The sequence below is a fragment of the Flavobacterium sp. genome, assembly GCF_030146175.1.
In the GTDB taxonomy this organism is placed as follows: domain Bacteria; phylum Bacteroidota; class Bacteroidia; order Flavobacteriales; family Flavobacteriaceae; genus Flavobacterium.
Genome location: NZ_JASLCE010000119.1, coordinates 1 through 57,671, shown reverse-complemented (window position 1 = coordinate 57,671; position 57,671 = coordinate 1). Strand labels below are relative to the sequence as shown.

The window sequence follows — 57,671 nt, the reverse complement described above, 5'->3', positions numbered from 1 at the left end:
ATTGTATTGAAAAAACCCACCTTTGTGCATCAGCTGTATTGGACAGCATGGATGGACAAAGACGGGCTTCAATTCAGAAACGATATTTATGATCTTGATTTCGAACTCTACGCCAAGTTACGAGATTAGTTTTGATTTATTCTCGTAATTACGTGACGGGTGATAAATAAAAAGACACGATTGATCTTTTATTAAATTGATAATTTCTTTGTGAAGGGCAACCGGAACGGCAGGACATCCCTGACTTCTTCCCAATCGGCCTTGTTTTGAAATAATGTTTTCATTGGCATAATCAGCACCATGCATTACAACGGCACGATTGCGTGCATTGTCATTGATACCGTATTCCAATCCATCCAAACGCAAAGACATTCCGTGTTTGCCCTGGTAAACTTCACCGGTAGCATAAAAACCTAAACTGCTCTTAAAGGAGTTGTTTTCGTTAGAAAACTGCGTAGCAAATTCGTCACCGCTGTTACGTCCGTGCGATACTACCGATTGCAGTAAAATGGTGTTGGTAGCCATGTCGATCACCCAAAGTCGTTTTTGAGCGGAAGACAAACTAAAATCGATTAAAGTTAAAATATCTTTTTTGATAAGCCCTTGTTCCTTCAACTGGTAAAAACCTTCCAATGCTTTGGAAAAACTTTCCAGTTTTGGCATTGCAAACGTCTGTGGATTGAGCGCTGTGTATAAATTTTTAACTTTTAATTCAAACGAAGCTTTCGCGTTGGCCGCTACTAACTTTGGTGGGTCTGTTTCCTTTGTGCTTAGTGGTTTAAAAGACAACAAAAAAAGGAACAAAACCGGCAAAACTCTATAAGCCATTGATACTCTATTAATTATATTACTGTGTGTCGAGCCCAAAAATATAGATAAATTTTAAACAACCAAATGTTTTTTATCATTTACCCCCTAACTTTAACATTTTAATTCCGTTTTATCACATTTTAACATTTAAAACAACATTTATTCTTACAAAACAGAATTAAAAAAAGTATATTTGTTAATTTCAACTCAAAAATTAAATGAAAAACGTAATTTTCTTCGTTTTTATTGCCATAAATGCAACATTTATTTTCGGACAGGAGGTTACACCCGATATTCAAAATAAAAAAAGATTAAAGGCTTCACTACTTAAAAGTCCCATTGTTGTCGATGGAAAACCCGACGAAAACGAATGGAAAAATGCGGAAACTGCAACCGGTTTTATCACGTTCCAACCCGATAACGGTAATCCCGCGCCTTACGAAAAACGAACCGAAGTAAAGGTTTTATACGATGACGACGGTATTTATATTGCCGCCTTTCTGTATGATGATCCATCTAAAATTGTAAAAGAAATCACCGAAAGAGACAAATTCGGCACTTCCGACTTTTTTGGTATTTTTATTAATGGTTATAACGACGGACAACAGGATTTTCGCTTTTTTGTAAGTACCGCCGGAACACAAATGGATTGCATTGCCACCGAAAGCGGTGAAGATTATTCCTGGGATGGCATCTGGCATAGCAATGTTGAGTTAACCGATTTTGGCTGGACGGTTGAAATGAAAATTCCCTACGCCGCCTTGCGTTTTTCCGAACAAAAAGAACAAATATGGGGCGTTAATTTTTTTAGAGAAATCCGCCGGGATCGCCAGAAATTTACGTGGAATCGGATCGATAATAAGATCGGAAATACCATTACGCAAGCCGGGATTTTAGAAGGAATCCGCGATATCAAACCGCCTACCCGACTGTTTCTGATTCCCTATTCTTCCTATTATGTAAACAACAACAAAGCCAGCGGCACCAATACCGAGTTTAAAGCCGGAATGGATATCAAATACGGGATCAACGATTCGTTTACACTGGATGCGATTCTTGTACCGGATTTTGGGCAAACCGCCTTCGACAATGTCGTCCTGAATCTTGGCCCGTTTGAACAGCAGTTTAATGAAAATCGACCCTTTTTTACCGAAGGTACCGATATGTTCAACAAAGGAAGCTTACTGTATTCCCGTAGGATTGGCGGATCGCCGTCTACTTCACCGGATGTTGGCGAAAATGAAGAAATACAACAATATCCGTCACGGATTAATCTGATCAATGCGGTTAAAATTTCCGGTCGGACATCAAAAGGGCTTGGAATTGGTGTGATGAATGCAGTTACCGAAAAAGCCGAAGCGACCATCCGAAATTCCGAAACCGGAGCGATCCGATCTGAAGTGGTCGAACCTTTGGCCAACTATAATATTCTGGTACTGGATCAGCGATTCCGGAAAAATTCATCCGTTTCGGTAGTCAATACCAGCGTAATTCGCGAAGGTGCTTTTCGGGATGCCAATGTGAGTGCTTTGCTTTTTGATCTGAATACCAAAGCCAACACCTATAATCTTTCCGGGAATGTAAAGTTTAGTCACGTTACCGATTTCGGTGAAATTAAAAACGGGTATACCGCCTATCTGAATTTTGGAAAAACGAGCGGTAATTATCGCTTTAGCACCAATGCCAGTTATATATCGGACAAATACGACATCAACGATTTGGGCATCATTTTTATGACCAACTACCACAACTTTACTTTTAATGGCAGTTACCGTATTCTGAATCCGAATAAAACTTTTAACACATTTAAAGTCAGTACAATTGCCTATACCGAACTGGAAAATGTGACCGGAAAACCGCAGGAAGCTTCGCTGGAATTTAACCTGGAAACTACCGATAAAAAGAATCATTATTTCGGAGCCGGCTTTTTAGTATCACCGTTTGAAACCTTCGATTTTTACCAGCCACGCAAAGACGGACGCTATGTATACAATCCAAAATATATGTTTAACTGGGTTGATATTTCCACCAATTACAATTATCCTTTTGCTTTGGATGCCAATTTGTTTGTGGATTTTTACGATCAGGACAAGCGTCGTAATTTCGGAATCCGGATTAGTCCGCGGTACCGTTTTAGCGATCAGTTTACATTGATTTACGCGATAGACTGGAACCGACAAAATAACGAAAAAGGCTGGGTCGATTTTGATGCTGATCAGATCATCTTTGCCAATCGTAACCGGAATACGATCGAAAATACCGTAACCGGAAAGTTTTCAATTAACAGCCGAATGACCATCAATCTGAAGGCGCGTTATTACTGGTCGTATGCCGAAAATCTTACTTTTCTTACGTTAACCAACGATGGTTATTTCCTTCCCAATACGGTCTATAATGAGAACCAAAACTCCAATTTTAAAATCTGGAACTTCGATTTATCCTATTCGTGGTGGTTTGCTCCCGGTAGTCAGTTGTCAATTTTGTACCGCAACAACGCAATTCACACCGAAAGACGCTTAAATAAAAATATTATTGATAATTTAGAGCACACTTTAAGCAACAATCTTAACAACACACTATCAATTAGTTTTCGCTACTATATTGATTACAACAATGCCAAAAAATGGTTCAAAACATGAAAAAGAAAGTTATTTTAATGATTCTGGATGGTTGGGGAAAATCACCCGATCCTAAAGTTTCAGCAATCGACAATGCCAACACGCCTTTTATTGACAGTCTTTATACCCAATATCCGAATGCTTCGTTACGTACCGATGGTTTAAATGTCGGACTTCCGGAAGGTCAGATGGGAAATTCCGAAGTGGGCCATATGAACCTTGGTGCCGGAAGAATTATTTACCAGGATCTGGCCAAAATCAATCTGGCCGTTCAGAACAAAACGTTAAATAACGAAAAAGAAGTACAGGCGGCTTTCGAATATGCCAAAAAGAACCATAAAGCGGTTCACTTTTTAGGTCTTGTTTCCGATGGTGGTGTGCATTCCCATACGTCTCATTTAAGAGGTCTTTTGGATGCCGCTCAGGAATCGGGAGTGCAAGACGTTTTTGTGCACGCTTTTACCGATGGTCGTGATGTCGATCCAAAATCGGGTGCCCGATATATCGAAGATCTTGAAAATTACCTGCATCGATCCAATGCCAAACTAGCCTCAATCATTGGACGTTATTATGCTATGGATCGCGATAAAAGATGGGAACGTATCAAAAAAGCATATGATCTTATCGTAAACGGACAAGGAACACCTTCTACCAATCCGGTATTGAGTGTTTTGGCCTCCTACCATAACAATGTGACCGACGAATTTATCGAACCAATTGTTATTGTTGACGAACAACAACAGCCGATTGCGACGGTAAAAGACGGCGATGTGGTGATTTTCTTTAATTTCAGAACCGACCGCGGACGTCAGTTAACCGAAGTCTTATCGCAAAAAGACCTACATGAGCAAAACATGCACAAACTGGATTTGTATTATGTAACGATGACCAATTATGACGATACCTATAAAAATGTTCACGTCATTTACGATAAGGAAAATATTACCGAAACGCTGGGAGAAATCCTGGAGAAAAACCATAAAAAACAAATCCGGATTGCCGAAACGGAAAAATATCCGCATGTTACGTTTTTCTTTTCCGGTGGTCGTGAAGAACCTTTTATAGGCGAAAGCCGACTCTTATGTCCGTCGCCAAAGGTGGCTACCTACGATCTGAAACCGGAGATGAGTGCCTTCGATCTTAAAGATGCGCTAATTCCGGAATTGCAAAAAGGAGATGTGGATTTTGTTTGTCTAAATTTTGCAAATGGCGATATGGTTGGCCATACCGGTGTCATGGAAGCTGCGATTAAAGCCTGTGTAGCCGTTGATCGTTGCGTAAAAGAAGTCATCGAAACGGCTTTGGCAAACGATTATACCACTATTGTAATTGCCGACCATGGTAATTGTGAAACCATGATCAATCCGGATGGTACGCCAAATACGGCACACACTACCAATCCGGTTCCGATTATTTTAGTGGATAAGGAATTACAATTCATCGATAACGGTATTTTAGGTGACATTGCTCCGACCATACTGGAGTTAATGGGTATCGAAAAACCGGCTGCGATGACACAACATTCGCTTTTACATCCGATTCAAAAATAGAAAAAGCTCCATTCGGAGCTTTTTTATTTTATTTGAAATGACTGAGTTCATAATAGGCCTTGTCAATCCATTCCCGGTGATCCGGATGCGCAATTTTTACCAGTTCGTCCGAACGTTGTTTTAGCGTTTTCCCGTATAAATCGGCGATACCGTATTCCGTAACCACATATTGCACATGCGAACGGGTTGTCACTACTCCGGCACCCTGTTTTAAATACGGTACGATACGACTCTCCCCTCTTTTCGTTACCGATGGCAATGCAATAATCGCTTTTCCGCCTTTACTGAGTGAGGCACCACGAACAAAATCCATCTGACCGCCAACACCCGAATACATTTTAGCTCCGATCGAATCGGCGCAAACCTGTCCGGTAATGTCTACTTCTATCGCTGAGTTGATCGCGATCATTTTAGGATTTCTACGGATTACCGAGGTGTCATTTACATAGGATGATTCCCGCATTTCGATAAACGGATTGTCATTTACAAAATCGTATAACCGTTGCGAACCAATTAAAAAGGTTGCTAAAGCCCGTCCGCGGTTAACCCCTTTAAAATTACAGTTGATCACATCATTTTCAATAAGGTCGATCACACCATCCGAAAACATTTCGGTATGCAATCCCATGTTTTTATGGTTTACCAATTGCGCCAACACGGCATTTGGTATGGAACCAATTCCCATTTGCAGCGTACTTTCGTCCTCAATAAGCCCGGCTACGAGTTCCCCGATTTTAGCTTCAACCGGACTAATCTCTTTCGAGCCATGTCCGTGAATCGGTTCATTTACCTCAACCAGATAATCGATTTCCGAAACATGTAGAATCCCATCGCCAAAGGTTCGCGGCATATTCGGATTGACCTGAGCGATCACTATTTTGGAATTTTCTACCGCGGCAATCGACGCTTCTACCGAAACACCTAACGAACAATATCCATGACTATCCGGCGGTGATACATGAATAAAAGACACATCCAACGGGATAACACCTTTCCGGAACAAATGTGGCAATTCACTTAAAAACACCGGTGTATACGATCCGTTTCCGGACGCTATGGTATGTCGGACGTTCTGCCCTATAAAAAAGGAATTAACGTGAAAACTTGCTGCCAGTTCCGGGTTCGCGTAAGCCGCTTCTCCTTCGGTATGCAAGTGGCATAATTCTACATTTCTCAGTTCGGATGCCCGCTCGGCCAACGCTTTAGTCAAAACCGTTGGCGTGGCCGCTGCCGCCTGAACGTATATACGATCGTTTGACTTTATTACTTTAACAGCTTCTGCTGCCGTTACATATTTGCTCATACACTTTACTTTTAGGTAAAATTAAACTCAGAGAAGTTACGAAAATATGATAAAACTCATACCTGCATTTCAATTAAAAAATAATCAACAGAATATTGTACTTTTGCAGTCTGAAAAATAACGTTATGATTATTCCTAAAACAAGAGAAGAAATAGAATTAATGCGTGAGAGTGCCCTGCTGGTTTCCAAAACCTTAGGGATGATTGCGGGCGAAATCAAACCCGGTATCACTACGCTTCAACTGGATAAATTAGCCGAAACTTTTATCAGGGATCACCAGGCAATCCCGGGATTTTTAGGATTATACGGATGTCCGTCGACCTTATTGACCAGTGTAAATGACCAAGTTGTCCACGGTTTACCAACCGACCGACCGATTCAGGAGGGCGATATTGTTTCCGTTGACTGTGGTGTTATTAAAAATGAATTTTACGGAGATCACGCCTATACTTTCGAAATTGGCGACGTTGCTCCCGAAACGAAAAAACTACTTCAGGTTACCAAAGAATCCTTATATGTAGGTATCCGTGAATTTAAAATCGGAAACCGTGTGGAAGATGTTGGAAATGCGATTCAGAAATATGCCGAAGGTCATGGATACGGAGTGGTTCGCGAATTAGTAGGTCACGGTTTAGGACGTAAAATGCACGAAGAACCGGAAATGCCAAACTACGGTAAAAGAGGTCGCGGAAAACTTTTTATAGAAGGAATGGTTGTTGCCATCGAACCGATGATCAATATGGGAACCCGAAATATCAAATACCTGAAAGACGGTTGGACTATTTCGACCCGCGACGGAAAACCAAGTGCGCATTTTGAACACGATGTTGCCATAGTAGACGGAAAACCGGAATTATTATCCACTTTCCAATACATTTATCAGGCATTAGGTATTCAATCCGACGAAGAAAACGAATTCCGAAAACAAGCTTTAGCACTTTAAAACAAGACCCATGCAGACACTATATAATAATAGTGTCTGCATGATAAATTCCTGTACATGAAATCCGCTTTCAAATATATACTGAACACCATTCCGAGACCATTACTGATCCGGCTGAGTTATGTTGTACGTCCTGTTTTGGCTTTGGCCTTGAAAGGAAATACCTTTACCGATCCGATCGATGGTAAAAGCTTCCGTAGTTTCCTTCCTTACGGATACGGAACCCAACGGAATAACGTATTGTCACCCAGCACGCTTTCGCTGGAACGGCATCGTTTGCTTTGGTTGTATCTGAAAAATGAAACCGATTTCTTTACCGCACCTAAAAAAGTGTTGCACTTTGCACCGGAACAGGCTTTTTACAAACGATTCCGAAACCAGAAAAATTTAGAGTACACTACAACCGACCTCCTTTCGCCACTGGCAGATGTTAAGGCCGATATTTGTAATCTTCCATTTGCCGATAATTCGTACGACCTGATTTTGTGCAACCACGTTTTGGAACATATTCCGGACGACACCAAAGCCATGCAGGAATTATACCGTGTTTTAAAACCGGGTGGGATGGGAATTTTCCAGATTCCGCAGGATTTAAACCGTGCCACAACTTTCGAAGACGATTCCATTACGGATCCTAAAGAACGGGCCGCCATTTTTGGTCAGTATGATCATGTGCGTGTATACGGACGGGATTATTTCGACAAGCTTCGCAGTATGGGCTTTACGGTAACCGAGGAAGATTACACCCAAAAAATTGCACCGGAACTCGTAGAACGTTATTGTCTGGCCAAAGGGGAAATAATTCCCGTTTGTCACAAATAAAATCCATAGCGGACACCTTTTTTAACGGATTGTTGTAGCGAATTGTTTATCTTTACCTCACTGACAATTCAAAAAAGCCCTATGTTATTTTATAAAAAACTACGATTTTTACTGCTTCTGTCTTGTGTATTATCCGGTTCTGCTTCCGTTTTTTCCCAGGTTGAAAAGGAAGTAAATCCGCCGTTCAACATCAAAACCGTGTCGTTTGTTCAAAGTGGTGCCAACACCATTCCGATGTTTCGTCTGGGTGATACTTTCGAATTACAATTTGATGATTTATTTGGCAACGAGGCCGATTATTATTATACAATCACCCAATACAATTACGACTGGACACCAACCATACTGGCCAAGTCGGAATACCTTCAGGGAATGGACAATCAGAGAATTATGACGTATCAGAATTCTTTTAATACGCTCCAGATTTATTCGCATTACAAACAGGCCTTCCCGAATCGTTTTAACCGTATATTATTATCCGGTAATTACATGATCAAAATTTTTAACGACAACCAGGAACTTGTTTTTTCCAGACGTTTTATCGTTTATGAAGAAAACCTTTCCGTTCCGTTACAAATCAAACGTTCCCGTAACCTGACCGATATCGAGAAAAAGCAAAATCTGGATTTCACCATCAAAATGGGCGACAATAACACGCTGCAAAATCCGGTTCAGAATATTAAAGTCGCTTTATTACAAAACGGACGATGGGACAATGCCATTTTAAACATCAAACCGCAATATACGTTAGGTTCTGATCTGATTTACCGTTACAATCAGGAAACCCAGTTTTGGGGTGGTAACGAATTTTTATATTTCGACAATAAAGACATCCGTAATCCCGGCAACAATGTAGGAAAGGTGACTTCCGGTGAAATTTATAATTCCCTGTTATTTGCCAATTCTCCGAGAGGCGATAAACCGTACACCTATTATCCGGACATCAACGGTAGTTTCTACGTCCGTAACATTGGTTCCGAAAACGGCGAAACCGAAGCCGATTATGCCTGGGTTTATTTTACATTGATTCCACCAACGACCATCGATAAAAAAGATATCTATGTAAACGGGATGTTTAACAATTATGCGTTGACACCGGAAAACAAAATGGACTTCAATGCACAGAAAGGTGTTTACGAAAAAGCGATTTTACTCAAACAAGGGTTTGTAAACTACCAGTATGTACAATTGGATGCCAAAGGTAAAGTCGACAATCAGAATGCGATTGACGGCAATTTCTACCAAACGGAAAACAATTATTTTGTGATCGTTTATTACCGCGGAAACAACGACCGTTACGACAAAATTATCGGACGTGGTTTTGCCACTTCCGAAAACATCACGAATTAAAAAAGTTTTAAAATTATCCGAATCGATTCAAATATTTGCTATTTTTGGAATTATTTCCCAAAATCCAATCGGAAAAATTATGGTTTCACAAATAACCAGAGGCATAAAAATTTCTGTTCTGACTAGTTTTGAAGGTACTTACTTCAAAAACTACAAGATTCACTTTGCCTTTAGTTACGAGATCACGATCGAAAACCAAAGCAAGGATTCCGTTCAACTTAACTCACGTCACTGGGAGATTTACGATTCCCTTAACGATCTTGAGATAGTTGACGGCGAAGGCGTGATCGGTAAAAAGCCGGTACTGAAACCGGGTGAAAAACACACCTACAGCTCCGGATGCCTGCTTTCATCGCCATTTGGAGCCATGCGCGGATATTTTAACATGATCAATTTTACCTCAACCCGATCGTTCCGTGTAATAATTCCTACATTCCGTTTAAGCGCTCCTTTTGCCTTGAATTAATTCATTTTTTACCAAAGCATTAACACCACAAAAAATACCTTTTTCGTGAATAATTTGTATCTTCGCTACGCGAAAATTTGATAATTAATAAATACAAATTGTTATGCCAAAAGGAATTTATAATGTACCTAAAGCCGTTAACGAACCTGTAAAATCGTATGCGCCGGGTACGCCGGAAAGAGATGCAGTTTTAGCAACTTTCAAAGAATTGTACAACGCCAATGTTGATGTACCTTTATATATAGGTGGTGAAGAAATCCGTACCGGGAACACCAAAAACCTAACACCTCCATTCGACCATAAACACATTGTGGGACAATACCACCAAGCCGAAAAAGAGCATATCGAAAAAGCAATCAGCACCGCTTTGGAAGCGAAGAAAAAATGGGCCGCCCTTTCGTGGGAACACCGTGCTTCTATTTTCTTAAAAGCAGCCGATTTATTAGCAGGTCCTTACCGCGCTAAAATCAATGCGGCTACGATGATTGCACAGGCAAAAACCGTTCACCAGGCAGAAATTGACTCCGCTTGTGAGTTAATTGACTTCTTACGTTTTAACGTTCAGTTTATGACGCAGGTATATGCGGAACAACCGATTTCTTCCGAAGGTATCTGGAACCGTGTGGAGCACCGTCCGTTAGAAGGTTTCGTATACGCGATCACTCCTTTTAACTTTACTGCTATTGCTGGAAACTTACCGGCTTCTCCAGCTTTAATGGGGAACGTAGTGGTATGGAAACCAAGTGCTACGCAAATCTACTCAGCGAATGTAATTGTTGAGGTTTTCAAAGAAGCAGGTTTACCGGCAGGTGTTATCAACGTAGTATATGGTAACTCCGCGATGATTTCCGATACGTTATTAGCAAGTCCTGATTTTGCAGGTATCCACTTTACAGGATCTACAGGCGTTTTCAACGATATGTGGGCTAAAATCGGACAAAACATCAGCAAATACAAAACATACCCTAGAATCGTAGGAGAAACCGGAGGTAAAGATTTCGTAGTAGCACATCCATCAGCTATTCCAGCTCAGGTGGCTACCGCTTTATCAAGAGGTGCTTTCGAATATCAGGGACAAAAATGTTCGGCGGCTTCCAGAGCGTATCTACCAAAATCGACCTGGTCTGAAGTTAAAGAACTATTAGTTGCCGATATCGCTTCCATGAAAATGGGATCACCGGAAGATCCGTCTAACTTCGTATCTGCTGTAATTTCCGAAAGTTCTTTCGACAAATTAGCAGGATTTATCGATCAGGCGAAAAAAGACAGTGATGCTGAAATTATTGCCGGTGGTAACTACGACAAATCGGTTGGATATTTTATTGAGCCAACGGTAATCGTGACTACAAATCCAAAATACACCACTATGGAAACCGAATTATTCGGACCTGTGTTGACTATTTATGTATACGAAGATGCGAAATGGGAAGAAACGCTTGCTTTAGTAGACAGTACTTCTGAATATGCTTTAACAGGAGCAATCTTCAGTCAGGATCGTTATGCTATCGAGCAGGCTACTAAAGCCCTTGAAAATGCAGCCGGAAACTTCTATATCAACGACAAACCAACCGGAGCTGTTGTAGGACAACAACCTTTCGGTGGTGCAAGAGCATCCGGAACTAACGACAAAGCCGGTTCGGTGTTAAACTTAATGCGTTGGGTATCGCCTAGAACCATTAAGGAAACTTTCGTTCCGCCAACAAATTACAGATATCCATTCTTAGGATAATATAACATCATTTTACACCTGACAGGTTTTAAAAACCTGTCAGGTGTCCCAAAACAAAAAAAGCGTGTTTTTAACACGCTTTTTTTATTCTATAATTCCAACCGGTTTTACACCTTATATTTTAGCGGTAAGTGTACCACTTTTTTGGTTTCAAAAAATTCTGTTTTAAAATAATCAGCAAGATCATATTGCGTTGCTTTTGGGAAATCCTGTAACTCTTCGGTTAGATCGCCTCCTTTTAAATAAAGGATCCCGTTTTTCAGTTCGTGATTTTGTTTTTTCTTCACCTTATCTTTTACCCATTGTACAAAATCCGGCATATTGGTCACCGCACGACTTACGATAAAATCGAATTCCTCTTTTACGTTTTCTGCCCGCATTTGTTCGGCTTTCACATTTTGCAATCCCAAAGCAGTTGCCACTTCATTTACCACACGGATTTTCTTGGCAATCACATCAATCAGATAGAAATCTACTTCAGGATAGAGTATCGCCAACGGAATTCCGGGGAAACCACCTCCGGTACCCACATCCATAATTTTCGACCCCGGTTTAAACTCCTGTATCTTCGCAATTCCCAGCGAATGCAATACGTGTTTTTCGTATAATTCGTCTATATCTTTTCTCGAAATCACATTAATTTTAGCGTTCCAATCTTTATACAAAACTTCCAATTCACGAAACTTAGAAACCTGATCTTCTGTTAGATTAGGGAAATACTTTACAATATCCTGCATTATTCAAAATTTTCCACAAAAGTAAGCATTTTGTCCATCATTTTTTTCCATTTTTAACCTATTACATTTCTATTAATAATTACCTTTGAACGAAAATTTTGCATTTTAATAAACTTATGATAAAACAGACTCCACTTTTTTCAAAAACCGATAGTTTAAAATTTTTCAGGACACTAAATAAACGAGTTAACGATTATTTTAAGGAAAATAATATTAAGAAAACCGGAAACTGGAAACTACACATGAAGACCATTATCATGTTTAGTATCTTTCTGGTTCCGTATTTTTTAATCCTAACCATTAGTATGCCGCTTTGGATTCATTTACTAATGACTATTCTGATTGGCGTTGGAATGGCTGGTGTTGGAATGAACGTTATGCACGACGGAAACCACGGCGCTTACTCTTCAAAACCCTGGTTAAATAAGATTATGGGCGGTAGTATGTATATCCTGGCCGGAAATGTATACAACTGGCAAGTACAACACAATGTATTGCACCATACCTACACCAATATCCACGGTCATGATGAAGATCTTGATGCAGGTCGAATTATCCGTTTTACCGAACACGCCAAATGGTCACCGGTACACCGTTTTCAACAATATTATTCCATTTTCCTATATGGTTTACTGACATTTAACTGGGCGATTACCACCGATTTCCGTCAGATGCGACGTTATATCAAACGAAAATTATCGTATGGTGAATTCCCTAGTCCGTTTAAATTATGGACAACATTGGTTATTACCAAAATCATTTATTTTGCCTTATGGTTAATCCTTCCGATGCTTTTAGGAATCGTTTGGTGGGAAGTATTATTAGGATTCTTTATCATGCACTATACCGCCGGATTAATCCTGAGCGTAGTGTTCCAGTTGGCACATGTTGTAGAAGACATTCACCACCCACAACCGGACGAAAACGGAGAATTGGAAAACACCTGGGCCGTACATCAATTATATACAACTGCCAATTTTGCACCGAAAAACAAGATTGTCAACTGGTATACCGGTGGATTAAATCACCAGATCGAGCATCATATTTTCCCGAACATCAGTCATATTCACTATAGCAAAATCGGGGAAATCGTAAAACAAACGGCTATGGAATGCAACCTTCCGTATTACGAATTTCAAACGATGCGTTCTGCGGTTTATTCGCATTTCAAACACTTAAAAGAAATGGGGCAAAAACCGGCTATCGCTTAAAAACTACATATAAACCATAAACTTCAAAACAAAATCATTTTTATGAATCCGCTTTCTGATAGAATTAATAATTTATCGACATCGCAAACCCTGGCCATGGCTGCCAAAGCCCGAGAATTAAAAGCCGCCGGAATAGACATCATCAGCTTAAGTCTTGGCGAACCCGATTTTAACACGCCCGACTTTATCAAAGAAGCCGCTATTCAGGCCATTCACGATAATTACAGTTCGTATCCTCCGGTAGAAGGTTACCTGGAACTTAAGGAAGCTATTTGTAAAAAATTCAAACGAGATAACGGATTAGACTACAAACCGTCTCAAATTGTAGTATCTACCGGTGCAAAACAATCGTTATATAATATCGCACAAGTGATGATCAACCCTGGTGACGAAGTGATTTTACCAGCACCATACTGGGTAAGTTATTACGAAATCATCAAAATGGCCGGCGGTGTTCCGGTAGAAGTTCCGACAAGTATTGAAAGTGACTTTAAAATCACTCCGGAACAACTGGAAGCAACCATTACACCGGCAACCAAAATGATGTGGTTCAGCTCTCCTTGTAATCCAAGTGGTTCGGTATATAGCAAAGAAGAATTAACAGCACTGGTAGCTGTATTGGAAAAATATCCTTCGGTTTATGTCGTATCGGATGAGATTTACGAGCATATTAACTTTACTGGATCGTATTGCAGTATCGCATCTATTCCGGGCATGTTAGACAGAACCATTACCGTAAACGGTGTTGCCAAAGCTTTTGCCATGACCGGATGGAGAATCGGTTATATCGGTGCGCCGGAATTTATCGCCAAAGCCTGTACCAAAATGCAGGGTCAGGTAACCAGTGGTGCGAATACCATCGCGCAACGCGCTACGATTGCCGCTGTTGAAGCCGATCCGACTGTATTAAAACACATGGTTCAGGCATTCCAACAACGACGTGATCTTGTTGTTGGTTTGATCAAACAAATTCCAGGAATGAAAATTAACGTACCGGAAGGTGCTTTCTACGTTTTCCCGGATGTTTCGGCTTTCTTCGGAAAAACATTACGCGGTACATTGATCAACAATGCGGATGATTTCGCTATGTACCTTTTGGCCGAAGCCAATGTAGCCACAGTAACAGGTGATGCTTTCGGAAACCCGAACTGTATCCGTTTTTCATACGCAACCAGCGACGATCTACTAAAAGAAGCTTTGCACCGCATTAAAGAAGCGGTAGCAACTTCGGAAGTTTTAGCATAAATTTACGTCCCGACTCTGTCGGGACTTTTTTTTAACGGTCACGCCGACAATTTACAACAACAAACTACTAAAATACAACACACTACAATGACTAAAAAAATACTACTATTAGGTTCCGGCGAACTCGGAAAAGAATTTGTAATTGCTGCACAACGTATCGGACAAACCGTAATCGCTGTCGATAGCTATGCCAATGCTCCGGCCATGCAGGTCGCACATGGTTATGAAGTGATCAACATGCTCGACGGTGCCGCTCTGGATGCTGTAATAGCCAAACACCAACCCGATTTTATCGTACCGGAAATTGAAGCCATTCGTACCGAACGTTTTTACGATTACGAAAAACAAGGCATCACCGTAGTTCCATCGGCCAAAGCAGCCAACTTTACGATGAACCGAAAAGCTATCCGCGATTTGGCCGCTAAAGATTTAGGACTGCGCACCGCTAATTACCGTTATGCGACTTCGGCTGCGGAACTGGAAAAAGCCGTTTCGGAAGTTGGAATGCCCTGCGTGGTGAAACCCTTAATGTCGTCGTCCGGAAAAGGACAGTCGACGATTAAATCGGAAGGCGATATCGCTAAAGCCTGGCAATATGCCGTAGACGGTTCCCGCGGCGATGTGGTGGAAGTAATCGTAGAAGCTTTTGTAAATTTTCATTCCGAAATCACCTTATTAACCGTAACACAAAATAACAACCCGACGCTTTTCTGTGCGCCAATCGGTCACCGACAAGAACGCGGGGATTATCAGGAAAGCTGGCAACCGGCTCGCGTATCGGACAACGATATTGCAGAAGCACAGGATATGGCCCGAAAAGTAACCGAAGCCTTAGGTGGTGCCGGATTATTTGGAGTGGAATTTTTCCTGACAGACGAAGGGGTTTATTTTTCCGAATTATCACCGCGTCCGCACGACACCGGAATGGTAACTTTAGCCGGGACGCAAAATTTTAACGAGTTTGAATTACACCTGCGCGCCATTTTGAGTCTGCCGATTGCAGCCATCACCTTAGAAAAAAATGGTGCCAGTGCCGTGATATTGGCTTCGGAAAATTCCGAACAGCCAACCTATACCGGAATTGAAAAAGTAGCCGCTTTACCGAAAACAGATTTCAGAATATTTGGTAAACCGACTTCAAGACCGTATCGTCGAATGGGGGTTGTTTTAACCAGCGATACACTGGAAACTCCTATTGAATCGATTACCGAAAGAGCCAAAGAAACCGCGACCTTCGTACACGTAAACGCTTAAAAAATGAACCTACTCCTTGATACAATTGCCCGATATGTAACACTAACGCCCGAAGAACAGGAACGCGTGGTGTCCGCTACGGAATTTCAATCCTATAAAGCCAAAAGCATTTTATTAAAGGAGGGCGAAATATGCCTTCACTCCTATTTTGTGATCAAAGGTATTTTACGCAGTTATACGATCGATGAAAACGGTGTGGAACATGTGGTGAGTTTTGCCTCACCCGGTTGGTGGATCGCCGACATGTACAGTTATCTGTCGCAACGTCCCGGACAATTGTATATTGAAACCAATGAAGATTCGGAAGTTATTATGTTGTCCAAAGAAAATCAGGAGCGACTTTATGACGAAGTTCCTAAAATGGAACGCTTTTTTAGAATCCTGATCGAGAATTCACTTGTCGCCAATCAGCAACGGTTAATTGACAACCTTAGTTTTACGGCCGAAGCGCGTTATGACAAGTTTACCAAAAAGCATCCGGATCTGATCCATTGCCTGCCACAAAAACAAATCGCTTCTTATATAGGAGTAACTCCGGAGTTTTTCAGTAAGATGAAAGCCCGTTTACTCAAAAAATAAACTTCTTATCCCCGTTCAACGACCTGTGACGGGGATTTTTTTATTTCTTAATCTAGGTTAAGTGTATTCGTTATCAATCGGTTGTATCTTTGAACTATCAAAATAACCGTTATGAACCGAAAAGATTTTATCAAAAAAAGTTTGTTGGGAACCGGAGCTGTCATCACCGGAACGGCATTAGCCAAAGAAGCCATTTCCGACCCAAAAGAACCCGTAGGATTTAATCATATTCAAAACACAAACTCTAAGATTATGGAAAATATCGTATTGCATAAAGCCAACACCAGAGGAAACGCCAATCATGGCTGGTTACAAAGTTTCCACACTTTTAGTTTCGCTAATTATTTTAACCCGGAAAGGGTTCATTTCGGAGCCTTACGCGTTTTAAACGACGATACCGTAGCCGCCGGAATGGGATTTGGAACACATCCGCACGACAATATGGAGATCATTAGTATTCCATTGGAAGGCGATTTGGAACACCAGGACAGTATGGGTAACAAAACCGTTATCAAAAAAGGTGATATCCAGGTGATGAGTGCCGGAACCGGTGTACGCCATAGCGAATACAACAAAAACGCCGATAAAGAGGTTAAATTCCTTCAGATATGGGTTTTCCCAAGCAAACGAAATGTGGCGCCACGTTATGATCAGATCACATTAAACGAAGACGAAAGACATAATGTATTGCAACAGGTACTTTCTCCAAATCCGGATGACGAAGGCGTTTGGATCAATCAGGATGCCTGGTTTCATATGGGAAAATTCGACGCCGGCATCGCAAAAGAGTACTCTTTTAAAAAAGAAGGAAACGGACTTTATGTTTTCGTACTAAAAGGAGCGGTTTCTGTAAATGATCAGGCTCTAGACACCCGAGACGGATTGGGAATCTGGAATACCGACAAAGTAACCATTACGGCTACTACTGATGCGGAGTTCCTATTAATGGAAGTTCCGATGGAAATTGAATAAATAAAAAATTTAAAAACAATACTATAACTTTTAAAACATATTATTATGGCAACTACAAAATGGGCAATTGACCCGACACACTCAGAAATAGGATTTAAAGTAAAACACATGATGTTTACTAATGTTTCCGGTAAATTCGAAAATTACGACGCTTCAATCACAACCGATGGTGATACTTTCGAAAATGCTTCGATTAGTTTTTCAGCCGATGTGAATTCAGTAGACACTAGAAATGCCGATCGTGACAATCACTTAAAAAGCGCAGACTTTTTCGATGCGGAAAACCATCCAAAACTGACTTTTAAAGCGTCATCTTTTACCAAAGTAGACGACGACACTTATGAGTTATCCGGTGATCTTAGCTTACGTGGTGTTACTAAATTTGTAAAACTACCGGTTGAATTCAGCGGATTGATGAAAGATCCATGGGGAAATACCAAAGCTGGATTAAACATTTCCGGAAAAATCAGCCGTAAAGATTGGGGCTTAAACTGGAATTCCGCTTTGGAAACCGGTGGTGTATTAGTGAGCGACGACGTTCGTTTAAACATCGAATTACAACTTGTACAGCAATAATTATTTCATAATCTGGTTTTAAGTAGAACCGTTGCAGTCTACCTTTTTAGGGAAACTGCAACGGTTTCTTATTTCAACCTCGGCAACAATCTGCTCGCCAATATGCTAAAAAACACTATTTTTGTCCGTCAATAACAAACAAAACCAACAGAGAAGAATATGAAAGCATATGTATTTCCAGGTCAGGGTGCCCAGTTTACCGGAATGGGTAAAGACTTATACGAAAATTCGGCACTGGCTAAAGAGCTATTCGAAAAAGCAAACGAGATATTAGGTTTTCGCATTACCGACATTATGTTTGAAGGTACTGCCGAACAATTAAAAGAAACCAAAGTAACGCAACCGGCTGTTTTTTTACATTCGGTGATTTTAGCCAAAACCCTTGGTGACGACTTTAAACCGGAAATGGTTGCCGGTCACTCGTTAGGTGAATTTTCGGCTTTGGTTGCCAACGGAACCTTATCGTTCGAAGATGCTTTGAAATTGGTTTCCCAAAGAGCCATGGCGATGCAAAAAGCCTGCGAAATCACTCCATCTACTATGGCGGCCGTTTTAGGTCTTGAGGATAAAGTAGTGGAAGATGTATGTGCTTCAATCGACGGAGTGGTTGTAGCTGCCAATTACAATTGCCCGGGTCAGTTGGTAATTTCCGGTGAATTAACCGCTGTGGAAAAAGCCTGCGAAGCGATGAAAGAAGCCGGAGCAAAACGTGCCTTGATTCTTCCGGTTGGTGGTGCTTTCCACTCACCTATGATGGAACCGGCTCGCGAAGAACTGGCTGCAGCTATCGAAGCAACAACATTTAACACTCCAATTTGTCCGGTGTACCAAAACGTACCGGCAAAAGCCGTTTCGGATCCTGCTGAAATCAAAAAGAATTTGATCACACAATTAACCGCTCCGGTAAAATGGACGCAATCCGTACAACAAATGATCGCCGACGGTGCCACTTTGTTTACAGAAGTAGGTCCGGGTAAAGTTTTAGTTGGATTGGTAAATAAAATAGATAAAAACGCAGCTACTGCTTCAGCATAATAGTATTAAAATACTATAGTATTCACACCTGACAGGTTTTAAAAACCTGTCAGGTGTTTTTTTTATTATTACATTCCGCTTCGGATCGCTTCTACCGGGTCCAGTTTGGAGGCTGAAATCGCCGGGATAATTCCGGAAATCAATCCGATAAATGCGGCAAGTGAGGTTCCGATAATGATATTCCAGAAGCCAAGTACAAATTCAAAATCCAATACTTTCGACAATACCAGAGCAATAATCCAGACCAAAAGCATTCCGACCAATCCTCCGATTACCGATAGAATAACGGCTTCAAACAGGAACTGGAACAATATAAATCGATTTTTCGCTCCTAAAGCTTTCTGAATCCCGATCAGGTTGGTTCGTTCTTTTACCGACACAAACATAATGTTGGCAATTCCGAAACCGCCTACCAACAGGGAAAAACCACTGATAATCCAGCCTACCACATTCATTTGTCCGACGATATTATCGATCAGATCCGTGAATCCGGATAATACATTGATAAAAAAGTTATTGATATCTCCGGTTTTTAGTCCTCTGAAAGTACGTAGCTTTTGGATCAATTCGCCTTTAAAAGCTTCAATATCCACACCTTTTACCGGTTTTATCAGAATCGCCGGTGTTAGCATATCGCTATTATCACCGTATAATCGTCTTAGGAAATTTACCGGTAGGAAAACCGAAACGTCTCTACTCGGTCCGAAAGTACTCGATCCTTCTTTGTCTAAAACGCCGATCACCGTAAACCGTTGTCCGTATAAACGTATTTTTTTACCCATCGGATCCATAGTACCAAACAATCCTGTAGCCACTTCACTTCCAATAATGATTACCGGCGAACCCGAATTGGATTCTGCTTCGTTAAAAAAACGTCCCTGCGCAAATTTTAGCTTTTCAATATCGATAAACTCATTGGTACACGGGGTCACATTAATACTGCTTACGGTACTCGATTCGTATTTGATATTTTCTTTACGGGTAAACAAATTAAACGAAATCTTATCCAGATCGTTTAACGACCTTTTCAAATAGTCGAATTCTTCGTAGGTAACATCCGGGAATTGCTCGCGTTTCCATTGTGGTATATCCGATGGTCCGAATGAAAAACGCATCAGGTAGATCGTATTTTTATCCAATCCGCTAAGGTCACTTTTGATTTTACGATCCATCGAATCGACAGCCGCCAGTACAGCGATAATCGAAAAGATACCAATTGTAACACCTAACAGCGACAACAGGGTTCGCAATTTATTATTCCGCAAAGCATTGAGTGCAAAACTCAAACTTTCTTTTAGCAGTCTCAGGTATAACAACATAGTGACGGGTTTAACTTTTGTAAAATTCTGTATTTTTTGAGCAATATCCTAGCCAATTAGTAGGTAAAAAACCGCAAATGTTACAGAAAATTTACACAAATACCCAATAGTTCCACCATAACCAAACCCGGTCCGTATCCGATTCTCTTCTATCGCTTAAAGTTTTGTATCCAATAAAGCTGTGAATCAGATCAAAAACCGTGAAAAAAAATCAAAAAAGACTAAAATCTAATGCCCTTTCTTTTGAATGTTAGTCTAACAATAATTACTTTTGCACCTTTAAAAAACACAACAACACAATGAACACAACAAAAACCATTCAATCGGCTTTAATTTCGGTATTCGACAAAGACGGCCTGGAACCTATCGTTAGAAAATTACACGCCCACAATGTGACGATTTATTCAACCGGCGGAACCGAAGATTTCATCAAAAATCTGGGTATTCCGGTAGTTCCTGTGGAAGATGTAACGTCCTATCCTTCGATTTTAGGCGGACGCGTTAAAACGTTACATCCGAAAATTTTCGGTGGGATCTTAAACCGTCAGGATCATGAAGGCGATGTACAACAGATGCAGGAATACGAAATTCCACAAATTGATTTGGTTATTGTTGACTTATATCCGTTTGAAAAAACCGTTGCTTCCGGAGCCAGCGAAGCCGATATTATCGAAAAAATCGACATCGGTGGTATTTCCCTGATCCGTGCAGCTGCGAAAAACTTTAAAGATACCGTTATCGTTGCCTCAGTAAACGAATATGCCTTATTCCTTGAGATGATCACTAACGGAAACGGAGCGACTACATTGGAAGAAAGACGCCTTTTGGCTACCAAAGCGTTCCATGTTTCGTCACACTATGACGGTGCCATTTTTAATTATTTCAACACCGATGAAACGGTTTATAAAGCCAGTGTAGACAACGGTCAGGTATTGCGTTATGGCGAAAACCCACACCAGAAAGGGTATTTCTTTGGTGATTTCGACGCAATGTTTACCAAAGTACACGGAAAAGAGCTTTCGTACAACAACTTACTAGACGTTGACGCGGCCGTAAACCTGATGAATGAGTTTAAAAATGACGATCCGACATTCGCGATTTTAAAACACAACAATGCTTGTGGACTAGCGACGCGCAAAACGATGAAAGAAGCCTATCTGGATGCATTAGCCGGTGATCCGACTTCGGCCTTCGGTGGTGTTTTGATCGCCAACGGAAAAATTGATGAAGCCGCTGCGGAAGAAATCAACAAGTTGTTTTGCGAAGTGGTAATTGCTCCGGCGTATGACGAAAAAGCGATTGCTATTTTAGAAGAAAAGAAAAACAGAATCATCCTGATCCAAAATGATGTGGAATTACCTACAAAACAGGTACGCACCTGTCTTAATGGAATGTTAATTCAGGATAAAGACAATATTACAGACAATAAAGAGCTCTTAAAAACCGTTACCATAACAGCACCTACAACAAAGGAAATCGAAGATCTGCTTTTTGCCTCCAAAATCTGTAAACACACCAAATCGAACACTATCGTTTTTGCTAAAAACAAACAGTTGTGCGCTTCCGGAACCGGACAAACGTCGCGGGTAGACGCATTACGCCAGGCTGTTGAAAAAGCAAATTCATTCCATTTTGATTTAAACGGAGCAGTAATGGCAAGCGATGCTTTCTTCCCTTTTCCGGATTGTGTTGAGTTGGCAAAAAATGCCGGCATCACCGCTGTTATTCAACCGGGTGGCTCTATAAAAGACGAACTGAGTATCAACTATTGCAACGAAAATAAAGTTGCGATGGTATTTACCGGAGTTCGTCATTTTAAACATTAATTTTATTATTTTTGTAGGCTAATTATTTATAAATGTATTAAACCCTTTTTTGTATGGGATTTTTTGATTTCATGACTGAGGATATTGCGATTGACCTAGGTACCGCAAATACCCTTATTATCCACAATGACAAAGTTGTCGTTGATAGTCCATCTATAGTTGCTCGTGATCGTGTTTCTGGGAAAATTATTGCTGTTGGTAAAGAAGCAAACCAGATGCAGGGTAAGACTCATGAAAACATCAAAACCATACGTCCTCTAAAGGATGGTGTAATTGCTGATTTTGACGCATCGGAAAAAATGATCAGTTTGTTCATTAAAAGCATTCCGGCGCTAAAGAAAAAAATGTTTACACCGGCTTTGCGAATGGTGGTTTGTATCCCTTCCGGAATTACGGAAGTGGAAATGCGTGCGGTAAAAGAATCCTGTGAGCGGGTTAATGGAAAAGAAGTATACCTAATCCACGAACCGATGGCTGCGGCTATCGGTATCGGTGTGGATATTATGCAACCGAAAGGAAATATGATTGTCGATATCGGAGGTGGTACTACCGAAATCGCCGTGATCGCATTAGGCGGGATCGTTTGTGACAAATCGGTTAAAATTGCCGGTGACGTGTTTACCAACGATATCGTATATTATATGCGAACACAACACAACCTTTTTGTTGGAGAAAGTACCGCTGAAAAAATTAAAATTGCTATCGGTGCCGCTACGGAAGACCTGGATACGCCGCCGGATGAAATGTCGGTTCAGGGACGTGACTTGTTAACCGGAAAGCCAAAACAGGTAGACGTTTCGTATCGTGAGATCGCAAAAGCTTTGGATAAATCCATTCAGCGTATTGAAGATGCGGTTATGGAAACCTTATCCCAAACACCGCCCGAACTAGCCGCCGATATTTACAATACCGGTATTTATCTGGCCGGTGGAGGATCGATGTTACGAGGACTTGACAAGCGTATCTCTCAAAAAACGGATTTACCGGTTTATATCGCCGAAGACCCGTTACGAGCCGTTGTAAGAGGAACAGGAATGGCATTAAAAAATATTCAGAAATTCAAAGGGATTCTTATCAAATAAAGAACTAATTCATGCAGCAAATCTTTAACTTTATATTAAAAAACAGTAACCGGTTACTGTTTTTGCTGCTTTTGGGCATTTCTTTATCATTGACCATACAATCCCATTCCTATCACAGAAGTCGCTATATTAGTTCGGCGAATGTCTTTACCGGATTTGTATACGAAAAGATCAATAACGTTAAAGAATACCTGAACCTTCGCGAACAAAACAACCAGCTGGCCAATGAAAATGCCCAGTTGAAAAAACTGCTTTTTAACAATACCGATTCTTTAGCGGCCGGAAGCGCTTTGCCAAAACCGTCCGGAATCGAAAATGTAAAAGTGTATAATGCTAAGGTGATCAACAATACTTTTAACAGTAAAGAAAATTACCTGACGCTTTTAGGCGGTGAAAAAGATGGTATTCATGCCGATATGGGTGTTGTAAATAGTTTGGGAGTCGTGGGTATGATCGAAAAGACTTCCAACAGTTATTCGACTGTACAAAGTGTCTTGAATATCAAGTCTAAGATTAATGCTAAAATCAAAAAATCCAATCATTTTGGTTCCCTAACGTGGAATGGTAAAAACGTAGGATTTGCGCAATTGATCGATGTACCGCGTCTGGCTTCGGTTCGCAAAGGCGATACCATTGTAACCGGAGGTATTTCGGATATTTTCCCGGAAAACATCCCTATCGGAGTTATCGACAAAGTATATATCGACAAAGCGACCAATTATTACACCCTGAATATTCGATTATTTAACGACATGACCAACTTAGGTCACGTGTATGTAATTGAAAATGTAAAGCGAAAAGAAATCCAGAAATTACAAGAAGAAACAAAAAATGAATAGTACGTTTATTACAAATAGCTTACGGTTTGTAGTGCTGCTTGCCATACAGGTTGTTGTCTTTAACAACATCGACTTTCTGGGTTTTATCAATCCGTATCCGTACATTCTTTTTATTATTTTGTACCCGGTAAACGGTAGTAAAGCCGGTTTGCTTGTGGCCAGTTTTTTCCTCGGACTTGTTATGGATATGTTTTCCAATTCCGGAGGTGTACATGCGGCTGCCTGTGTAACCCTGGCTTATTTTAGACCTACCTTTTTTAAATTTTCATTCGGAGTCAGTTACGAATATCAGACGGTTAAAATTACCGACAAACTTACGCCCGAACGTTTTTCATTTATTCTTATTGCCGTAGTCACCCATCATTTAGTCTTATATTTATTAGAAATATTCCGTTTTAATTTTATTTGGGATATTTTATTACGAACTTTACTAAGCACTATATTTACCTTACTGCTTTGCATCATAATTATTTATTTAATTAAGCCTAGCAAACGATGAGAAAACTTTTATTACCCGGTTTGATTGTTATTGCAGCATTGCTGATAATGGCACGGCTTTTCTATCTACAGATTTTAGACGATTCTTATATCCAAAAATCGGATAATAATGCTATCAAAATCAAATATGAATACCCGGAACGCGGTTATATCTACGACCGTAACGGCCAGCTATTGGTAGCCAACCAACCGTCGTATGATATTATGGTGACGCCTAAGGATGTTAAGAATATCGACACCCTTGAGTTTTGCAATCTACTGAACATCTCCAAAGAGGAGTTTATCAAAAAAATAGAAAAAGCGCGCGTTTATAGTCCGATGCTACCATCGGTATTTATTGCTCAGTTAAACAAAATGGAATATGCGGCCTTTCAGGAAAAGATCCGCAAATTTTCAGGATTTGAAGTTTTAAAGCGATCATTACGAGACTATCAGGTGACAGTAGGTGCCAACGTCTTCGGTTATATCACACAGGTAAACGATAATATCATCAAAAAGAAACCGTATTACAAAAGCGGCGATTTGATTGGTATGCAAGGTGTAGAACAGATGTACGAAGAGGTTTTACGCGGTACCAAAGGTGTAAAATACATACAAAGGGATCGTTTTAACCGCGAAATTGGCCCATATAAAGACGGTATTTATGATACGATTGCCGTTCAGGGTGAAGATATCACTTTAACCATCGATGCCGAACTTCAAAAGTATGGCGAGGCTTTAATGGTAAACAAACGCGGTGGTATTGTTGCGATCGAACCCAAAACCGGTGAAATTCTGGCTTTGGTGACGGCACCATCCTATGATCCTGCAATTTTGGTAGGTCGCGAGCGTTCTAAGAATTATACCATGCTTTACAACGATTCGATTGCAAAGCCTTTATACGACCGCGGACTTCTGGCAGAATATCCGCCGGGATCACCTTTTAAAATATTAACCGGTCTGGCCGGACTTCAGGAAGAAGTAATCGACGAAAACACAACCTTTGTTTGTCATCACGGGTTTTCCTACGGTAGAGGTGCTTTTATGAAATGTCACTGTCCGGGCGGAAATATCAAGTTGCATAACGGTATTTACAAATCCTGTAATGCCTATTTTGCCAATGTATTTAAACGAACGATCGAAAAATATAACAAACCGCGTTTTGGTGTGGACGCCTGGAGTGCGCATATGAAAAGTTTCGGATTGGGGAATTTTATGGGCTACGATCTTCCGCCGGGAAGAAAAGGACACATCCCGACTTCGCGTTATTATGACCGCTGGTATCCGAATGGCGGTTGGAAAAGTACGACCATTATTTCCAATTCCATCGGACAGGGTGAGGTAACGATGACACCGATTCAGTTGGCGAATATGATGGCCACAATTGCCAATGAAGGTTATTATTATACGCCTCACGTTATTCGAAAAATTGAAAAACATAAGATCGACAAAAAGTTTACGACCAAACACATTACGTCTATCGACAAACAATATTTCCGACCGGTTATCGACGGTTTATTCGACGTGTACAATATGGGAACCGCAGCCAGTCTTCGTGTAGAAGGAATTGAAATTTGCGGTAAAACCGGTACGGCCGAAAACTTTACCAAGATCAACGGAAAAAGAGTACAGCTAACCGACCACTCGGTTTTCGTAGCATTTGCACCGCGAAACGATCCGAAAATCGCAATCGCTGTATTGGTAGAAAACGGTTATTGGGGTGCGCGTTGGGCCGGACCTATTTCCAGTTTGATGATTGAGAAATATCTGAAAAAGACCATTACCCGTACCGATTTGGAAAAAAGAATGCTGGAAGGCAGTTTACAACATGAATACGACAAGGTAACCAGTGGTGTACCTTTTACAATCAATAACCGATAATGAAAAATCAGAGCGTAGCGAATAATATCGATTGGATCACCATACTTATTTATATTGTATTGGTGGTCATGGGGTGGATGAATATCTACTCGGCTTCGTTACCGCTTGAGGAAACCTCAATTTTTGATTTAAGTCAGACCTATGGTAAGCAGATGCTTTTTATCATGCTCACCATCCCGTTGATTTTCACCATACTTTCTGTGGATGCCAAAATATTCGAAAAGTATGCTATTGTCTTTTATGCATTTGGTATTGTCCTCCTTCTTGGACTATTTGCCTTTGGTAAGACGATTAAAGGACAAACCAACTGGTACCAGTTTGGTGGTTTCGGTTTCCAGCCGTCTGAGTTCGTAAAAACCGCCACGGCTTTGCTTCTGGCGAAGTTACTGAGCGACACGCAGATCAACATCAAACTATTTAAACACCAGATAATTGCACTGGCTGTATTTGGTTTCCCGGTGGTTTTAATCCTTCTGCAACCCGATGCCGGTAGTGCCATGATCTTTATTTCACTGACATTCGTATTGTATCGCGAAGGATTGCCAAGTTGGTATCTTTGGACCGGTTTTATCGCAATTATACTCTTTATACTTGCCTTGATTATCAAACCGGTATTTATCGTTATACTGGCGCTTATCATAATGATCATCCATTATATTTTTAACCGTCGTATCAATCGGAATCCGCTTGTTTACGGGATTATTTTTGTATTGATAACCGGATTTGTATTCTCGGTGGATTATGTTTACGAAAACGTATTGGAAGCCCACCAGAAAGATCGTATCAATGTACTTCTTGGAAAAGATGTAAACATGCAGCGTGAAGGATACAACCTGAACCAGTCGATGATTGCCATTGGTTCCGGAAGCTGGCTTGGTAAAGGCTATCTCGAAGGAACACAAACCAAAGGTGGTTTCGTACCGGAACAGCATACCGATTATATTTTTACAACTGTTGGTGAAGAATGGGGATTTGTAGGTGCTGCGGTTGTAATCATATTATTTGTAACCCTTTTTATGCGGATCATTTACCTCGCCGAACATCAGAAAACAAAATTTAGCCGGGTGTATGGCTATTGTGTCGCAACGTTCCTGTTTACGCACTTTTTTGTAAATATTTCGATGCTGATCAAGATGTTTCCAACCATTGGAGTACCACTACCCTTTTTCTCCTATGGCGGATCGAGTTTATGGGCGTTTACCATTTTATTGTTTGTATTCCTGAAAATGGATGCCAACAAAGTAAACGAATGGTAGTCTAATTAAAACTCCACGCTTTATAATCGCTGTTTTTTTCAAATTTATTTTCGATAGCATCCGGTAATTGCGGAAAGAAATCGATACCGGTGAGTTTTTCGATCGTATCCACATCGACTACAAATTCGTATAACGGTCGGTCGCTTACAGCATGCGGAACCAGGAATCCAATCATTTTATCCCCTTTTTTGGTCATCAGCACCTTATAGAAATAATTCGGTACAGCGACATTTTCTTTCCCGATGGTTTTTAAATTTTCGGACAAAACGCCTCCGGTTACCACATATAATCCATCGTATTTCGTAGCCCAATACCGTACTTTTTGCTCCAGTCGGTTCCAGACACCATCGTTAAAATGATGCAATTGCGGAGCGATATTAGACGTCAGAAATGTTTCTTCAAACATTTTATAGTTCTTTTTCCGATCACCGGCCGGGCACAAATGTCCTTTATCATAACCGGATTGTTTGTAGTTCCGCCAGCTCGCCGATCCGGATTTCACATCTTTATCTTCGGTAAACAACGGGCGTTTAAAATCCCGGTTGGACAAATCATCTTTTGTTAGCGTATAAGCTACCCATTCCGCTTGTTCATAGGGTTCGGCATAGGAAAAGGAATACGCATCATGGTTGATCACCACTCCGGTGGTCGAAGTGGGAAAATAGTCAAAATTTGCCATCGTAAAAGTAGCGGATGTGCTATCGACATCGGTTACAATTTCCTTTTCAGGCACTCCGGACAAGGACGCTTCTATTGCCTTTGTTGCTTTTTTATCACATGAAAACAAGAAAAAAAACACCAAAAGGAGTTTTATCAGAAATACAGGTCGTTTCATCGCTATTACTACAGGCATGGCTTGATTTTTGTTACATTTGTAAAGATAATAAATAGTTATAACCCTTTTAAAATTAATAAAAGTAGTATCTATGAGAGTAAAATTGATGGTTGCACTAGCTGTTATTTCAACACAGTTTAGTTTTGGACAGGAAATTTCGAAAGAAACCGTTAGCAACAATGCCGAAACCCACCTTTCGCAAAGCCTTGAAGATTTAAAAAAAATTAAAGAAGAAAAAGAGCGACTGGAAAAAGCAAAGCTTAAAGAACACGAATTAGCACTGAAAGAAGCCGAAAAGCAACGTAAAGCGGCCGAAAAAGAACAAAAACGACTGGCCAAAGAATTACAGAAAGCTGAAAAAGCCAAAAAAGATATCGAAAAGGCTCAGAAAAACGTTCATAAAGCCACTGACAGATTAGCCGACAGTCAGAAGGATTTGGACAAGCAGTCTTCAAAGTATAAAACCTTAAAAGACAAAGACAAGCTTACTGCCGAAGAGGATATCAAATGGAAGAAAAAGCTGTTAAAGCTAACCAACAAAAATAAAGAGCGTAAAATTGAATTACAGGAAGCCCAATTAAACCTGAAAAATTTAAATCCAAACGCCTAATTCATAAAATTAAAGAGGGCTGTTTCAAATTGAAACAGCCCTCTTTAATTTAGAAATCCAGAATCAAACGATTCTGAACATACTTAGCTTCTTCTTTTCTGATCTTCTTATCTATTTGTATTTCGTACTCCTTTTCTTTTTCCAACAATTTATACCAATATAATGCAGGTATAAAATTATTAGAGTGTAGTTCTAAACGAATAATTATTTTCTTACTTGGAGGTTTCCCCATATTCAGAATCGAATTTAATTCTGATTCCGATACCTTTATGTCTTCAGCAAAATCTTTGTTAATTTTATATCTGAGGTTTATATACTTCTTCAAAAAAAAGGGAAGAGAAAGATCAGCATCATAAATATCCGACTTTAAATAATCTTCTATCTGAAAGCGTAATTGCTGCACGCGTGAATATAGCAATTGACTATCTGTTAATGGCTTTGCATTCTTTTTCCTAAACCGTTTTAACTCATCAGCAGCTTCTTCTTTTTGTTTAACCGTTAGGTTATTTCTAAAAACAAATGAATCAGCAAGTTCTTCCGGTGAATATTTTTTATTTAATTTCTCCGCTTTCATCTATATACTTTTCTATAATTCTAAACAATGCCAATCCTTCTAAACATATATGTTTACCGGCATCTTCCATTCCATATTTAGTAATGTAATGCTTTTTTAATTTCGTTTTAGGAATTAGTGACACACAAGCTATTTCAGCATAATGATTTACAGCTTCCCTACAAGCAAAACCAATAAGATTACCTGCTATGTCATCATATTGTTTTTCTTTACCTCTATTTTCTTTTGAAACGGCTAAAAGATTGATTTCGATTCGACTCTCTTCTGGATAATGTGTTAGTGATATCAATCCTAAAATAACTTCACTTTCTAAAATTCTTAGTTTATATACACAGTTTTGTCGTTCCGTTTTCCAGTTAAAGAAAAATCGTGCCTTTGTTATCTTTTTGTAATCCTGATCTGTAACCCGTTCAATACTTATTTCTTTAAACACTTTCGTATTGACCGCCACAATTCCCCACATAAGACACTGTACTAGTTAAAGTTACAAAAAAAGGCAATAATTTACAAATTTTGTAAATTCAACTTTCTAAAAAGGGAACAGCATCCGGACAAAATTGAACGCTAAATAGGGTAAACGACTTTATTTTGAGATCATTAAATTACGTCTTTACATCGAGTGCATCGCGCAATGCATTTCCAATCATCATAAAGGCTAAAACAAGTAGTAACATGGCTACACCCGGAATAATCGCCAGATACGGTTTTCCGAGGATGATATAATTGTAGTTATCTTTGATCATAGCGCCCCAACTCGGTACGGGTAACTGGGCACCCAATCCTAAAAAGCTTAATCCGCTTTCGACCAGAATTGCCGAAGCAAAATTGGCCGCCGAAATTACGATCACCGGTGCCATACTGTTTGGCAATATATGATGGAATATAATCCGACTGTTGGTATACCCTAAGGCGCGTGCCGCGGTTACATATTGCATTTCTTTAATCCCCATAACCTGACCGCGGACCACACGGGCAACTTCGACCCACATTGTAAGTCCAACGGCAACAAAAACCTGCCAGAATCCTTTTCCTAAGGCCAATGTAATCGCAATGACCAAGAGTAAGGTCGGAATCGACCAGATTACATTGATAAGCCACATCACCATCGCATCGATCTTTCCGCCGTAATAACCCGCCAAAGCACCAAAGAAAATCCCAACCACCAATGAAATCAAAACGGCTACAAATCCGATGGCTATCGAAACCCGTGATCCGATGATCAGACGGCTAAGCAAATCGCGTCCCTGATTATCCGTTCCTAAAAGGAATTTCTTTTGGGAGATAAATTCTTTTTCAATCGTTTTATTATCAACCGCTTTTCCAAAAGCCGATAATGGAATTTTATCGGAAATGACAATACTCTTATCTTCCGAATACTCGTCAAAATACAAACTGTCGTTTGCTATTTTATAACTATTGATCGGTTTTTGCATAACCGTTTCCGGATGGCCCGTGAAATAATCATACCAATGACTTTCGGGTTGGTTTTCCAACGGAACCTGTAACAACGTCACTTTAAAACCGGGTTCTTTCGAGCGAATTGCCAAATCGCCCCAGTTCGCATATTGGGTAGTATCCGGTGCTAAAAAATAGCCAAAAATGGAAATGAATACCAGAACGGCTATAAATACAAAACTGAAAACGCCCCAAAAATTCCTACGGAATTTCTGGAGCGCTAAAGCAGTAAGCGATTGATTTGATAAACTCATTAATTTACTTTATCAACTATTTTATTTTTTTTGTCTTTTAATGTGATGGAACCTTTAACATCTTTTCCACTACTTTTCATATCGTTTAGGATATTCAACGCTTCATCTACATATACATCGCTACTTAGGCTTTCATGCCAACGCTCTCTTTTTTGAGCCAGTACGGTGTCGTTTTTAAACATTTCTTTTTCGTAAGGTAAGGATCCGAATGATAAATTGTTTTTATAATCGGCTAGTGCTTTGAATTTTTTAGCGGTGTTTTCAACTGCCGTTTCTTCAGCGCGGAACTTGTTAAAGTTAAGACTCAATGTATTCATATCCTTACGGGAACTAATCCATTTAGCGTTTTCGTCGATCAATTTGAATTGCTCGTTTGTCGCCATACGCTCTTTACTTTTTGCAATGGCTGGCGCAAAATCCAATCCTTTTACCGGTTGGTAATTGGCCGGGTCAATTTTATCCCATGGCATTGCATTGTCAATATCACGCTCACCCATATCGATATACGAATAACGATCCGGCATTACGATATCACTCAATACACCCTCGCGTTGTGTAGAACCTCCGTTAACACGGTAGAATTTCTGCGTGGTTGTTTTTAGCGCACCCAAGTCACCGTAAGGGTTGCTTCGGATAAACTGGTTCAGGTCGATAACATTTTGTACCGTTCCTTTTCCATAGGTATGTTTACTTCCAATCACAACTCCACGTTTGTAATCCTGAATAGCTGCTGCAAAAATTTCGGATGCCGAAGCTGAGAAATTATTCACCATTACCACCAACGGTCCGTCCCAGTGTACTTTTGACTGTTTGTTGTATAATACTTCTTTTTTACCGTTAGCCGATTTCACCTGAACCACTGGTCCCTGATCAATAAATAAACCGACCATATCTACAACGGTTTGTAACGATCCACCGCCATTGTCTCTAAGATCCATTACAATTCCCTGAACGTTTTGTTTTTTAAGGCGTTCGATTTCCTGAGCTACGTCTTTAAAAGCGTCTCTTTTATCTTTATTCTCAAAATCGATATAGAATTTCGGAAGATTGATGATACCATACGTCATATCCCCTTTTTTCACAATCGATGATTTGGCGTAGGTTTCCTCAATTTCAACCACCTCGCGGACAATTGGAATCACTTTAATCGTTCCGTCTACTTTTTTAACGGTCAAACGAACCTCGGTTCCTTTTTTACCTTTGATTTTTTTCACTACGTCGTCCAAACGCATTCCAACCACATCTACCGGTTCAGCATTCCCTTGAGCAACTTTCATGATCACATCACCCTGTTCCAGTTGTTTTCCTCTCCATGCTGGTCCACCCGGGATAAGCTCGGTAATTTCGGTATAGTCATTTTTCTTTTGCAAACGGGCTCCGATTCCTTCCAGACTTCCGCTAATGCTGATGTCGAATTTCTCTTTGTCGTCTGGTGCAAAATAAAAAGTATGCGGATCAAATCGTTCTACAATTGCATTCAGATAAACTGAAAACCAGTCATCACGATCCAATTCCTCAATAAATCCAAAATACTCATCCAACGATTTTAATGTCGTTTCACGGGAACTTTTCTCCAATTCTTCCATGGTTTTTGGCTTGGAATCGGATTCTTTTTTGGCTGTTGTTCCTTCTTTTTTGGTTCCTTTATCTTCTTTCTCTTTTTCCTGTAATTTCAGCTTGTCGGTTACAGAAGACAATACATTTAGTTTCAGCTGTTTTTCCCAACGGTTTTTTAATTCCGTTTTGTTTTTGGAAAACGGTTGTTTGTCATAATCCAGACTGATTTGTTCCTCTGTATTAAAGTTAAATGGACGTGCAAGAATGTCTTTGTAAACGCCTTTAGCTTCTCCCATTCGTTCCATCAAACGGGTATATGTAAGGTCAAAAAAGGTCAGATCCTTATTGCGGATCATATCGTCAATCTGTGTTTCGTATTTTGAAAATTCGTCGATATCCGACTGGACAAAGAATCGTTTCGAAGGATCCAGAGCCGAGATATATTCTTTATAAACACTTTTTGAAAACGCGTCATCCATCTGCACCGGATCATAATGCCCTTTTTCCAACACGAATGTCAGCAATTCCAGTAAAAGACGGTCTTTTTCCGGATCTGATTTTTTAGTGGGCATAAAACTCCAAAGTATTGCTGACAAAGCGGTTATCAACAATACAATCTTATAATTTCTTTTCATAAACTGCCAAAAAGTATTCATTACTATTTTTCAACTAAATTACATAAAAAAGGACGCCACTCTCTTAATATACGGATAATTTTTTGTTAAAGGTTTCTTTTTATTAGCGAATCATCAGCCCTTTCTTAAAATTTCAAAAATCAAAAATTGTACCAGAACAAATTTAGAAATTGCGTACTTTAGCGAAACTTAAAAAAATGCCCGAAATGAACAAAAAACCTTTGATTCTGGTAACCAACGACGATAGTATTGTCGCACCCGGAATACGCGCCTTAATTGCGGTTATGAAAGAAATCGGTGATGTGGTTGTAGTGGCTCCCGACAGTCCGCAATCGGCTATGGGACATGCGATCACCATTAACAATACACTCCATATTGAAAAAGTCAAAATCGATGCCGATCTGGATATGGAATACAGCTGTTCCGGAACTCCGGTAGACTGTGTCAAAATTGCCGTACACGAAATTTTAAAGCGCAAACCGGATCTTTGTGTTTCGGGAATCAACCACGGTTCGAATTCTTCTATTAATATTATTTATTCGGGAACGATGAGTGCCGCGGTAGAAGCCGGTATCGAAGGAATTCCGGCCATTGGTTTTTCGTTATTGGATTTTAGCTGGAATGCCGATTTTGAACCGGTAAAGGATTTTGTTAAAAAAATCACCTTGGAAGTACTGGAAAAAGGATTACCCGACAGTGTTATCCTAAATGTGAATTTACCGAAATTACCGGCAGACGAAATCAAAGGAATCAAAGTATGTCGTCAGGCCAAAGCCATGTGGGAAGAGCGTTTTGACAAAAGAACCAATCCGCAGGGAAAAGATTATTATTGGTTGACCGGCGAATTTATCAATCAGGATAAAGGTGAAGATACCGACGAATGGGCGTTGGCCAACGGCTATATTTCCGTAGTTCCGGTTCAATTTGACTTAACGGCGCACCATGCCATCCAGCAACTGAACACCTGGAATCTTAATCCTTAAAAAACTATGGCTAAAAAAGATCTTATCATCGGATTTCTTATCGGTATCGTGGCCGCTTGTATTGGCGCCGGAATTTTTCTATTGCTGTTTACCGATATCCGCAGTATTGACGGATTGCATTTTATCCGTCAACAGCATTTATCCGGAAAAGTGATCACCTTGGGCGCTATTGCCAACCTGATTTGTTTCTTTGTTTTATTAAAATTTCAGAAAGAAGAAATGGCACGCGGTGTTGTACTGGCAACGTTTTTTTTGGCCATTCTAACCGTTCTATTATAATCGTACCAACATGAAATACTATATTATTGCCGGGGAAGCTTCGGGCGATCTGCACGGTTCCAATCTGATAAAAAGTCTTTTAAAATACGATCCCACAGCCGAAATCCGCTTTTGGGGTGGCGATCTGATGCAACAAGCCGGCGGAACATTGGTCAAACATTACCGTGATCTGGCTTTTATGGGTTTTGCAGAGGTTGTTATGAATCTGAAAACGATCCTTACTAATATCAAATTTTGCAAAGCCGATATTCTGGCGTTTCAACCGGATGTGCTGATTTTTATCGATTACCCTGGTTTTAATATGCGTATCGCCAAATGGGCAAAAGCGCTTGGTATGAAAACGCATTATTATATCTCACCACAAATCTGGGCCTGGAAAGAAAACCGCATTCATGCCATTAAACGCGATGTTGATAAAATGTATGTGATCCTTCCGTTTGAAAAGGATTTTTACGAGAAAAAACACCAGTATCCGGTCGACTTTGTAGGCCATCCGCTAATCGATGCGATTCATAACCGGCCAAAAACCGATACCGAAAAATTTAGAAAAGAGCATGATCTGGACGACAAACCGATCATTGCGTTATTACCCGGTAGTCGGAAACAGGAAATTTCCAAAATGTTATCCGAAATGCTATCGGCGGTCGACAGTTTTCCAGACTATCAATTTGTGATTGCCGGAGCGCCGAGTCAGGATTTTGAATTTTACAAACAATTCCTGACCAACAAAAGAGTGCATTTTATTTCGAACAAAACCTACGATCTGTTAAGCGTGGCGCATGCGGCGTTAGTAACATCCGGAACCGCAACCTTGGAAACCGCGCTTTTTAAAGTACCGGAAGTTGTCCTTTATAAAGGGAACTGGATTTCGTATCAGATTGCCAAACGCATTATCACCTTAAAATATATTTCACTCGTCAATCTTATTATGGATCAGGAGGTCGTAACCGAATTGATCCAGGACGATTGCAACCCTAAAAAAATTAAAGCGGAACTGCATAAAATATTAGAGCCGAATCATCGTTCTAAAGTATTGGCTGCTTATGATTTGCTGGAAGAAAAGCTCGGCGGAGAAGGCGCAAGCGACAAAACCGCCCGTTTAATTATGGATAATTTAACATAAGCCGAAAAAATTATTTCCCTAATTTTGTTGAAAAGCGTTTGAGAATATGAGAAAGGTTATACAAGTATTGGTTTTATTATTTCTGGTGGTTTCCTGTAAAACTGCCGCTCCTACCATTATCACCTCTAAAAAAGAAGCCGAAAAAAAAGGAGTTTATACCTATTCCGAAAGAACAAAATCCAAAACTGTAGCCGTTTCCGATAAAAACGCCAAACCGTCCGAATCTAAAAAAACGGATAAGAAAAAACGAAAAATTGTAGACAGTGATGTTCCGGAAAACGATATCATTGTGAGCAACGAGAATGAAAGTTATCTGGCCGAACAGTTAACCAACAGTGCGATGGATTATCTTGGTGTTCGCTATCGCGGTGGCGGAACAACGCGCGAAGGAATGGATTGCTCCGGATTGGTTACGGCCGTTTTCAGTTCGTTTGACATGCAATTACCCCGAAGTTCCAACGACATGGCCAAAGTGGGCGAAAAACTCGAATTTAAAGATATTAAACGCGGTGATCTGGTTTTCTTTAAAACCAATGGCAGACGTATCATTAATCATGTCGGACTGGTTGTAGAAGTGGCCGAAGACGAAATAAAATTCATCCATTCGTCGACTTCCAGCGGTGTGATCATTTCATCAACAAAAGAGCCATACTACGAGCGTTCTTTTGTTCAGGCCAACCGAATGGTGAACTAATCCCGGTTTTTATTTTTCGCAATTTTTCAATACCTTATTGTTTCCATGAAGGTATTGCGGTATCCCATATTCGGAATTACGTGTTGCTTTGTATCCGGGATTGTAGTCGATTTTTATACAAAACCGGACACAACAATCCTTTTTATAGCCCTTGCGATTTCATTTGTCCTGTTTTGTGTTTGTTATGGCTATTCCAACCGTCATTTTATACAACAAAATTATTTCGGACTTAGTGTTTATCTGTTGTCTTTTCTCAGCGGAAGTTTTGCACATCAGCTCCATTATGCCCCAAATAAACACGGACATTATAGTCATTATTTACTCAATGATGGACATTATCCCATCCGGGGCGTTATCACGGAACGTTTAAAAACCAGTGCTTCTTTTGAAAAGTATCTTTTTAAGGTGTCGGAGATCAATCACCAAAAAGCAAACGGAACCCTTTTACTATATGCTCCCAAAACAATTGTCCTTCCCAAACCTGTAATTGGCTCCGAAATTCTCCTATACGATGCAGTAGCCGCTGTACCGAAAAACAGAAATCCTTTTCAGTTTAATTATGCCGATTATATGGCCAAACGGAATGTGTTCCATCAGATGTATCTGAATCGGGACAATTTTATAGTAATTGGCTATTCCAATACCATTACGCGTCGGATCGCCGCGTATCGCGATCGCTTACTCGAAGGTTTTGAAAAGCATCATTTTAAACCGGAAACACAGCATATCATCAATGCGTTGGTATTGGGCCAACGACAGGACATGGATTCTCAAACTGTCTCCGCCTATGCTGATGCCGGTGCCGCGCATATTCTGGCCATTTCCGGACTTCATATTGCACTTTTATACGGAATCCTCCTTTTCCTGACAAAACCGCTAAAAAGGATTAAAAATGGCAAAACACTACAACTCCTGATCCCAATAGTGCTTCTTTGGTTTTATGCCTTGCTAACCGGGTTTTCGGCCTCGGTGGTTCGTTCGGTAACTATGTTGAGTTTTTTGAGCTTTGGTCTTTTTTTAAACCGCTCTGCAAACAGTTTTCAGGGTATTTTGGTTTCCCTGTTATTATTAGTCGCTATTAAACCCAATTTTGTTTTCGATATTGGTTTTCAACTGAGTTATATGGCTGTTTTTGCCATCATTTCCCTGCAAACTATTTTTCAGAAAATCCGATTACCGAAAAATCCCATTCTCCGTTATCTTATAGGAATCGTATGGGTTTCGTTTGCCGCTCAGGTTGGCGTGCTTCCGTTATGCCTTTACTACTTCCATCAGATTCCGTTATTATTTATAGCATCCAATCTGGTCGTATTACCAATGACAACCCTTATTCTGACACTCGGCATCCTACTAACGATCCTGAATTTTATCCCGGGAAATCTTATCTTATTTTTAGGAAAAGTGCTATCGTTTCTGATCGAAACCATGAACGCATATATCAGCTGGATCGCTTCTTTCCGTTCGCTAACACTTCGTAATCTTTCCTTTAATACCGAATTGCTGTTTGTTCTTTATATCGTAATGATCGCTTTGTTTTTATGGTTCCGAAAACGAACTCCGATCCGATTAATGGGATTGCTTTCGACACTTATCCTTTTGCAAATCACCTATTGGTTTACGCTATATATGATCAGAAACAAGGAGGAACTGGTTGTCTTTCATCAGCAACAACACACGCTGATCACGATCAAAACCAACAATCACATTAAGGTGTATTCGAACGACAGTTGTATCACCAAAAACCGCAACCTGCAATCTTATCGGAGTGGATTGTTTTATCCTGAAATTCAACAACACCCCTTGCGCAATATGCTTTTTTATAACGATCAGAAAATCCTGATTGTAGATCGTGATGGGATATACGATGTTATCCAGAATCCGGACATCGTCGTGTTGATCAATCATCCAAAAATCAATCTCGATCGACTGATTGGTTTGGTACAACCAAAATTGATTCTGGCCGATGGTACCAATTATAAACGCGAAACAGCTCGTTGGGAAGTGAGTTGCCGGAAAACAAAAATCCCTTTTTACGCTACCGGTAAAAAGGGATTTTTTTCAATTGCTAGTATCAATTAACCTTTTAAATCTTTTAGCAATTCCTCAGGAGTTCTGTAACCCACCAATGGTGACTGTACATCTCCTTTTTTATCTAAGATAAACATCGACGGATACCCTTGAACCTGTAAAAACATGGTAAATTCATGGATTCCGTTTCTTCCCCTTCTGTTCGCGTCGAAAGTCGGGTTCGTATATTTTTTGCCTTTGTAGTTTACTTCCGAGTTTCCTTCGGCATTAAATTTTACGGCATAATAGTTTTTCGAGATATAATCCGCAACGGTTTTGTCGCTAAATGTATTCTTGTCTAATAATTTACACGGTCCGCACCAATCGGTATAGACATCCATAAAAATAGGTTTTGGATTTTTCTTTTGGGCTTTGATTGCCTCATCAAACGTCATCCATTTGATTTCCTGCGCCTGGGCAGCAATTGCTCCAACGGTTAGGAACAATAGTACTAGTATTTTTTTCATTGCTTTTTATTTTATTTTTTGATTATTTGATTTGCTCCTGTTAACCAGGCTGCCGGTCCGCCAGCGACATATCCGGTACTTCCCAGTTTTTCGAAATTAATTTTTCCTTCTTTTTCCGTTGCTTTTACAAACCATACCGTCGGATAGCCTCTAACGCCAAATAACTGCATCAGTTGGTTGTTGGTTTGTTGTACTTCGGGTGCCAATGCTTTTCTCCGTGGAAAATCCAATTCTACCAAAATTACATTTTCTTTAGCCCAAGTAACAAATTCCGGCTGAAAAAATACTTCCTTTTGCAATCGGATGCACCAGCCGCACCAATCGCTTCCTGTAAAAAACAGAAAAAGGGGTTTGTTTTCTTTTTGCGAAAGCTGTACCGCCTTTTTAACATCCGTATGCCATTCCAACGATGTTTCCTGTGCGTTTGTTAGCATCGAAACCAGTGCAAATATGCATACAAAAACTAATTTTTTCATGTACTAAAACATTTATTTAACACCATGCATTAATTTTTTCAATACCCGATTCAATAACATGATACAACTACCCGCTACAATCGGCACCAGCGTAAAGATCAGGAAAAAGGTTGTCATATCATAATCCCGAACCACATCGTCGATCATTCCTCCAACACTAGCCGCCAGTTTGTTTCCGATGGCGATACCCAGATACCACATTCCAAACATAAAAGCAATCATTCGCGGTGGTACCAATTTACTCACATAGGATAGTCCTACCGGTGCCAGACACAATTCGCCTAAAGTGTGGAATAAATACGCCAGGATAAGCCAGATCATGCTTACGCGTACGGTTCCGGCTACGGCACCTTGTGGGATCACCGACGCACCATAGGCCAATACGGCATAACCCAGTCCCATAATGATCAGTCCCAACCCGTATTTAACCGCCGCACTTGGGTTGTATTTACTATCCCACCAACGGGTATATAACGAGGCAAAAACAATAATAAAAAAGGAGTTTAGGATACTAAACCAGGAAACCGTCACTTCGGATGCTGTACTTGTGAATTCGCGGTATAACATCCAGATTACGATGCCCCACATCAATCCGAAACAGATAAACAGGGTAATATTGGAACGTAAAATCTGAGATCGTGTTTGTTTAAACAATAAAACCAAAACCCATGTGATAATCGCCAGTGGAATTACGGTTAGTAAGGTGTTTACGATATTAAAAATCACCAGTGAATTTCCATCCAGTGCACGGTCGGTAAAATCACGGGCAAAAATAACCAGTGACGTTGCCGCCTGTTCAAACGATAACCAGAAGAAAACTGTAAAAAAAGCAAACACGATAAACGCAAACATACGATCGCGTACCACACGTTCGTAACGTAAAATACGACTGATTGCCAAAAACAGGAACAACACCAGTCCGATTATAATTACAACCAATGGTCCGGTCAATGTTTCTTTTGACACTAAAAACTCCTGTGGTAAAATATTGATTTTTCCGATTTTGGATAATGGATCGTTAAAAATATACAACACACCAATTAGCGATGTGATCACGATCAGGATTTTATCGATTGCGGTGAACGGGTTACGTTTTTCGGTGGCATCGATTTCGGCATCTTTCTTGGCTTTATCCGGTACATCGCCAATGGTTCCGAATAGCGGTTTGGCCATCCAGAATTGTAGTGTCCCTAATAACATAAAGATCCCGGCCAATCCGAAGCCCCAACTCCATCCGATTTTTTCCGCCAGATACCCACAAAGCATCATTCCGAAAAAAGCACCGGCATTAACTCCCATATAAAAAATGGTATAGGCACCGTCCTTTTTTTCCGGCAGGTCTTTGTACATCTGGGAAATAATCGAGGTCATATTCGGTTTAAAGAATCCGGTTCCAATAACCAGTAATCCCAATCCGAGGTAAAGCATAAACTCGGTTTCTACAGCCATAGCGGCGTGACCGAGGGTCATAATGGCGGCTCCGACTACAATCGCCCAACGGTAACCAATATAACGGTCGGCTATCATTCCACCCAAAATTGGGGTTAAGTATAGCAATCCGGCATAGGTTCCGAATAAGGCTCCGGCGTTTTCACTACTCCATCCCCACCCTGGCATATCGACTCCGACTATGGCCATTGTAAGGAAATTTACCAATAATACGCGCATTCCGTAAAACGAAAAACGCTCCCACATTTCGGTAAAAAACAATACGAATAATCCTGAAGGGTGTCCTAATACTTTGGTTTTAAAAAAATCGGGGTTTGCTGAAGTTGTTGCCATTATGGTATGCTTATTTATTGTGTTATTTAACGCCCTGCATTAGTTTTTTAACGAGTGGTGAAATAACAATCAGTATGATCCCTGCAATCAGGGCGTAAAGTGCCAATTGCTTGTAGCCATCGGCATAGATATTTAATTTTTCAAGGTTGGTGGCGTGCTCGGAAGCTTCGGCAATATTGGCACCTAATATTCCGGCAAGATATTGTCCATAGGCACTGGCCAAAAACCACATCCCCATTAATACCGCCTGTAATTTTTCGGGTGATAATTTGGTCATCACCGACATTCCGATCGGCGACAAGCATAATTCCCCAAAGGTGATCACAAACCAACCGAAGGTAAACAAGTCTAATCCGGTCATACCGTTTACATCGGCAAAGAATTTGGTATAGTAAAATACGTAGAAACCACCCGCTAAAAACAGGAAGCCCAATCCGAATTTTACGATGGTATTTGGTTCGATTTTTCTACGCGCCATCCACAACCAAACCATTCCAACAAAAGCAGCAAAGACAATTACAAAAAAAGAGTTTGCCGAGTTGTTGACACCATTCGGATCGAATTTCATTCCGAACATGGTATTGTTTAGGTTGTTGGCCGCGAAAAGGCTTAACGATCCGCCACTTTGTTCGAAGAACGCCCAAAAGAAAATCGAAAAGATGATAAATACCAAGGCCGCTAATAATTTTTTATTTTCGGCTACTGAGTAGTTTTTCATTTCATAAAACAAATACAATAACGAACACGGTCCGATAATGTACATAAAGATGTCCGTGTATTCTGTTTTGGACACCATTGTCATGATGATTGGCAATACGATTAACGATCCGATATAGGTTGCGTATTCGTATAGCTTCCTTTTGGATGTTTCCAGATGCAATAGCGGCGAAAGTCCGATTGGACCAAGGCTTTTCTGCGTTTGCGTAAACGTGATCAAACTGATAAACATCACCACTGAAGCAAAACCAAAGGCTACATTCCAACGCAAATGTTCCGGCACCATACTACTTAGCATACTTCCGTTGGCAACTGCGATACAGATATAACCACCGATTAAAGCTCCCAGGTTAACCCCGGCATAGAACAACGAGAATCCCGCATCTCTACGGATATCGTCATCTTTATACAATTTCCCAACCATGGTTGAGATATTCGGTTTAAAGAATCCGGTTCCTACAATGGTAAAGCTGATTCCGAAAAAGAAAAACTGCTTCGGATCGATCGCCAAAATAACACTTCCCACGATCATTAATAGCCCACCCCAAAACAGGGATTTACGATATCCTAAGATTTTATCGGCAAATAATCCTCCGATAAAAGTAAAGGCATATACGAATGCCTGTGTGGCGCCATATTGCAGGTTGGCCACTTTTCCATTCATCATTAGTTGGCTTACCATAAAGATCACCAACATTCCTCTCATTCCGTAAAAACTGAAACGTTCCCACATTTCACTAAAAAACAAGTACCACAATTGTTTGGGGTACTTGCCTTTAAAACTTTGTATTTCTTCTAAAGTTTCTCTTGTATTCATATGCTAATTTATTCCTTTTTCTTTCATAATGGCATTTAACCATTTCAACAACACAAACATCATTAAGGATGCCGTTAGCAATAAGCTAAAATTGACCCAGAAGAAGTCTGTTTTGTCTTCGTAGGTATCCCACATACTGGCCAGTACACCACTTAATTTGTTTCCGATTGACGTTGCTAAAAACCATCCTCCCATCATTAACGAGGTAATATTGGTTGGGCTTAACTTCGAAACCACCGATAATCCCATCGGACTTAAAAACAGTTCCCCGATCGTGATCACGCCATAGTTGGCTACCAACCACCATACGCTAACTTTTTCGGTTCCGTTGCCGCCCATTTTTACCGCTGCAACCATAACCAATACCGATAAAGCTGAAATCAGTAAACCGAAAGCGATCTTGGTTGGTGTTGACGGTTCTTTACGACGGCTGCGAAGGAAGGTAAAAAAGGCAACTACCAAAGGTGTTAAGATGATCACCCAACCCGGGTTAATCGACTGACTTAAATTGGTGGCCCATAAACTTACTTTCGATCCTTCGGCCGGTAATTTTTCCGGTGCTACGTTTCTAAAATACAATGGGTAATTGACTTCTTTTTGAACTACCCCGTTTACTTTTTGCAAACGGAACTGCGCATCGTATAATTCGACGGAGTCTTTTTTGTACTCAACTTCCTTGGCCAGTTTTAATCCGTTAAACACTTTTGAAGTGGTACCGGTTGTCTGACGATCGGTATAACGATCGGCCCAGGTTGTCAATGCCGAGCCGTTTAGTTTGAAAACGGCCCAGAATAATATTACGACACCGAAAATGGCCAATAAGGCCGCAATCGGTCGTTTGTCTTCTGTTTTTGCTTTAAAATATAAGCTGGAATAAAACAATATTACCGGAATACAGGCAAAGATAAAGGCATCGGTACTATCGGATCCGAAGATATAACTGTCCGGATTGGACTCGGAAGCCACTCCTTTTAGCAACCATCCGATTACTCCAAATACCGCCGACGGTACCAAAATAAATAATACGATTTTCCAGAAAGGCATATCACCTTCCTGTACGCCTTTTTTATGATCATAACCCGCATAATGCTTGGTTCCCATCAGGAATACGAATACTCCGATAAACATTCCCACACCGGCAGCCATAAAAGCCCAGTGCCATCCTAACAGGATTTGCAGTGCTGCTCCGAAGAAGTTACAGATAAAGGCACCTACGTTAATTCCCATATAGAAAATGTTGTAGCCTTCGTCTTTTTTGTCTTTGTATTCTTCTTTGGAATAGAAGTTTCCTAACAGGGTCGAAATATTCGGTTTAAAAAATCCGTTACCAACAATAACCAGCGTCATTGCGATATACAATACAGTAATCGAATGCACGCCCATCAGGAAATAACCGAGTCCCATCAGGATTCCTCCCAATACAATCGATTTGCGATACCCCAGATAACGGTCGGCTATTAATCCGCCCAAAAAGGGTGTTAAGAATACTAATGCAATAAAAGTTCCGTATAAATCGGAGGCTTCTTTTTCGGTCATTGCAAAACCGGCTTCCACGTCTTTTAGATAAAGCGTGAAAATACCAATCATCAGATAATAACCGAAACGTTCCCACATTTCGGACAGGAACAAAAATGGCAATGCCTTTGGATGTTTATTCCACATAGCTGCTTATTAAAGGGATTAAAATTATCTTACTCCGTGCATCATTTTCTTAAGAACCGGAGTCAATAAGAATAATACTACTGATGCAGCACCACACAATACTACGAATACCATAAAGAATTCGAATAGGTTGTGGATTTCAAATCCTGCGAATACGCGGTATTGCGCACTGATCTGATTATCGGCCAATAATTTTAATTGTTCAGCTGTTGGTGTTACGGTTTTGTCTAAAACTGCCTGAAGGTCAATTCCTAATTCTTGTGCTTTTTTGAATTTATCTCCCGTTGCCGGTAAGATCGATCCTAATGTTCCTGCTAATGCATATCCAGAAGCATTCGATAAGAAAAATACACCGTATAATAGGGATGCAAAACGTTTTGGTGATAATTTACCTACCAACGATAGTCCGATTGGCGATAAACACAACTCACCACAAGTTTGAATTAAATATAATAAGATTAACCATTTGATTGCCAATAAACCACTGTTTCCAAGGTCTTTTACATTGTAAGCAATAATAAAATAACTCACTGCAATTAGCATCAATCCGAAAGCCTGTTTCATTGGTGAAATCGGCTCGTTTCCTTTGGCTCTTAATTTATCCCATAAGATACTGAACGGAACGGCTAACATTACAACGAATAATCCGTTAAAAATCTGTACCATTGATGGAGGCATTTGCCATCCGAAGAAGTTACGATCGGTCTGGTTATCGGCGATAAACGTTAACGAAGAACCTGCCTGTTCGAAAGCTGCCCAGAAAAAGATTACGAAAAACGAAACGATATAAATTACTAAGATTCTGTCTCTTTCAATTTTTGTTAATGATTTATCCGATAAAATCAATCCGGCCAATGTAAGACCACTCGCATAAATCATCGAGTAAATTACGTTTTGTCCTACCGCATAATGGAATAAAAATCCTAATCCTACAAAAGCGATAACCGCTACGATTAATGAAGTCGTTGAGAAGTTCGCTTTTTGTGCTTCACCTTCTTCGAAATCGGAAGCATCATGTCCTGATGGTAATCCTCCCAGTGGTTTTCCTTCCGGCGTTACCACATATTTATTTTTAAGGAAGAAGAATACCGCTGTACCAATGGTCATTGCCAAAGCAGCTGCTAAGAATCCCCATTTGAACGCATGGATGTCACGCATTCCACCGGCATCTTTTACGTCACCTACAATCGGACAGATAAATTGTCCTAAGAAAGCTCCGATATTGATCCCCATATAGAAAATGGTAAAAGCCGTATCCAATTTGCTTTTTTCCTGTTTTGGATACAAACTTCCCACCATACTGGAAATATTCGGTTTGAAAAATCCGTTACCAAAAATGATAACCCCTAAAGCCGCATACATTAATGTTTTGGCTAATTCTAAATTGTTTGGAAATACCGTAGCACTCGCAAAAAGCAATAACTGTCCGATGGCCATTAACGAACCACCCAACATAATACAGTTACGGTTTCCTAAAAAACGGTCGGAAATAAATCCACCTAACATAGGTGTCAGATAACATAAACCAAGAAATCCACCATAAATTAAGGAAGCTTCTTCCTCTTTCATCATTAAGGAGTTAACCAGGAATAAGGTTAACAATGCACGCATTCCATAGAAGTTGAACCGCTCCCACATTTCGGTTCCGAATAATACCCAAAGTCCCTTTGGATGTCCTTGTTTTACATTCTGTTCGCTCATTTGCTTCGTTTTTGGTTTTTGGTTTGGTTTAATTATAGTTTTTCTTTGATAAAGTTGGTCATTTTAGTATACAACTGCAAACGGGTTTTACCGCCGTAGATACCGTGGTTTTTGTCCGGATAAATCGCCCAGTCAAACTGTTTGTTTGCCTGTACCAATGCTTCCACCATTTTCATGGTATTCTGTACGTGTACATTGTCATCGGCCGTTCCGTGGATCAAAAGGAAATTTCCTTTTAATTTCGCCACATGGGTGATCGGTGAATTGTTGTCATATCCGGATGCATTCTCCTGAGGTGTCTGCATGTATCGTTCTGTATAAACGCTGTCATAATATCTCCAGCTGGTAACCGGAGCCACAGCAATGGCCATTTTAAAGGTGTCGTTCCCCTGGAAAATACAGTTCGACGACATAAAACCTCCATAACTCCAACCAAAAATTCCAATTCTGGCTTTGTCAACATAAGGGTAGTTGCCGATTACTTTTGCTGCATTGATCTGATCTTCTACCTCAAATTTTCCTAATTCTTTATAGGTGCATTTTTTAAATTCTGCTCCTTTAAAACCGGTTCCGCGTCCGTCAACACAAGCTACGATATACCCTTGTTGCGTTAACATCGCAAACCAGTAATCATCGGTATTGTTCCAGTCGTTGTTTACCTGTTGTGATCCCGGTCCGGAATACTGGTACATAAATACCGGGTATTTTTTGTTCGGGTCAAAATCTTTCGGTTTAAGAATCCACGCGTTTAAACGGTTTCCTTTTTCAGTGGTTAATTCAAAAAACTCTTTTGTTGGTAAGTCGTATTTTGCCAGTTTGCTTTCCAAAGCTTCGTTCGAAACGATGGTTTTTACAAGCTTCCCGGTTTTGCTTTCGTTAAGCGTATAGCGCGGTGTGTTTTTAGCACTTGAAAACGAATTGATAAAGTACTCAAAATTCGGACTAAACGTCGCCGCATTGGTACCGGTTTCCGTAGTTAGTCTCTTTTTGTCTTTTCCGTTTAATTTGATGCTGTACACATCACGGTTGATAGAACCGTTTTCTACCGACTGATAGAAAATTGTTCCCGTCTTAGTATCGAATCCGTAGTAGTTGGTCACTTCCCATTTCCCTTTGGTAATTTGGTTGATCAACTTTCCGTTTTTATCGTAGTGATAAATATGGTTAAATCCGTCTTTTTCGCTGGTCCAGATAAAACTGTTGTCTTTTAAGAACGTTAGGTTATCCGTTACATCAACATAAGCTTTGTCTTTTTCGTTTACAACGATTTTTGTCGCTCCGGAATTTCCGTCTACAAATAAAAGATCCAGATTGTTCTGATGGCGGTTTAACACCTGCGCACTTAACGTATTCGCTTCATTCGTCCATTTGATACGGGCAATATAGAAATCCTTATAAGTGTCTAAGTTGATTTTTTTAGTCGCTCCGGTTTTTACATCATATACATGTAACGATACAACGGCATTCTTCTCTCCTGCTTTTGGATATTTGAATACGTATTGTGTCGGATATAATCCTTGGTTGTACATGTCCATAGAGAATTCCGGCACTTCGGTTTCGTCAAAACGGATAAATCCGATTTTATCGCTTCCCGCATTCCAGTCGAAAGCACGTACAAACGAGAATTCTTCCTCATACACCCAATCGGTAATACCGTTGATGATGTGGTTTTTCTTTCCGTCTTTAGTGATTTGAGTGTGTTTTTGAGTAGTCAGGTCGTACACGTATAAGTTGTTGTCGTGTGCATATCCTATTTTAGTCCCGTCCGGTGAGAAGGTTGGCTCCTGAACTTTATAGTCGGCCAGTTTGGTCAGGGTCTTTTTGGCAATATCGTAGATAAAATAATCGGCTACAAAAGAATGGCGGAAAATCTGATCGGAATTATTCGCAATTAAAATTTTCTTTTCGTCCGGGCTAAAGCTATAACTGTCTATTCCGTCCAGTTGTTTGTGATCTTTAGAGTCGATTAGCGCGGTGACTTTGTTTAGTGTGGCAAAATCATACAGATCGATTTGTGACGACCGCGTATTCCGGTCATAATTCAGAACGGTATACTGATTCGTGTTCTTCATCGCTTCTAAAGCAGTCATTCCCTGCGTTCTAAAAGCACCGCTCCAAATCTCTTCGAGCGTAATTTTTTGTTGTGCTACCGCTGACAGTGAAGTCAGTAACAGTAGAAATAACGATTTTTTAAAGTAATTCATTTTGTCAAATGGTAAAAAAACTTCCAATTTTAGTGAAAATTTATCAATTAGCCATAACTTTATGTGTTAAATGCAAATTCAATTTTCGCATTTAAAGTCAATTTTATAAGTTTTTACTGTAATTTTTTCCTTAAAAAAACGTATTTTAAAAATTATCCCCGATTGCATTTTCGAAATCTTATCTTTGCAGTAGAATTCAAGATGCCTAAAAATGACGAAAGCTATTGCTGGATTTTCGAAGTTGTCGAAAGAAGAAAAAATCAACTGGATTGTGAATACCCATTTTAACAATCCGGACAGTGCCAAACAAGTTATCACCCAATATTGGAATTCCGACGAAGCCCTTCAAAAGCTTCACGATGAGTTTATTGAAAATACGATTTCCAATTTCTATATGCCTTTTGGCGTGGCACCCAATTTTTTGATCAACGGAAAAAATGTGACCATTCCAATGGCTATTGAGGAAAGTTCCGTCGTGGCAGCAGCGTCAAAAGCCGCTAAATTCTGGTCCAATCGCGGTGGTTTTAAAACCACGGTAATCAGTACCGAAAAAATCGGTCAGGTACACTTTATGTATAAAGGTGCTGCCGATAAACTGGATGCCTTCTTCCACACCATCAAACCGAAATTCTTTTCCGAAACCGAAAGCATTACGAAAAACATGCAAAAAAGAGGTGGCGGAATTATCGATATCAACCTGCGCGATAAAACCGGTGAACTGGAGCATTACTACCAGCTTCATGCTACTTTTAACACCAAAGACAGTATGGGGGCCAATTTTATCAATTCCTGTCTGGAGCAATTTGCCAAAACCTTAAAAGAAGAGGCGCTTCAGTACGACGCGTTTTCCGAAGAGGAAAAGCAAATCCAGGTCGTAATGAGCATTTTGTCTAATTATGTTCCGAATTGTCTTGTTAGAGCGGAAGTTTCCTGCCCGGTAGCCGATTTAAAAGAAGACAAACACATTTCGCAGGAAGAGTTCGCCGAAAAGTTCGTTCGTGCCGTTCAGATCGCCGAAATCGAACCGTATCGCGCCGTAACACACAATAAAGGAATCATGAACGGTATCGATGCCGTCGTGATTGCAACCGGAAATGATTTCCGCGCGGTAGAAGCCGGCGTACACGCTTTTGCTTCCCGAAACGGAAAATATTCGAGTCTTTCGCATGCCAAAGTCGAAAACGGTATTTTTACCTTTTGGCTGGAAATTCCATTGGCATTGGGAACAGTAGGCGGTCTAACCGGCTTACATCCTCTGGTTAAAATAGCACTGGAAATGTTAGGACATCCATCGGCCGAGGAATTGATGCAAATCGTAGCCGTAGCCGGACTGGCGCAAAATTTTGCCGCTTTACGTTCGTTAACGACAACCGGAATTCAACAGGGGCATATGAAAATGCATTTGATGAATATCCTGAATCAGTTTCAGGCTACCGAAACCGAACGTCAGCTTGTCACAACTCATTTTGAACACAACACCGTGAGTCATTCGGCTGTAGTTGACTATTTAGCATCTTTACGTAAATAATTCATTTTGAAAAAGACTTTTTACAGCAACGGAAAACTCCTGCTCACCGGCGAATATGTCGTTCTGGACGGTGCGAAAGCGATTGCGCTTCCCACAAAATACGGTCAGTTTCTCGATATCGAAAAAGGCCCCGAGCAAATCATACGCTGGCAAAGTTATGATGCTGATTCCAGTGTCTGGTTTGAGGATCAAATTTCGTTTGACAGTATTCGCAATAAGGAAAATTTCGGACCGCAAGCCGGAATCAAAAATACCCTGATCGAAATTTTGTATGAAGCCGCACAGCTTAATCCGGATTTTCTTAGTTCCGATACCGGATATAGTGTAACGACGCGTTTAACGTTTCCACGATTATGGGGACTTGGCACCTCTTCTACTTTGATCAACAATATCGCACAATGGCTTCAGGTGGATGCCTATCGTTTGCTGGAATCCAGTTTTGGCGGTAGCGGTTACGACATTGCCTGCGCTCAAAACAATACCCCTATTATTTACCAATTGACGCGTTTTAAACGACCAATGGTAACCCCTTTACAGTTGGATTTATCGTTTCGTCAAAATCTGTATTTTGTGTATCTCAATCAGAAGCAAAGCAGTAAATCGGCGATTATGAGTTATTACGACAAACAACAACGTATTGACAAAATGATCCCTAAAATCGATGCGCTAACGGAAGCGATTCTTGTTTCCAACGATCTGTATCAATTCGGTTCGTTGATCAATCAGCACGAAAGTATTCTAAGTGATATTTTGGAAATGGAAACCGTTAAGGAACGCTTTTTCAACGATTTTAAAGGCGTTTTAAAGAGTCTTGGTGCCTGGGGCGGCGATTTTATACTTGCCATAGCTCCAAATGATCCTACGGCTTATTTTAAAGAGAAAGGCTTTCCGATTGTTATTCCCTATTCTGAAATGATTTTATAAAAAATAACATCATAAAAAAAAGGCATCCGATTTTCATCGGATGCCTTTTTTTATTGACTACAGTCGGTATACTATTGTAACGCAGCTCTGTTATCTTCAATTTTAGCAGCTGCTTTTAGGGCAGCGATTATGCGGTATGAAGAAGCGCCTTGTGTTTGCGTTTTGATTTTTGTAGTGTAAGAAGCATAGTTTGGTAAAGCCGGAGCTTTTACTACGTCTTTCGTTCTGATCATGAAAACAGCCATTTGACCTTCGATTAATTTTGAAGTTTTTCCGTTTCCTAATCCGAAAGCAGTTCCTACAACTTTAGGCTCTTGTCCGATGTTCGGGATACTTGGGTTGTCGATTGTCACATTTGAAGCTACGTTAACAGCAGCACCTGATTTTTGTGAAACCGCTTCCAAAGTAGCGCCTTGCATTTTAGCTTTGATTTTCTCCGCTTTTTTCTGGTTTTTCAGGATTGGTAATACCGTTTGTTTTGCTTCTTCTAAAGAAATCAAACCGGTTTCGTTTTTCCCTTTTAATTTTGCGATGATATGTCCTTCAAGGTTGTCAAATTTCTTAACAGCACCTTCTTTTGTATCTCTTCCAAATGCCCAAAGTACAATTTGTCTTTGGTTTTGAAGTCCTGGAAGACTTTCGTCTGTAGCTTTAACGTTCATAGCCGGAACTACCGTTAATCCCATTTCTTTTGCTACTTTGTCGAAATCTTTATCCGCAGCTTCTGCTTCTAATTTTGTAGCTTTTACATAAATCGCATCAGCAGTTGCCTCAGACGGCTCGATTTTTTCTGCGATCGTAGCCAAACGAACGGCATCGTATTTATCGTCTACTTTAATTACGTGGAAACCATATTCTGTTTCTACCATTCCAATTTTACCTACCGGGTTGTTGAATACGAAATCGTTGAACGTTTTCACCATTTGACCTGGCTGGATGTTATCATACATACCTCCGGTTTGTTTTGATCCCGGATCGTCTGTATTTGTCATTGCCAACATTGCAAAGCTTGATGGATTTGCCTGTGCTTGTTTTAACAATTCTTCTGCTTTTGCTTTTGCCTCTTCTTTTGTTCTGGTAATACCTGGCATTTTTCCGGCATAGCTCAATAGAATGTGACTTGCTTTTGCAGTAGCACCACCTTTTCTACCCATCATTTTAGATAAACAGTAGTAACCGTTGTGGATGTATGGTCCGAATACTTCTCCTGTTGGAAGGTTAAATAACTGCTCCTGGTTTTCCAATGGCAGGTCTTTTTTCGCTACATAAGACGAATCGTATTTGATATCAGAATTTGCATTTACAAACTCTTCTACGTTTTTAGCACCTTTAAAACCAGGTAACGTATCGTTAGTTCCCGTTTTATCGTTGTAAACTACACGTCCGGATAATAATCCTGTGATTGTTTTCTTCATTTCATCCTCGTCTTCTTTAGACGGTTTGTTTTCGAAGAATACGTATTCTACCTCACGAGAGTTGTCTGATTTATATTTTTTAGGATTTTTCTTAACATAATCCAAAATTTCGCTATCCGAAACTTTTACTTCATCATCGTTGATTGTAGTATATGGAACCGCTACATAGTCGAAATTAACTTTGTCGTTTTCTCTTTCGTAAGCAAATTTACCATCGTTCTTAGTCGTTACAAGACCGGCTTTAACCATAGTATAATACATTTGCTCAGTAGCCATTTGCTGCAATTGTTTTTCATACGCCAACCAGTTATTCCACTGATCCGGCTGTGATGATTTGATGCTGGCCACAAATTCATTGAATTTATTTACGTCAAACTGACCGGCAGCATTTAAAAATCTTGGATCCTGAGCAAAGTTAGGATTCTGTTTGATTACGTTAATCATTTGCTCTTTTCCGATTTTTAAACCGATTTTTTCAAATTCAGCGTCTAATAGGATTTGTTTCACTTCCTGCTCCCAAACTCCGTTTGAAGCTTGTGTATTGCTCATACCCTGGCCGTTTTTTTCTGCCATAGATACTTTTTGCAAAAAGTCCTGAGCTGAGATATCCACTCCATTTACACTACCTACATTGCGTGTACTTTGTTTAAATCCTCCGCTTTGAACAACATCTCCAATTACGAATGCTAGCAAACAAAATCCGATAACTCCAATTAAAAGGATCGAACGCTGTCTAATTTTTGATAAAACTGCCATCTTTTATGATATTATTTTTTTTATTCAGTGGGCGAAAATACAATTATCTATTTAATAATAAAAGATGTCCCACTATATTTTCAAATATTTTTACTTTTTTATTTGGATATTTCTTTATTCTTTGATACGAACTTCGATTAATTCAATTCGTTTATTGGAAGCCTCACGTATGACAATCCGGTAACCGGACAACTCCAATTGCTGTCCCTGTTGCGGTATTTCCTTGGTCGCATGCACAATGAATCCCCCTAACGTCACATAGGAATCGCTTACCGGAATTTTAATATTATATTTCTGGTTAACATATTCTACATTTAAACGAGCCGAAAACAAAAACGAATGATCATTTCGCTTTTCCTCGATCAGTTCTTCCAGATCGTGTTCGTCTTCAATTTCTCCGAATAATTCTTCGATAATATCTTCTACCGTTACAATACCGGCAGTTCCTCCGTATTCGTCGATAACCACCGCCATACTTTTCCGCTTTTTTGTAAGCAGATCCAACACCTCTTTAATCAATACCGTTTCCGGCACATATTCCACTGTTATCATAACCGACTGGATGTCGGCTGGTTTTTTAAACAACTCGAACGAATGCACATATCCGATACTATTATCGAGCGTGCCTTCGTATACCACTATTTTGGAATAACCGGTTTCGACAAACAATTCTCGCAATTCTGTAACGCTATCGCACAATTCCACCGAAGCAATTTCCGTTCGCGGTGTCATAATATCACGCACTTTAACATCGGAAAATTCCAAGGCGTTCTGAAAAATCTGTATTTCGGTATCGATTTCCTGCTGGTTTTCGGCCGCATTAACCTGTTCGGTGATATAGGTTCCCAATTCGCCCCGGTTAAAATACAACACATCTTTATTACGTTCGAGTTTAAAAACATGGATCAGGACTTTATCGGCAATCGCTACGACAATCTTGGAAATCCCGGAAAATAGCAGGTAAAAGCAATAGGCCGGCAACGCCAGTACTTTAATCAGCGTATTCGGATAAATCTGAAAAATAACTTTCGGAAGAAAACTGGATGTGAGCAATAGCAACGCGGTTGCGATAAGCACCTGCATCACGATCATCTGAAAAGGGTTTAATAAAACGCCGTATTCCCGAAGCAACTGCACTACTAAAGCGCTGGAAAAATAACCGTAAATCGTAAAAACGATACTTTTCCCCAATAGCATCGACGCTATAAAATGAGCCGGCTTTTCGGTGAGTCTGGTTAGTATTTTTGAAAAAAAAGTGTTTTGTTTTTTTTCGATACTCAGGTAAACTTTATTGGAAGCGATATAGGCTATTTCCATCCCGGAAAAGAACGCGGATAAAATCAGACACGTTATGATTATCGCTATTTCCATATTGTTTTCCCTATCGTTTCATCTTGTTTGAAAAATGCCTTCTAAAGAAGAACATAAAAATGGCTACTGCCGCAAAAAGAAAATTAATCAGGTAACTTTCTCCGGCCTGTTGTCGCCGTACGCCTTCATAAATAAACAATACTGCTAAAACCAAATACAAATAGTGGACGTACTTTAATAATCCCATAATTACTCTATCTTTGAAATCTCGCCCCTGTTTTGTTGGGCATTCATAACTGAAAAATCTTTGCTAAAATCGATACCTTTTCCTTCAAGGTAACTGTTCGCATCTGTAAATTTAAAATATTTCTCGGTAAAAAACCATTCATTTTTCTGATCGTAGTACAATTGTTCCGTTTGCAGCACTTTACCATCACTAGATGTTATCTTTACATGACCCTGTAAATCGATAATATCGGTTTTCGCGTAGGTAATTGCATAATCGGATTCTACATAGCTTTTATTGCCGCGCTCATCAAAAAGGGTTACAAATACGCCTTTCGGAAATTCGGTATACGGATATTTTAAATTGGAAAAATCCAGCAATAACGGGCTTACCAATATTGCTTTGATCTTACCGGAATCGGTATATTTTAAATTCACATGTTCGGCTTCCCCAATTGGAGAAAACGGTACCGCATTGATACGCTGTACGTCTTTAAAATTGCTTTCGCATGAAAAAAACACAGTCACAGCGAGAACTGTGACTAATGTTATAAAATATTTTCCAAAGTGTACCTTCATCAGAATACTATTCGTATTTAGTTCGCTTAAACCACAGGTCGTTTACCGACAGTCCGATATAGATCCCAAAATAGTTTTCCTGAACCAAGTTACTACTTGTCGTTCCTTTTGTTCCGTATTCAAATCCAACATTCAGATTCGAAAGACTTCGACCGATTGGCAATCCAAAACCGGCATTCACACTATAATCTTTAACGGATTGATTGTTGATCACAAGACCGGTGTTTTCATATCTGAAACCAGCTCTATAGGTTACACGCTCCAGATAGCTTGTAAACGAGTTGAATTTTGGTGTAATATACCCTCCAATTACATAACGCTGTGCTTTTTCGAAACCAACATTTGTAATCTGATCAAAACGATTTACAAAACTGCTTTTATCCTGGAAGGTTACTTCAGCACCAACAAACCATTGTTTTGCAATTCCAAAACCAGTTCCTAATGCATACTTAGCCGGTAATTTATAGGTAGATTGTGTTGCTTCATAAGCCACATTATCAGATTCTAATTCTGCTCCGGTACCCGAATAGGTAATGGCCGCTACCGAACCGCTATTATCCGCTTTTAAATTGCTTTGTGGCGTATAGGTAAAACTGCTATACCAGTCGTATTTTTTGTTGATTTTTTCCTGATACATCAAACCGGTGTTAAATGCCACACCGCTATAACGGGTTGTATTGATCTCTCGTTTTCCAAGGTAAACATCATCCAGGAAAACAACAGATTTGGTTTCCACTCGTCCGAAGTTATATTGAAAATCGGCTCCGATACTTAATTTCGAAGTAATTTTATATCCCAATCCCAAGAATACATTATTCAAACCACCTTCACCGGTAAAACGTTTGTTCGTATTTACAATGTCTCCGGTTGATAATTGCGTAGTTGTTGTTTGATCCACCTTATAACCAACAGAGGAATATGGCATTATTCCAAACGAAACACCCGCTTTTTTAGTAATCGGGAATCCCAATGCCAGATAATCGAATGTTGTTCTGCTTGCTGTTTCTTTTTCCGATGCCGTTTTAAAAGTCGTGCTACGGTTTGTCGCTCCTACCGAAAATGTCGTTAATCGTAAGGCCGTTAACGATGCCGGGTTTTGAAGATTCAGGTGAATACTATCCGGTATGATCCCCAACCCTCCCATGGCTTTATTTTCATGGGTTCCGCGGTACTTTACATCTCCGATACCATAAAATGAATACGGTGAAGCGGTACCTTCCTGTGCAAAAATTACGGAAGAAAAAAGCAAACTAGTGCCTAGAATTATCTTTTTAATCATTTGTTGATTGTATATTGATATAAGTGGTTCAAACTTTCTAATAGAAAATTTGGATTGGCAAATATGGTGTTTTTTACGCTTTTAGCCAAAAAATCCGTATCACCTCCTGTTAAAATTACTGTTAAAACTTGATATTGTTGACGATAGCGTTCGATGAGCCCGTCAACTTCGCACAAAAAACCGTTCACAACACCGGAATGAATCGACTGTTTTGTAGATCCTCCGATCAAGCCCGACGGGTTTTCAAGGGTTAATAACGGTAATTTTGCCGTATAATTATGTAAGGATTCATACCGCAACCGAAGTCCCGGCGAAATGGCGCCGCCAAGGTAATTGTCGTCGGCATCAATAAAGTCGTAGGTAATGCAGGTTCCGGAGTCGATTACCAATCGGTTTTGTTTCGGAAACTGAAATACCGCACCCGAAGCCAGTACCATTCGGTCGATTCCTAATGTTCTTGGCGTTTCATAACGATTATAAAACGGCATCGGACTATCCGGGGTAATAACATGCAATGTCAGCCGACTTTCCAGCCATTTTAGAACCGTTTCGTCCAAAAATCCTACTCTGGAAAGTATCGCATTTTCTATTTGCGTATATTTTCCCAGGATTTTCGAAAACCGATTTACGGCTTCTGTTTTATCAAACGCATCCTGATCCAGCAGGCTATCTTTTTCAAAAACAGCCACTTTGATCCGGGTATTCCCTACATCTATTGCTAAAAGCATTATTTTTCCGATTAAAATTCAAAGATACAAATAGATTTTTTTACCGAATTGTTTTGGATAAATAAAAAATGCCCCTATATTTGCACCCGCAATAAGGACGGTGCCTTAGCTCAGTTGGTAGAGCAATGGACTGAAAATCCATGTGTCCCTGGT

The 57,671-nt window shown here is 40.1% G+C and carries 51 protein-coding genes (1 of these 51 running past the window's edge); 29 read left to right on the top strand and 22 right to left on the bottom strand.

The genetic code is table 11. The features are described from left to right. On the top strand, nt 1-129 hold the 3' end of the coding sequence (locus Q1R07_RS13800; RefSeq protein ID WP_300491363.1) for a L,D-transpeptidase family protein. The gene continues 1,467 nt to the left of window position 1, outside the view; only the last 129 of its 1,596 coding nucleotides appear in the window; its start codon lies off the left edge, out of view; the stop codon is at nt 127-129. Here the strand turns inward: Q1R07_RS13800 and Q1R07_RS13795 are convergent. Beyond that, nucleotides 118-828 carry a murein L,D-transpeptidase catalytic domain family protein gene (locus tag Q1R07_RS13795; RefSeq protein ID WP_300491362.1) on the bottom strand — a complete coding sequence of 237 codons (711 nt, stop codon included), beginning with the start codon at nt 826-828 and terminating at the stop codon, nt 118-120. The two genes, Q1R07_RS13800 and Q1R07_RS13795, sit on opposite strands and share 12 nt — an antisense overlap. Before the next feature lie 200 nt (nt 829-1,028). Between Q1R07_RS13795 and Q1R07_RS13790 the strand changes: the two genes are divergently transcribed. Together Q1R07_RS13790 and gpmI are read left to right on the top strand one after the other, a co-directional pair. Next, entirely contained in the window at nt 1,029-3,449 is a 2,421-nt protein-coding gene (locus Q1R07_RS13790) for a DUF5916 domain-containing protein (RefSeq protein ID WP_300491360.1), read from the top strand. After that, entirely contained in the window at nt 3,446-4,978 is a 1,533-nt protein-coding gene (gene gpmI / locus Q1R07_RS13785) for a 2,3-bisphosphoglycerate-independent phosphoglycerate mutase (protein ID WP_300491358.1), read from the top strand. Before Q1R07_RS13790 ends, gpmI begins: the two co-directional genes overlap by 4 nt. Nucleotides 4,979-5,006: 28 nt before the next feature. On the opposite strand, the gene Q1R07_RS13780 is transcribed toward gpmI, so the two are convergent. After that, nucleotides 5,007-6,281, bottom strand: coding sequence for an acetyl-CoA hydrolase/transferase C-terminal domain-containing protein (locus tag Q1R07_RS13780; protein WP_300491356.1), 1,275 nt, complete (start codon nt 6,279-6,281; stop codon nt 5,007-5,009). 125 nt (nt 6,282-6,406) lie between these two features. On the opposite strand from Q1R07_RS13780, the gene map reads away from it, so the two are divergent. From map to pruA, 5 genes are all read left to right on the top strand, one after another. Then, the gene (gene map / locus Q1R07_RS13775; protein ID WP_300491354.1) at nt 6,407-7,225 is read left to right on the top strand and encodes a type I methionyl aminopeptidase; all 819 of its coding nucleotides are present in this window, start codon (nt 6,407-6,409) and stop codon (nt 7,223-7,225) included. A gap of 57 nt (nt 7,226-7,282) precedes the next feature. Beyond that, on the top strand, nt 7,283-8,047 hold the full coding sequence (locus Q1R07_RS13770) for a class I SAM-dependent methyltransferase (protein ID WP_300491352.1): 765 nt from the start codon (nt 7,283-7,285) through the stop codon (nt 8,045-8,047). 81 nt (nt 8,048-8,128) lie between these two features. Continuing rightward, entirely contained in the window at nt 8,129-9,397 is a 1,269-nt protein-coding gene (locus Q1R07_RS13765) for a DUF5103 domain-containing protein (protein WP_300491350.1), read from the top strand. A gap of 79 nt (nt 9,398-9,476) precedes the next feature. Further along, nucleotides 9,477-9,863 carry a Co2+/Mg2+ efflux protein ApaG gene (gene apaG / locus Q1R07_RS13760; RefSeq protein WP_136402904.1) on the top strand — a complete coding sequence of 129 codons (387 nt, stop codon included), beginning with the start codon at nt 9,477-9,479 and terminating at the stop codon, nt 9,861-9,863. 103 nt (nt 9,864-9,966) lie between these two features. Then, nucleotides 9,967-11,592 (top strand): L-glutamate gamma-semialdehyde dehydrogenase, encoded by a 1,626-nt coding sequence (gene pruA, locus Q1R07_RS13755; RefSeq protein WP_300491347.1) that lies wholly within the window; start codon nt 9,967-9,969, stop codon nt 11,590-11,592. A gap of 107 nt (nt 11,593-11,699) precedes the next feature. Here pruA and rsmG read toward each other — a convergent pair whose 3' ends face one another. Continuing rightward, entirely contained in the window at nt 11,700-12,329 is a 630-nt protein-coding gene (gene rsmG, locus Q1R07_RS13750) for a 16S rRNA (guanine(527)-N(7))-methyltransferase RsmG (protein ID WP_300491345.1), read from the bottom strand. Nucleotides 12,330-12,445: 116 nt separating this feature from the next. Between rsmG and Q1R07_RS13745 the strand changes: the two genes are divergently transcribed. From Q1R07_RS13745 to fabD, 7 genes are all read left to right on the top strand, one after another. Beyond that, a complete protein-coding gene (locus tag Q1R07_RS13745; RefSeq protein WP_300491343.1) occupies nt 12,446-13,540 on the top strand; it encodes an acyl-CoA desaturase in 1,095 nt (364 codons plus the stop codon). A 42-nt stretch (nt 13,541-13,582) separates the two neighbouring features. Continuing rightward, nucleotides 13,583-14,785 carry a pyridoxal phosphate-dependent aminotransferase gene (locus Q1R07_RS13740; protein WP_300491341.1) on the top strand — a complete coding sequence of 401 codons (1,203 nt, stop codon included), beginning with the start codon at nt 13,583-13,585 and terminating at the stop codon, nt 14,783-14,785. A gap of 72 nt (nt 14,786-14,857) precedes the next feature. Next, nucleotides 14,858-16,039, top strand: coding sequence for a formate-dependent phosphoribosylglycinamide formyltransferase (gene purT / locus Q1R07_RS13735; protein WP_300491375.1), 1,182 nt, complete (start codon nt 14,858-14,860; stop codon nt 16,037-16,039). A 3-nt stretch (nt 16,040-16,042) separates the two neighbouring features. Next, on the top strand, nt 16,043-16,618 hold the full coding sequence (locus Q1R07_RS13730) for a Crp/Fnr family transcriptional regulator (RefSeq protein WP_300491339.1): 576 nt from the start codon (nt 16,043-16,045) through the stop codon (nt 16,616-16,618). A 252-nt stretch (nt 16,619-16,870) separates the two neighbouring features. Beyond that, the gene (locus Q1R07_RS13725; protein ID WP_300491373.1) at nt 16,871-17,590 is read left to right on the top strand and encodes a pirin family protein; all 720 of its coding nucleotides are present in this window, start codon (nt 16,871-16,873) and stop codon (nt 17,588-17,590) included. A 45-nt stretch (nt 17,591-17,635) separates the two neighbouring features. After that, nucleotides 17,636-18,166: a YceI family protein gene (locus Q1R07_RS13720; RefSeq protein ID WP_300491337.1), complete on the top strand. Its 531-nt coding sequence runs from the start codon at nt 17,636-17,638 to the stop codon at nt 18,164-18,166. Nucleotides 18,167-18,325: 159 nt separating this feature from the next. Then, a complete protein-coding gene (fabD, locus tag Q1R07_RS13715) occupies nt 18,326-19,201 on the top strand; it encodes an ACP S-malonyltransferase (RefSeq protein ID WP_300491335.1) in 876 nt (291 codons plus the stop codon). Between the two features lie 68 nt (nt 19,202-19,269). On the opposite strand, the gene Q1R07_RS13710 is transcribed toward fabD, so the two are convergent. After that, entirely contained in the window at nt 19,270-20,520 is a 1,251-nt protein-coding gene (locus Q1R07_RS13710; RefSeq protein ID WP_300491333.1) for an ABC transporter permease, read from the bottom strand. Nucleotides 20,521-20,819: 299 nt separating this feature from the next. On the opposite strand from Q1R07_RS13710, the gene purH reads away from it, so the two are divergent. From purH to rodA, 6 genes are read left to right on the top strand one after another with little or no spacing between them, the layout of a single operon-like run. Beyond that, nucleotides 20,820-22,346, top strand: a complete 1,527-nt coding sequence (gene purH, locus Q1R07_RS13705; RefSeq protein ID WP_300491331.1) for a bifunctional phosphoribosylaminoimidazolecarboxamide formyltransferase/IMP cyclohydrolase — start codon at nt 20,820-20,822, stop codon at nt 22,344-22,346. 53 nt (nt 22,347-22,399) lie between these two features. Next, a complete protein-coding gene (locus Q1R07_RS13700; protein WP_136402146.1) occupies nt 22,400-23,428 on the top strand; it encodes a rod shape-determining protein in 1,029 nt (342 codons plus the stop codon). Nucleotides 23,429-23,439: 11 nt separating this feature from the next. After that, nucleotides 23,440-24,267, top strand: coding sequence for a rod shape-determining protein MreC (mreC, locus tag Q1R07_RS13695; protein ID WP_300491328.1), 828 nt, complete (start codon nt 23,440-23,442; stop codon nt 24,265-24,267). Then, the gene (locus tag Q1R07_RS13690; protein WP_300491326.1) at nt 24,260-24,766 is read left to right on the top strand and encodes a rod shape-determining protein MreD; all 507 of its coding nucleotides are present in this window, start codon (nt 24,260-24,262) and stop codon (nt 24,764-24,766) included. The genes mreC and Q1R07_RS13690 overlap by 8 nt, the downstream gene beginning before the upstream one ends. After that, entirely contained in the window at nt 24,763-26,625 is a 1,863-nt protein-coding gene (gene mrdA, locus Q1R07_RS13685; RefSeq protein ID WP_300491324.1) for a penicillin-binding protein 2, read from the top strand. Before Q1R07_RS13690 ends, mrdA begins: the two co-directional genes overlap by 4 nt. Beyond that, entirely contained in the window at nt 26,625-27,881 is a 1,257-nt protein-coding gene (gene rodA, locus Q1R07_RS13680; RefSeq protein WP_300491322.1) for a rod shape-determining protein RodA, read from the top strand. The genes mrdA and rodA overlap by 1 nt, the downstream gene beginning before the upstream one ends. A 1-nt stretch (nt 27,882) precedes the next feature. On the opposite strand, the gene Q1R07_RS13675 is transcribed toward rodA, so the two are convergent. Next, nucleotides 27,883-28,560, bottom strand: coding sequence for a DNA/RNA non-specific endonuclease (locus Q1R07_RS13675; protein ID WP_300491371.1), 678 nt, complete (start codon nt 28,558-28,560; stop codon nt 27,883-27,885). A gap of 247 nt (nt 28,561-28,807) precedes the next feature. Here Q1R07_RS13675 and Q1R07_RS13670 point away from each other — a divergent pair, with 247 nt between their 5' ends. After that, nucleotides 28,808-29,326: a hypothetical protein gene (locus Q1R07_RS13670; RefSeq protein ID WP_300491321.1), complete on the top strand. Its 519-nt coding sequence runs from the start codon at nt 28,808-28,810 to the stop codon at nt 29,324-29,326. A 49-nt stretch (nt 29,327-29,375) separates the two neighbouring features. Here Q1R07_RS13670 and Q1R07_RS13665 read toward each other — a convergent pair whose 3' ends face one another. The 4 genes from Q1R07_RS13665 to Q1R07_RS13650 all read right to left on the bottom strand — a co-directional run bounded on the left by Q1R07_RS13665 (nt 29,376) and on the right by Q1R07_RS13650 (nt 33,822). After that, nucleotides 29,376-29,900, bottom strand: a complete 525-nt coding sequence (locus Q1R07_RS13665; protein ID WP_300491320.1) for a hypothetical protein — start codon at nt 29,898-29,900, stop codon at nt 29,376-29,378. After that, the gene (locus tag Q1R07_RS13660) at nt 29,878-30,363 is read right to left on the bottom strand and encodes an N-acetyltransferase (protein WP_300491318.1); all 486 of its coding nucleotides are present in this window, start codon (nt 30,361-30,363) and stop codon (nt 29,878-29,880) included. The genes Q1R07_RS13665 and Q1R07_RS13660 overlap by 23 nt, the downstream gene beginning before the upstream one ends. Nucleotides 30,364-30,502: 139 nt before the next feature. Further along, nucleotides 30,503-31,609, bottom strand: a complete 1,107-nt coding sequence (locus Q1R07_RS13655) for an ABC transporter permease (protein WP_300491317.1) — start codon at nt 31,607-31,609, stop codon at nt 30,503-30,505. Continuing rightward, nucleotides 31,609-33,822 carry a carboxy terminal-processing peptidase gene (locus Q1R07_RS13650; RefSeq protein WP_300491315.1) on the bottom strand — a complete coding sequence of 738 codons (2,214 nt, stop codon included), beginning with the start codon at nt 33,820-33,822 and terminating at the stop codon, nt 31,609-31,611. The genes Q1R07_RS13655 and Q1R07_RS13650 overlap by 1 nt, the downstream gene beginning before the upstream one ends. A gap of 185 nt (nt 33,823-34,007) precedes the next feature. Between Q1R07_RS13650 and surE the strand changes: the two genes are divergently transcribed. From surE to Q1R07_RS13625, 5 genes are read left to right on the top strand one after another with little or no spacing between them, the layout of a single operon-like run. Continuing rightward, nucleotides 34,008-34,784, top strand: a complete 777-nt coding sequence (gene surE, locus Q1R07_RS13645; protein WP_300491313.1) for a 5'/3'-nucleotidase SurE — start codon at nt 34,008-34,010, stop codon at nt 34,782-34,784. A gap of 6 nt (nt 34,785-34,790) precedes the next feature. Next, nucleotides 34,791-35,063, top strand: coding sequence for a hypothetical protein (locus Q1R07_RS13640; protein ID WP_300491311.1), 273 nt, complete (start codon nt 34,791-34,793; stop codon nt 35,061-35,063). Nucleotides 35,064-35,073: 10 nt separating this feature from the next. Continuing rightward, nucleotides 35,074-36,186, top strand: coding sequence for a lipid-A-disaccharide synthase (gene lpxB / locus Q1R07_RS13635; RefSeq protein ID WP_300491309.1), 1,113 nt, complete (start codon nt 35,074-35,076; stop codon nt 36,184-36,186). 46 nt (nt 36,187-36,232) lie between these two features. Then, entirely contained in the window at nt 36,233-36,880 is a 648-nt protein-coding gene (locus Q1R07_RS13630) for a C40 family peptidase (RefSeq protein WP_300491307.1), read from the top strand. Between the two features lie 45 nt (nt 36,881-36,925). Then, the gene (locus Q1R07_RS13625) at nt 36,926-38,959 is read left to right on the top strand and encodes a ComEC/Rec2 family competence protein (protein WP_300491304.1); all 2,034 of its coding nucleotides are present in this window, start codon (nt 36,926-36,928) and stop codon (nt 38,957-38,959) included. On the opposite strand, the gene Q1R07_RS13620 is transcribed toward Q1R07_RS13625, so the two are convergent. The 7 genes from Q1R07_RS13620 to Q1R07_RS13590 are packed head-to-tail and all read right to left on the bottom strand — an operon-like array spanning nt 38,956 to nt 48,773. Continuing rightward, nucleotides 38,956-39,414 (bottom strand): thioredoxin fold domain-containing protein, encoded by a 459-nt coding sequence (locus tag Q1R07_RS13620; RefSeq protein WP_300491302.1) that lies wholly within the window; start codon nt 39,412-39,414, stop codon nt 38,956-38,958. The genes Q1R07_RS13625 and Q1R07_RS13620 overlap by 4 nt on opposite strands. Before the next feature lie 11 nt (nt 39,415-39,425). Then, the gene (locus Q1R07_RS13615) at nt 39,426-39,890 is read right to left on the bottom strand and encodes a thioredoxin family protein (protein ID WP_300491300.1); all 465 of its coding nucleotides are present in this window, start codon (nt 39,888-39,890) and stop codon (nt 39,426-39,428) included. Between the two features lie 12 nt (nt 39,891-39,902). Further along, a complete protein-coding gene (locus Q1R07_RS13610) occupies nt 39,903-41,672 on the bottom strand; it encodes an oligopeptide:H+ symporter (RefSeq protein ID WP_300491298.1) in 1,770 nt (589 codons plus the stop codon). 22 nt (nt 41,673-41,694) lie between these two features. Next, complete coding sequence (locus Q1R07_RS13605; RefSeq protein ID WP_300491296.1) at nt 41,695-43,206, bottom strand: peptide MFS transporter; 1,512 nt, start codon at nt 43,204-43,206, stop codon at nt 41,695-41,697. Nucleotides 43,207-43,209: 3 nt separating this feature from the next. Next, the gene (locus Q1R07_RS13600) at nt 43,210-44,868 is read right to left on the bottom strand and encodes a peptide MFS transporter (protein WP_300491294.1); all 1,659 of its coding nucleotides are present in this window, start codon (nt 44,866-44,868) and stop codon (nt 43,210-43,212) included. Between the two features lie 24 nt (nt 44,869-44,892). Then, nucleotides 44,893-46,569, bottom strand: a complete 1,677-nt coding sequence (locus tag Q1R07_RS13595) for a peptide MFS transporter (RefSeq protein ID WP_300491292.1) — start codon at nt 46,567-46,569, stop codon at nt 44,893-44,895. Nucleotides 46,570-46,601: 32 nt separating this feature from the next. After that, on the bottom strand, nt 46,602-48,773 hold the full coding sequence (locus Q1R07_RS13590; RefSeq protein ID WP_300491290.1) for a S9 family peptidase: 2,172 nt from the start codon (nt 48,771-48,773) through the stop codon (nt 46,602-46,604). Between the two features lie 211 nt (nt 48,774-48,984). Here Q1R07_RS13590 and Q1R07_RS13585 point away from each other — a divergent pair, with 211 nt between their 5' ends. Beyond that, nucleotides 48,985-50,301: a hydroxymethylglutaryl-CoA reductase, degradative gene (locus tag Q1R07_RS13585; RefSeq protein WP_300491288.1), complete on the top strand. Its 1,317-nt coding sequence runs from the start codon at nt 48,985-48,987 to the stop codon at nt 50,299-50,301. Nucleotides 50,302-50,307: 6 nt separating this feature from the next. Continuing rightward, nucleotides 50,308-51,225: a GYDIA family GHMP kinase gene (locus Q1R07_RS13580; RefSeq protein ID WP_300491286.1), complete on the top strand. Its 918-nt coding sequence runs from the start codon at nt 50,308-50,310 to the stop codon at nt 51,223-51,225. 71 nt (nt 51,226-51,296) lie between these two features. On the opposite strand, the gene Q1R07_RS13575 is transcribed toward Q1R07_RS13580, so the two are convergent. The 6 genes from Q1R07_RS13575 to Q1R07_RS13550 form a co-directional block, all read right to left on the bottom strand. Further along, entirely contained in the window at nt 51,297-53,396 is a 2,100-nt protein-coding gene (locus Q1R07_RS13575; RefSeq protein ID WP_300491284.1) for a peptidylprolyl isomerase, read from the bottom strand. 114 nt (nt 53,397-53,510) lie between these two features. Then, nucleotides 53,511-54,767 (bottom strand): hemolysin family protein, encoded by a 1,257-nt coding sequence (locus Q1R07_RS13570; RefSeq protein WP_300491282.1) that lies wholly within the window; start codon nt 54,765-54,767, stop codon nt 53,511-53,513. Nucleotides 54,768-54,777: 10 nt separating this feature from the next. Further along, nucleotides 54,778-54,954, bottom strand: a complete 177-nt coding sequence (locus Q1R07_RS13565) for a hypothetical protein (protein WP_168732751.1) — start codon at nt 54,952-54,954, stop codon at nt 54,778-54,780. Between the two features lie 2 nt (nt 54,955-54,956). Beyond that, nucleotides 54,957-55,511, bottom strand: a complete 555-nt coding sequence (gene lptC, locus Q1R07_RS13560; protein WP_300491279.1) for an LPS export ABC transporter periplasmic protein LptC — start codon at nt 55,509-55,511, stop codon at nt 54,957-54,959. A gap of 7 nt (nt 55,512-55,518) precedes the next feature. Further along, the gene (locus Q1R07_RS13555; RefSeq protein WP_300491278.1) at nt 55,519-56,790 is read right to left on the bottom strand and encodes a hypothetical protein; all 1,272 of its coding nucleotides are present in this window, start codon (nt 56,788-56,790) and stop codon (nt 55,519-55,521) included. Continuing rightward, entirely contained in the window at nt 56,787-57,518 is a 732-nt protein-coding gene (locus tag Q1R07_RS13550) for a type III pantothenate kinase (protein ID WP_300491276.1), read from the bottom strand. Before Q1R07_RS13550 ends, Q1R07_RS13555 begins: the two co-directional genes overlap by 4 nt. Nucleotides 57,519-57,671 lie beyond the last annotated feature (153 nt).

Coding starts and splice junctions, on each gene's coding strand:
- fabD (WP_300491335.1), top strand. CDS start 18,326: ATGAAAGCATATGTATTTCCAGGTCAGGGTGCCCAGTTTACCGGAATG.
- mreC (WP_300491328.1), top strand. CDS start 23,440: ATGCAGCAAATCTTTAACTTTATATTAAAAAACAGTAACCGGTTACTG.
- Q1R07_RS13555 (WP_300491278.1), bottom strand. CDS start 56,790: ATGATTAAAAAGATAATTCTAGGCACTAGTTTGCTTTTTTCTTCCGTA.
- lptC (WP_300491279.1), bottom strand. CDS start 55,511: ATGAAGGTACACTTTGGAAAATATTTTATAACATTAGTCACAGTTCTC.
- Q1R07_RS13585 (WP_300491288.1), top strand. CDS start 48,985: ATGACGAAAGCTATTGCTGGATTTTCGAAGTTGTCGAAAGAAGAAAAA.
- Q1R07_RS13650 (WP_300491315.1), bottom strand. CDS start 33,822: ATGAATACTTTTTGGCAGTTTATGAAAAGAAATTATAAGATTGTATTG.
- Q1R07_RS13730 (WP_300491339.1), top strand. CDS start 16,043: ATGAACCTACTCCTTGATACAATTGCCCGATATGTAACACTAACGCCC.
- Q1R07_RS13780 (WP_300491356.1), bottom strand. CDS start 6,281: ATGAGCAAATATGTAACGGCAGCAGAAGCTGTTAAAGTAATAAAGTCA.
- lpxB (WP_300491309.1), top strand. CDS start 35,074: ATGAAATACTATATTATTGCCGGGGAAGCTTCGGGCGATCTGCACGGT.
- Q1R07_RS13690 (WP_300491326.1), top strand. CDS start 24,260: ATGAATAGTACGTTTATTACAAATAGCTTACGGTTTGTAGTGCTGCTT.
- Q1R07_RS13670 (WP_300491321.1), top strand. CDS start 28,808: ATGAGAGTAAAATTGATGGTTGCACTAGCTGTTATTTCAACACAGTTT.
- Q1R07_RS13725 (WP_300491373.1), top strand. CDS start 16,871: ATGGAAAATATCGTATTGCATAAAGCCAACACCAGAGGAAACGCCAAT.
- apaG (WP_136402904.1), top strand. CDS start 9,477: ATGGTTTCACAAATAACCAGAGGCATAAAAATTTCTGTTCTGACTAGT.
- Q1R07_RS13720 (WP_300491337.1), top strand. CDS start 17,636: ATGGCAACTACAAAATGGGCAATTGACCCGACACACTCAGAAATAGGA.
- Q1R07_RS13575 (WP_300491284.1), bottom strand. CDS start 53,396: ATGGCAGTTTTATCAAAAATTAGACAGCGTTCGATCCTTTTAATTGGA.
- mrdA (WP_300491324.1), top strand. CDS start 24,763: ATGAGAAAACTTTTATTACCCGGTTTGATTGTTATTGCAGCATTGCTG.
- rsmG (WP_300491345.1), bottom strand. CDS start 12,329: ATGCAGGATATTGTAAAGTATTTCCCTAATCTAACAGAAGATCAGGTT.
- Q1R07_RS13655 (WP_300491317.1), bottom strand. CDS start 31,609: ATGAGTTTATCAAATCAATCGCTTACTGCTTTAGCGCTCCAGAAATTC.
- Q1R07_RS13590 (WP_300491290.1), bottom strand. CDS start 48,773: ATGAATTACTTTAAAAAATCGTTATTTCTACTGTTACTGACTTCACTG.
- Q1R07_RS13640 (WP_300491311.1), top strand. CDS start 34,791: ATGGCTAAAAAAGATCTTATCATCGGATTTCTTATCGGTATCGTGGCC.
- Q1R07_RS13710 (WP_300491333.1), bottom strand. CDS start 20,520: ATGTTGTTATACCTGAGACTGCTAAAAGAAAGTTTGAGTTTTGCACTC.
- Q1R07_RS13765 (WP_300491350.1), top strand. CDS start 8,129: ATGTTATTTTATAAAAAACTACGATTTTTACTGCTTCTGTCTTGTGTA.
- Q1R07_RS13595 (WP_300491292.1), bottom strand. CDS start 46,569: ATGAGCGAACAGAATGTAAAACAAGGACATCCAAAGGGACTTTGGGTA.
- Q1R07_RS13615 (WP_300491300.1), bottom strand. CDS start 39,890: ATGAAAAAATTAGTTTTTGTATGCATATTTGCACTGGTTTCGATGCTA.
- surE (WP_300491313.1), top strand. CDS start 34,008: ATGAACAAAAAACCTTTGATTCTGGTAACCAACGACGATAGTATTGTC.
- Q1R07_RS13605 (WP_300491296.1), bottom strand. CDS start 43,206: ATGAATACAAGAGAAACTTTAGAAGAAATACAAAGTTTTAAAGGCAAG.
- Q1R07_RS13630 (WP_300491307.1), top strand. CDS start 36,233: ATGAGAAAGGTTATACAAGTATTGGTTTTATTATTTCTGGTGGTTTCC.
- Q1R07_RS13740 (WP_300491341.1), top strand. CDS start 13,583: ATGAATCCGCTTTCTGATAGAATTAATAATTTATCGACATCGCAAACC.
- Q1R07_RS13600 (WP_300491294.1), bottom strand. CDS start 44,868: ATGTGGAATAAACATCCAAAGGCATTGCCATTTTTGTTCCTGTCCGAA.
- Q1R07_RS13550 (WP_300491276.1), bottom strand. CDS start 57,518: ATGCTTTTAGCAATAGATGTAGGGAATACCCGGATCAAAGTGGCTGTT.
- Q1R07_RS13700 (WP_136402146.1), top strand. CDS start 22,400: ATGGGATTTTTTGATTTCATGACTGAGGATATTGCGATTGACCTAGGT.
- Q1R07_RS13625 (WP_300491304.1), top strand. CDS start 36,926: ATGAAGGTATTGCGGTATCCCATATTCGGAATTACGTGTTGCTTTGTA.
- Q1R07_RS13620 (WP_300491302.1), bottom strand. CDS start 39,414: ATGAAAAAAATACTAGTACTATTGTTCCTAACCGTTGGAGCAATTGCT.
- gpmI (WP_300491358.1), top strand. CDS start 3,446: ATGAAAAAGAAAGTTATTTTAATGATTCTGGATGGTTGGGGAAAATCA.
- Q1R07_RS13745 (WP_300491343.1), top strand. CDS start 12,446: ATGATAAAACAGACTCCACTTTTTTCAAAAACCGATAGTTTAAAATTT.
- Q1R07_RS13770 (WP_300491352.1), top strand. CDS start 7,283: ATGAAATCCGCTTTCAAATATATACTGAACACCATTCCGAGACCATTA.
- Q1R07_RS13675 (WP_300491371.1), bottom strand. CDS start 28,560: ATGGCAAATTTTGACTATTTTCCCACTTCGACCACCGGAGTGGTGATC.
- pruA (WP_300491347.1), top strand. CDS start 9,967: ATGCCAAAAGGAATTTATAATGTACCTAAAGCCGTTAACGAACCTGTA.
- purH (WP_300491331.1), top strand. CDS start 20,820: ATGAACACAACAAAAACCATTCAATCGGCTTTAATTTCGGTATTCGAC.
- Q1R07_RS13660 (WP_300491318.1), bottom strand. CDS start 30,363: ATGTGGGGAATTGTGGCGGTCAATACGAAAGTGTTTAAAGAAATAAGT.
- Q1R07_RS13665 (WP_300491320.1), bottom strand. CDS start 29,900: ATGAAAGCGGAGAAATTAAATAAAAAATATTCACCGGAAGAACTTGCT.
- Q1R07_RS13565 (WP_168732751.1), bottom strand. CDS start 54,954: ATGGGATTATTAAAGTACGTCCACTATTTGTATTTGGTTTTAGCAGTA.
- Q1R07_RS13795 (WP_300491362.1), bottom strand. CDS start 828: ATGGCTTATAGAGTTTTGCCGGTTTTGTTCCTTTTTTTGTTGTCTTTT.
- Q1R07_RS13610 (WP_300491298.1), bottom strand. CDS start 41,672: ATGGCAACAACTTCAGCAAACCCCGATTTTTTTAAAACCAAAGTATTA.
- Q1R07_RS13570 (WP_300491282.1), bottom strand. CDS start 54,767: ATGGAAATAGCGATAATCATAACGTGTCTGATTTTATCCGCGTTCTTT.
- rodA (WP_300491322.1), top strand. CDS start 26,625: ATGAAAAATCAGAGCGTAGCGAATAATATCGATTGGATCACCATACTT.
- Q1R07_RS13790 (WP_300491360.1), top strand. CDS start 1,029: ATGAAAAACGTAATTTTCTTCGTTTTTATTGCCATAAATGCAACATTT.
- map (WP_300491354.1), top strand. CDS start 6,407: ATGATTATTCCTAAAACAAGAGAAGAAATAGAATTAATGCGTGAGAGT.